Annotated in this window: 57 protein-coding genes (2 of these 57 cut by a window edge); 31 read left to right on the forward strand and 26 right to left on the reverse strand. The window is 64.0% G+C overall.

The genetic code is table 11. From position 1 onward, the window contains the following. Positions 1–223, reverse strand: partial view of a TetR/AcrR family transcriptional regulator gene (locus tag ACV1FX_RS20170; RefSeq protein WP_473119303.1) — the 5' end (the start) only. 410 nt of this gene lie to the left of the window's left edge; only the first 223 of its 633 coding nucleotides appear in the window; the start codon lies at positions 221–223; its stop codon lies beyond the left edge, outside the window. A 189-nt stretch (positions 224–412) separates the two neighbouring features. Further along, on the reverse strand, positions 413–784 hold the full coding sequence (locus ACV1FX_RS20175; RefSeq protein ID WP_473119304.1) for a tRNA-binding protein: 372 nt from the start codon (positions 782–784) through the stop codon (positions 413–415). A gap of 103 nt (positions 785–887) precedes the next feature. On the opposite strand from ACV1FX_RS20175, the gene ACV1FX_RS20180 reads away from it, so the two are divergent. Continuing rightward, entirely contained in the window at positions 888–1,247 is a 360-nt protein-coding gene (locus tag ACV1FX_RS20180; RefSeq protein WP_473119305.1) for an ArsC family reductase, read from the forward strand. Here ACV1FX_RS20180 and ACV1FX_RS20185 read toward each other — a convergent pair. Next, positions 1,244–1,381, reverse strand: a complete 138-nt coding sequence (locus ACV1FX_RS20185) for a hypothetical protein (RefSeq protein ID WP_473119306.1) — start codon at positions 1,379–1,381, stop codon at positions 1,244–1,246. The genes ACV1FX_RS20180 and ACV1FX_RS20185 overlap by 4 nt on opposite strands. Positions 1,382–1,729: 348 nt before the next feature. Here ACV1FX_RS20185 and ACV1FX_RS20190 point away from each other — a divergent pair, with 348 nt between their 5' ends. The 14 genes from ACV1FX_RS20190 (at position 1,730) to der (ending at position 15,915) form a co-directional block, all read left to right on the forward strand. Next, positions 1,730–2,485 carry an ABC transporter ATP-binding protein gene (locus ACV1FX_RS20190; protein WP_008551999.1) on the forward strand — a complete coding sequence of 252 codons (756 nt, stop codon included), beginning with the start codon at positions 1,730–1,732 and terminating at the stop codon, positions 2,483–2,485. Then, complete coding sequence (locus tag ACV1FX_RS20195; protein ID WP_473119307.1) at positions 2,478–3,227, forward strand: ABC transporter ATP-binding protein; 750 nt, start codon at positions 2,478–2,480, stop codon at positions 3,225–3,227. Before ACV1FX_RS20190 ends, ACV1FX_RS20195 begins: the two co-directional genes overlap by 8 nt. 36 nt (positions 3,228–3,263) lie before the next feature. Beyond that, positions 3,264–4,487 carry an ABC transporter substrate-binding protein gene (locus tag ACV1FX_RS20200; RefSeq protein ID WP_473119308.1) on the forward strand — a complete coding sequence of 408 codons (1,224 nt, stop codon included), beginning with the start codon at positions 3,264–3,266 and terminating at the stop codon, positions 4,485–4,487. A 73-nt stretch (positions 4,488–4,560) separates the two neighbouring features. Next, complete coding sequence (locus tag ACV1FX_RS20205) at positions 4,561–5,430, forward strand: branched-chain amino acid ABC transporter permease (RefSeq protein WP_473119309.1); 870 nt, start codon at positions 4,561–4,563, stop codon at positions 5,428–5,430. 1 nt (position 5,431) lies between these two features. Continuing rightward, positions 5,432–6,400 (forward strand): branched-chain amino acid ABC transporter permease, encoded by a 969-nt coding sequence (locus ACV1FX_RS20210; protein WP_473119310.1) that lies wholly within the window; start codon positions 5,432–5,434, stop codon positions 6,398–6,400. A gap of 155 nt (positions 6,401–6,555) precedes the next feature. After that, positions 6,556–7,200, forward strand: coding sequence for a DUF47 domain-containing protein (locus ACV1FX_RS20215; RefSeq protein ID WP_473119311.1), 645 nt, complete (start codon positions 6,556–6,558; stop codon positions 7,198–7,200). 100 nt (positions 7,201–7,300) lie between these two features. Continuing rightward, entirely contained in the window at positions 7,301–8,305 is a 1,005-nt protein-coding gene (locus tag ACV1FX_RS20220) for an anion permease (protein WP_473119312.1), read from the forward strand. Positions 8,306–8,405: 100 nt separating this feature from the next. Further along, on the forward strand, positions 8,406–10,025 hold the full coding sequence (locus ACV1FX_RS20225; protein WP_473119313.1) for a peptide chain release factor 3: 1,620 nt from the start codon (positions 8,406–8,408) through the stop codon (positions 10,023–10,025). A gap of 120 nt (positions 10,026–10,145) precedes the next feature. Next, positions 10,146–10,718: a hypothetical protein gene (locus tag ACV1FX_RS20230; protein WP_473119314.1), complete on the forward strand. Its 573-nt coding sequence runs from the start codon at positions 10,146–10,148 to the stop codon at positions 10,716–10,718. A gap of 76 nt (positions 10,719–10,794) precedes the next feature. Then, positions 10,795–11,379 (forward strand): NnrU family protein, encoded by a 585-nt coding sequence (locus ACV1FX_RS20235; RefSeq protein WP_473119315.1) that lies wholly within the window; start codon positions 10,795–10,797, stop codon positions 11,377–11,379. A gap of 78 nt (positions 11,380–11,457) precedes the next feature. Continuing rightward, the gene (locus tag ACV1FX_RS20240) at positions 11,458–13,053 is read left to right on the forward strand and encodes a class I adenylate-forming enzyme family protein (RefSeq protein WP_473119316.1); all 1,596 of its coding nucleotides are present in this window, start codon (positions 11,458–11,460) and stop codon (positions 13,051–13,053) included. A gap of 169 nt (positions 13,054–13,222) precedes the next feature. Continuing rightward, complete coding sequence (locus tag ACV1FX_RS20245; protein ID WP_473119317.1) at positions 13,223–13,876, forward strand: tetratricopeptide repeat protein; 654 nt, start codon at positions 13,223–13,225, stop codon at positions 13,874–13,876. 42 nt (positions 13,877–13,918) lie between these two features. Continuing rightward, on the forward strand, positions 13,919–14,482 hold the full coding sequence (locus ACV1FX_RS20250; RefSeq protein ID WP_473119318.1) for a hypothetical protein: 564 nt from the start codon (positions 13,919–13,921) through the stop codon (positions 14,480–14,482). Between the two features lie 50 nt (positions 14,483–14,532). Further along, positions 14,533–15,915: a ribosome biogenesis GTPase Der gene (gene der, locus ACV1FX_RS20255; protein WP_473119319.1), complete on the forward strand. Its 1,383-nt coding sequence runs from the start codon at positions 14,533–14,535 to the stop codon at positions 15,913–15,915. A gap of 146 nt (positions 15,916–16,061) precedes the next feature. Here der and ACV1FX_RS20260 read toward each other — a convergent pair whose 3' ends face one another. The 6 genes from ACV1FX_RS20260 to ACV1FX_RS20285 form a co-directional block, all read right to left on the reverse strand. Beyond that, a complete protein-coding gene (locus ACV1FX_RS20260) occupies positions 16,062–17,288 on the reverse strand; it encodes an ABC transporter substrate-binding protein (RefSeq protein WP_473119320.1) in 1,227 nt (408 codons plus the stop codon). A gap of 224 nt (positions 17,289–17,512) precedes the next feature. After that, positions 17,513–18,253: an SDR family NAD(P)-dependent oxidoreductase gene (locus ACV1FX_RS20265; protein WP_473119321.1), complete on the reverse strand. Its 741-nt coding sequence runs from the start codon at positions 18,251–18,253 to the stop codon at positions 17,513–17,515. Positions 18,254–18,397: 144 nt separating this feature from the next. Next, the gene (gene purF / locus ACV1FX_RS20270) at positions 18,398–19,909 is read right to left on the reverse strand and encodes an amidophosphoribosyltransferase (RefSeq protein ID WP_473119415.1); all 1,512 of its coding nucleotides are present in this window, start codon (positions 19,907–19,909) and stop codon (positions 18,398–18,400) included. A 31-nt stretch (positions 19,910–19,940) separates the two neighbouring features. Further along, on the reverse strand, positions 19,941–20,570 hold the full coding sequence (locus ACV1FX_RS20275) for a CvpA family protein (protein ID WP_473119322.1): 630 nt from the start codon (positions 20,568–20,570) through the stop codon (positions 19,941–19,943). A gap of 167 nt (positions 20,571–20,737) precedes the next feature. Further along, positions 20,738–22,183, reverse strand: a complete 1,446-nt coding sequence (gene radA / locus ACV1FX_RS20280; RefSeq protein ID WP_473119323.1) for a DNA repair protein RadA — start codon at positions 22,181–22,183, stop codon at positions 20,738–20,740. A 19-nt stretch (positions 22,184–22,202) separates the two neighbouring features. Continuing rightward, the gene (locus tag ACV1FX_RS20285) at positions 22,203–22,931 is read right to left on the reverse strand and encodes a sulfite exporter TauE/SafE family protein (protein WP_473119324.1); all 729 of its coding nucleotides are present in this window, start codon (positions 22,929–22,931) and stop codon (positions 22,203–22,205) included. 483 nt (positions 22,932–23,414) lie between these two features. Between ACV1FX_RS20285 and ACV1FX_RS20290 the strand changes: the two genes are divergently transcribed. Further along, positions 23,415–23,783: a GFA family protein gene (locus ACV1FX_RS20290; protein WP_473119325.1), complete on the forward strand. Its 369-nt coding sequence runs from the start codon at positions 23,415–23,417 to the stop codon at positions 23,781–23,783. A 156-nt stretch (positions 23,784–23,939) separates the two neighbouring features. Here the strand turns inward: ACV1FX_RS20290 and ACV1FX_RS20295 are convergent, their stop codons facing one another. Further along, entirely contained in the window at positions 23,940–25,010 is a 1,071-nt protein-coding gene (locus ACV1FX_RS20295) for a hypothetical protein (RefSeq protein WP_473119326.1), read from the reverse strand. A gap of 361 nt (positions 25,011–25,371) precedes the next feature. After that, positions 25,372–26,142 (reverse strand): exodeoxyribonuclease III, encoded by a 771-nt coding sequence (locus ACV1FX_RS20300; protein ID WP_473119416.1) that lies wholly within the window; start codon positions 26,140–26,142, stop codon positions 25,372–25,374. Positions 26,143–26,182: 40 nt separating this feature from the next. On the opposite strand from ACV1FX_RS20300, the gene ACV1FX_RS20305 reads away from it, so the two are divergent. Further along, a complete protein-coding gene (locus ACV1FX_RS20305) occupies positions 26,183–26,401 on the forward strand; it encodes a cysteine rich repeat-containing protein (protein WP_473119327.1) in 219 nt (72 codons plus the stop codon). A gap of 62 nt (positions 26,402–26,463) precedes the next feature. Here ACV1FX_RS20305 and alr read toward each other — a convergent pair whose 3' ends face one another. After that, a complete protein-coding gene (gene alr / locus ACV1FX_RS20310) occupies positions 26,464–27,741 on the reverse strand; it encodes an alanine racemase (protein ID WP_473119417.1) in 1,278 nt (425 codons plus the stop codon). A gap of 46 nt (positions 27,742–27,787) precedes the next feature. Then, positions 27,788–29,299, reverse strand: a complete 1,512-nt coding sequence (locus ACV1FX_RS20315; RefSeq protein ID WP_473119328.1) for a replicative DNA helicase — start codon at positions 29,297–29,299, stop codon at positions 27,788–27,790. Positions 29,300–29,848: 549 nt separating this feature from the next. Between ACV1FX_RS20315 and ACV1FX_RS20320 the strand changes: the two genes are divergently transcribed. Then, complete coding sequence (locus tag ACV1FX_RS20320; protein WP_473119329.1) at positions 29,849–30,040, forward strand: transcriptional regulator; 192 nt, start codon at positions 29,849–29,851, stop codon at positions 30,038–30,040. Positions 30,041–30,062: 22 nt separating this feature from the next. Here the strand turns inward: ACV1FX_RS20320 and ACV1FX_RS20325 are convergent, their stop codons facing one another. Continuing rightward, positions 30,063–31,313, reverse strand: a complete 1,251-nt coding sequence (locus tag ACV1FX_RS20325) for a class I SAM-dependent methyltransferase (RefSeq protein WP_473119330.1) — start codon at positions 31,311–31,313, stop codon at positions 30,063–30,065. A gap of 285 nt (positions 31,314–31,598) precedes the next feature. Here ACV1FX_RS20325 and ACV1FX_RS20330 point away from each other — a divergent pair, with 285 nt between their 5' ends. Beyond that, complete coding sequence (locus ACV1FX_RS20330) at positions 31,599–32,627, forward strand: hypothetical protein (protein ID WP_473119331.1); 1,029 nt, start codon at positions 31,599–31,601, stop codon at positions 32,625–32,627. Positions 32,628–32,737: 110 nt separating this feature from the next. On the opposite strand, the gene rplI is transcribed toward ACV1FX_RS20330, so the two are convergent. The 4 genes from rplI to rpsF all read right to left on the reverse strand — a co-directional run bounded on the left by rplI (position 32,738) and on the right by rpsF (position 35,201). Beyond that, positions 32,738–33,340, reverse strand: coding sequence for a 50S ribosomal protein L9 (gene rplI, locus ACV1FX_RS20335; protein WP_473119332.1), 603 nt, complete (start codon positions 33,338–33,340; stop codon positions 32,738–32,740). A 45-nt stretch (positions 33,341–33,385) separates the two neighbouring features. Next, entirely contained in the window at positions 33,386–34,360 is a 975-nt protein-coding gene (locus ACV1FX_RS20340; RefSeq protein ID WP_473119333.1) for a DUF2232 domain-containing protein, read from the reverse strand. A 128-nt stretch (positions 34,361–34,488) separates the two neighbouring features. Then, on the reverse strand, positions 34,489–34,728 hold the full coding sequence (rpsR, locus tag ACV1FX_RS20345; RefSeq protein ID WP_007592020.1) for a 30S ribosomal protein S18: 240 nt from the start codon (positions 34,726–34,728) through the stop codon (positions 34,489–34,491). Between the two features lie 5 nt (positions 34,729–34,733). Further along, entirely contained in the window at positions 34,734–35,201 is a 468-nt protein-coding gene (gene rpsF / locus ACV1FX_RS20350; RefSeq protein WP_449378574.1) for a 30S ribosomal protein S6, read from the reverse strand. A 499-nt stretch (positions 35,202–35,700) separates the two neighbouring features. Between rpsF and ACV1FX_RS20355 the strand changes: the two genes are divergently transcribed. Together ACV1FX_RS20355 and ACV1FX_RS20360 are read left to right on the forward strand one after the other, a co-directional pair. After that, positions 35,701–36,405, forward strand: coding sequence for a TetR/AcrR family transcriptional regulator C-terminal domain-containing protein (locus ACV1FX_RS20355; RefSeq protein ID WP_473119334.1), 705 nt, complete (start codon positions 35,701–35,703; stop codon positions 36,403–36,405). 3 nt (positions 36,406–36,408) lie between these two features. Then, positions 36,409–37,434 (forward strand): fatty acid desaturase family protein, encoded by a 1,026-nt coding sequence (locus tag ACV1FX_RS20360; protein ID WP_473119335.1) that lies wholly within the window; start codon positions 36,409–36,411, stop codon positions 37,432–37,434. Positions 37,435–37,557: 123 nt separating this feature from the next. On the opposite strand, the gene ACV1FX_RS20365 is transcribed toward ACV1FX_RS20360, so the two are convergent. Then, positions 37,558–38,808, reverse strand: coding sequence for a diguanylate cyclase domain-containing protein (locus tag ACV1FX_RS20365; RefSeq protein ID WP_473119336.1), 1,251 nt, complete (start codon positions 38,806–38,808; stop codon positions 37,558–37,560). Between the two features lie 352 nt (positions 38,809–39,160). Here ACV1FX_RS20365 and fabD point away from each other — a divergent pair, with 352 nt between their 5' ends. The 7 genes from fabD to gmk all read left to right on the forward strand — a co-directional run bounded on the left by fabD (position 39,161) and on the right by gmk (position 45,859). After that, on the forward strand, positions 39,161–40,120 hold the full coding sequence (fabD, locus tag ACV1FX_RS20370; protein ID WP_473119337.1) for an ACP S-malonyltransferase: 960 nt from the start codon (positions 39,161–39,163) through the stop codon (positions 40,118–40,120). Positions 40,121–40,130: 10 nt separating this feature from the next. Continuing rightward, positions 40,131–40,868 carry a 3-oxoacyl-[acyl-carrier-protein] reductase gene (gene fabG, locus ACV1FX_RS20375; protein ID WP_473119338.1) on the forward strand — a complete coding sequence of 246 codons (738 nt, stop codon included), beginning with the start codon at positions 40,131–40,133 and terminating at the stop codon, positions 40,866–40,868. 310 nt (positions 40,869–41,178) lie between these two features. Beyond that, a complete protein-coding gene (locus ACV1FX_RS20380) occupies positions 41,179–41,418 on the forward strand; it encodes an acyl carrier protein (RefSeq protein WP_027522576.1) in 240 nt (79 codons plus the stop codon). Positions 41,419–41,523: 105 nt separating this feature from the next. Then, a complete protein-coding gene (gene fabF, locus ACV1FX_RS20385) occupies positions 41,524–42,789 on the forward strand; it encodes a beta-ketoacyl-ACP synthase II (RefSeq protein WP_473119339.1) in 1,266 nt (421 codons plus the stop codon). A gap of 124 nt (positions 42,790–42,913) precedes the next feature. Beyond that, a complete protein-coding gene (mltG, locus tag ACV1FX_RS20390; protein ID WP_473119340.1) occupies positions 42,914–44,194 on the forward strand; it encodes an endolytic transglycosylase MltG in 1,281 nt (426 codons plus the stop codon). A 114-nt stretch (positions 44,195–44,308) separates the two neighbouring features. After that, positions 44,309–45,196 (forward strand): YicC/YloC family endoribonuclease, encoded by an 888-nt coding sequence (locus ACV1FX_RS20395; protein WP_473119341.1) that lies wholly within the window; start codon positions 44,309–44,311, stop codon positions 45,194–45,196. 3 nt (positions 45,197–45,199) lie between these two features. Then, a complete protein-coding gene (gmk, locus tag ACV1FX_RS20400) occupies positions 45,200–45,859 on the forward strand; it encodes a guanylate kinase (RefSeq protein WP_473119342.1) in 660 nt (219 codons plus the stop codon). On the opposite strand, the gene ACV1FX_RS20405 is transcribed toward gmk, so the two are convergent. Next, positions 45,792–47,090 carry a hypothetical protein gene (locus tag ACV1FX_RS20405; protein ID WP_473119343.1) on the reverse strand — a complete coding sequence of 433 codons (1,299 nt, stop codon included), beginning with the start codon at positions 47,088–47,090 and terminating at the stop codon, positions 45,792–45,794. The genes gmk and ACV1FX_RS20405 overlap by 68 nt on opposite strands. 374 nt (positions 47,091–47,464) lie before the next feature. Here ACV1FX_RS20405 and ACV1FX_RS20410 point away from each other — a divergent pair, with 374 nt between their 5' ends. Together ACV1FX_RS20410 and ACV1FX_RS20415 are read left to right on the forward strand one after the other, a co-directional pair. After that, positions 47,465–47,965, forward strand: coding sequence for a helix-turn-helix domain-containing protein (locus ACV1FX_RS20410; RefSeq protein ID WP_473119344.1), 501 nt, complete (start codon positions 47,465–47,467; stop codon positions 47,963–47,965). 158 nt (positions 47,966–48,123) lie between these two features. Next, a complete protein-coding gene (locus ACV1FX_RS20415) occupies positions 48,124–49,371 on the forward strand; it encodes a sensor histidine kinase (protein ID WP_473119345.1) in 1,248 nt (415 codons plus the stop codon). 15 nt (positions 49,372–49,386) lie between these two features. Here the strand turns inward: ACV1FX_RS20415 and ACV1FX_RS20420 are convergent, their stop codons facing one another. Continuing rightward, on the reverse strand, positions 49,387–50,292 hold the full coding sequence (locus ACV1FX_RS20420; RefSeq protein WP_473119346.1) for a transglutaminase family protein: 906 nt from the start codon (positions 50,290–50,292) through the stop codon (positions 49,387–49,389). 151 nt (positions 50,293–50,443) lie between these two features. Between ACV1FX_RS20420 and ACV1FX_RS20425 the strand changes: the two genes are divergently transcribed. After that, positions 50,444–50,707 (forward strand): GlsB/YeaQ/YmgE family stress response membrane protein, encoded by a 264-nt coding sequence (locus tag ACV1FX_RS20425; protein ID WP_473119347.1) that lies wholly within the window; start codon positions 50,444–50,446, stop codon positions 50,705–50,707. 36 nt (positions 50,708–50,743) lie between these two features. On the opposite strand, the gene ACV1FX_RS20430 is transcribed toward ACV1FX_RS20425, so the two are convergent. The 5 genes in view from ACV1FX_RS20430 to ACV1FX_RS20450 are tightly spaced (at most 56 nt apart) and all read right to left on the reverse strand, a layout consistent with a single transcriptional unit that may run on beyond the window. Further along, positions 50,744–51,802: an alcohol dehydrogenase gene (locus tag ACV1FX_RS20430; protein ID WP_473119348.1), complete on the reverse strand. Its 1,059-nt coding sequence runs from the start codon at positions 51,800–51,802 to the stop codon at positions 50,744–50,746. 28 nt (positions 51,803–51,830) lie between these two features. Beyond that, the gene (gene rsmA, locus ACV1FX_RS20435; protein WP_473119349.1) at positions 51,831–52,685 is read right to left on the reverse strand and encodes a 16S rRNA (adenine(1518)-N(6)/adenine(1519)-N(6))-dimethyltransferase RsmA; all 855 of its coding nucleotides are present in this window, start codon (positions 52,683–52,685) and stop codon (positions 51,831–51,833) included. Beyond that, on the reverse strand, positions 52,682–53,683 hold the full coding sequence (gene pdxA, locus ACV1FX_RS20440) for a 4-hydroxythreonine-4-phosphate dehydrogenase PdxA (RefSeq protein ID WP_473119350.1): 1,002 nt from the start codon (positions 53,681–53,683) through the stop codon (positions 52,682–52,684). The genes rsmA and pdxA overlap by 4 nt, the downstream gene beginning before the upstream one ends. Next, positions 53,683–54,630, reverse strand: a complete 948-nt coding sequence (locus tag ACV1FX_RS20445; protein WP_473119351.1) for a SurA N-terminal domain-containing protein — start codon at positions 54,628–54,630, stop codon at positions 53,683–53,685. The genes pdxA and ACV1FX_RS20445 overlap by 1 nt, the downstream gene beginning before the upstream one ends. A 56-nt stretch (positions 54,631–54,686) precedes the next feature. Beyond that, positions 54,687–55,695: the 3' portion of an LPS-assembly protein LptD gene (locus ACV1FX_RS20450; RefSeq protein WP_473119352.1), read on the reverse strand. The gene runs 1,478 nt beyond the window's last position; 1,009 of the gene's 2,487 nt are visible here — the last part of the coding sequence; the start codon falls outside the window, past its right edge; it ends in the stop codon at positions 54,687–54,689.

Consider the following 55,695-nt stretch of genomic DNA (forward strand, 5'->3'; position numbering starts at 1 on the left):
AGTTGATCACGGCCTCGCGGCGATGCCGGTCGTCGGCCAGCGCTTCGATGAGATCGTCCTTGCTCTGGAAGTAGAGATAGACCGCGCCGTGACTCAGCCCGGACCGTTTCACGATGTCGGCCATGCCGGTCTGGTGGAAGCCGTTTTCGGAGAAGCAGGTGAGGGCCGCCTCGAGAATCTGCTGGCGCCGGCTTTCACGCTGTCTCTCGCTGATCTTCGGCATAGCGGCTTGCTCACAGAATAACTGACGAGCTGATCGTTTGAGTTGGAAGTCCTCTTTAATTCGATCTCATCTCAGCGTAATAAAAAACGATCAGTCAGTCATTTTTAACGCGAGCAAACGGCGACGTCAAGTGATCGGGGGGGCGTCGTCTCGCATCGGAAGACGATGTTGGCTGATGGATTGAGGTGGCTAGAACAGCCGGCCGCCGTTCGGCACGGGCTTGCCCGGCTGCATCAGCACGACTTTGCCTTCAGCGTCGGGGAAGCCGAGCGTCAAGACCTCGGAAACAACCGGCCCGATCTGGCGCGGAGGAAAATTGACGACGGCTGCAACCTGCTGTCCCACCAGCGTTTCGAGCGGATGATTTTCGGTGATTTGTGCCGAGCTCTTGCGGACGCCGATCACCGGGCCGAAGTCTATCCACAATCGCCAGGCCGGCTTGCGCGCTTCGGGGAACGGTTTTGCGTCGATGATGGTGCCGACGCGGATGTCGACCTTCAGAAACGTGTCGAAGTCGATGGTCGGCGCCGCGGCGGCGGCGGAATCGTGATTGACGTGCATGGTGAAATCCGTGTGGCGAACTTGGCTGCCGAATATTGTGGGGTGCGCCGTAGTTTCGTACAACGCCAATCATCGTCACGCGACCCATGCATGAGGAGCAGCCTTGCCCACCACCATTTATGGCATCAAGAACTGCGACACCATGAAGAAGGCGCGCGCCTGGCTGGATTCCAACGGCGTGTCCTATGATTTCCACGACTACAAGGCCGTAGGCGTCGAGAAAGAGAAGCTCAAGGCGTGGACCGACAAGGTCGGCTGGGAGACGCTTCTCAACCGTGCCGGCACAACGTTCAAGAAGTTGCCCGAGAGCGACAAGGAAGGCCTCAACGAGAAGAAGGCCCTCGCGTTGATGCTGGCGCAACCCTCGATGATCAAGCGGCCGGTGCTCGAGACGGCCGGCAAGCTCCTTGTCGGGTTCAAGCCGGATGTCTATGCCAAGGAAGTCGGTTCCAGGAAGCGCTAAAAGGCGAGCAAAGGTGCGCGTAGCTTCGAGCCCGGCATCGCGTCACTTCCGCGCATCAGTTTCTTGATCTCGAAGCTGCCGTCGTCGCTGATCGTCTCCACGGATGCGATGATGCGGGTGATCTCGAAGTCCAAACGATAGTCCCGCGAATGCAAACACGCGGATGATCCAGCGCGCGGTAAGGTTTTCCATGCAGGGCTGACCGAGTCTGCGAAAGACCGTTAACGACGGCTTGATGACGGATGTCTTGCGCGCAAGATCGTCGGCGGGTGCGACATCGATGCTTCGACTAAGGGAGCATCTATTCCGTAGTCGACGGCTCCGCCTGCTCAGCTTTCCGCCTTGCCTAACCCCCGTCACCTCCGGCATATTCCGCGGCCGGAGGCGGCGTTCCGGAAAGGACTCCAAGACTTCCGGAAAGCCGATTGCAACAAGCAAAGCCACGCGCGGCCTGCGCGTCGCGCGGGCAGGGGGAAATTTGTTTGGCCGATGAGTTCATTCTTGAAACGGAAGGGCTGACCAAGGAGTTCGCGGGATTTTTCGCCGTCCGCGACGTCGCCCTCAAGGTCCGCCGTGGGAGCATTCACGCGTTGATCGGTCCGAACGGGGCCGGGAAGACCACGTGCTTCAATCTCCTGACCAAGTTCCTCAAACCGTCTGCCGGAAAAATCCTCTACAAGGGTCAGGATATCACCGCGATGGCGCCGGCCGACGTCGCGCGCATGGGATTGGTGCGCTCGTTCCAGATCTCGGCGGTGTTTCCGCATCTCACAGCGCTGGAAAACGTTCGTGTTGCCCTTCAGCGCCAGCACGGCAGCTCGTTCGATTTCTGGCGCTCCAAATCCGTGCTCAACCGCTTCAACGATCGGGCGCGCGAGCTGTTGAACGATGTCGGCCTCAGCGAGTTTGCCAATACGCCCGCGGTCGAGATGCCCTACGGGCGTAAGCGCGCGCTCGAGATCGCAACCACGCTCGCGCTCGACCCCGAGATGATGCTGCTGGACGAGCCGATGGCCGGTATGGGCCACGAGGACATCGACAAGATCGCGGCGCTGATCAAGCGCATCTCCGCGAAATATACCATCCTGATGGTCGAGCATAATTTGAGCGTCGTGGCCAATCTGTCCGACATCATTACCGTGCTGACGCGTGGGCAGGTGCTTGCGCAAGGCCACTATAGCGAGCTCACCAAGGACGAGCGCGTCAAGGAAGCCTATCTGGGAGCCGGTCATGCCTGACACAGCGATCGCCGAGGCACCGGCAAGGGCTGCGACGAGCGGTGGTAACATCCTCCAGGTGCGCAACCTGGAGGCTTGGTACGGCGAGTCTCACATCCTTCACGGGATCAATTTCGACGTGAACGCTGGTGAGGTCGTCACGCTGCTCGGGCGCAACGGCGCCGGCAAGACGACCACGCTGAAGTCGATCATGGGCATCATCGGCAAGCGCGCCGGCTCGATTCGTTTCAACAGCCAGGAGATCATCCGCGCGACGTCCGACAGGATTGCTCGGATGGGCATTGCCTTCTGCCCCGAGGAGCGCGGCATCTTCGCAAGCCTGGACGTGCGCGAGAACCTCTTGCTGCCGCCGATCGTGCGGGCAGGGGGGCTATCGCTCGACCAGATATTCGAGCTGTTTCCGAACCTGAAGGAACGTCTCAACAGCCAGGGAACAAAGCTCTCCGGCGGCGAGCAGCAGATGCTGGCCATCGCGCGCATCCTGCGCACCGGCGCGAGCTTCCTGATGCTGGACGAGCCGACGGAGGGTCTGGCGCCGGTCATCATCCAGCAGATCGGCCACACCATCGCGCGGCTGAAGAAAGAGGGTTTTACCATTCTCCTGGTCGAGCAGAACTTCCGCTTCGCCTCGACCGTCGCCGACCGCTATTATGTCGTAGAGCACGGCAAGATCATTGACGGATTTTCCAATGCGGAGCTTGCCGCCAATATGGACAAGCTCCACGCCTACCTCGGCGTCTAGAACCGCCAACGAGAAACTTCAAAAAGGGAAAGTTGCATGAAAACCACGTCGATAGCGTCATTTCTGCTCGGCACCGCGTTGTCGCTCACCGCGGTGGGCGCGGCTTGTGCGCAGGACAAGACCGTCAAGATCGGTGCGCTGTCCGATCAGTCCGGTCTCTACGCCGATCTCGGTGGCCCTGGCTCGACGCTTGCGGCGCAGATGGCGGTCGAAGACTCAGGCCTCGTAGCCAAGGGTTGGAAGATCGACATCATCTCCGGCGATCATCAGAACAAGCCCGACATCGGCACCGCGATCGCGCGGCAATGGTTCGACGTCGACAAGGTCGACGTCATCGTCGACGTGCCGAATTCCGGCGTCGCGCTTGCCGTCAACAACGTGATCAAGGAGAAGAACGGCGTCTACATCAATTCGGGCGCCGCGACCTCCGATCTCACCAACGCGCAGTGCTCGCCCAACACCGTGCACTGGACCTACGACACCTACATGCTCGCCCACACCACGGGCCAGGCGTTGGTGAAGGCCGGTGGCGACACCTGGTTCTTCCTGACCGCCGACTACGCCTTCGGCGCGGCGCTCGAGCGCGACACCACGGCGGTGGTGCTGGCCAATGGCGGCAAGGTCGTCGGCGGCGTCAAGCATCCGCTCAACACGCCGGACTTCTCCTCCTTCCTGCTCCAGGCGCAATCGTCCAAGGCCAAGGTCATCGGCCTTGCCAATGCCGGCGGCGACACCACCAACACGATCAAGCAGGCGGCCGAGTTCGGCATCACCAAGGGCGGCCAGAAGCTCGCCGCGCTTCTTCTGTTTCTCACCGACGTCAAGGCGATCGGCCTCGAGACCGCGCAGGGCCTCAACTTCACCGAGACCTTCTACTGGGACATGAACGACCAGACCCGCGCCTTCTCGAAGCGCTTCGCGGCGAAGATGAAGAACGGCGCACCGCCGACCATGGTGCAGGCCGGCGTCTATTCGGGCCTGCGTCATTACTTCAAGGCGCTGGAAGCGCTCGGCGGCAATCCGCATGACGGCGTCAAGGTTGTCGACAAGATGAAGTCGATGCCGACCGAGGATGATCTGTTCGGCAAGGGCGAGATCCAGCCGAACGGCCGCACCATCCACGACGCCTATCTGTTCGAGGTGAAGAAGCCTTCCGAATCCAAGGCACCCTGGGACTTCTACAAGCTCGTCGGTACGGTGCCGGGCGATCAGGCCTTCACCCCGCTGTCCGAAAGCAAGTGCGCGCTGTTGAAGAAGTAAGAAGCAATAGCGGTTCGCCGGCCAATGCCGGCGAACCACAAGAGGAACGCTGAAGGGACCGGGTGCGGGATCGATGCAGGCTCTCTATGCACAGCTACTGGTGGGACTGATCAACGGCTCGTTCTACGCGCTGCTCAGTCTTGGGCTTGCCGTGATCTTCGGCATGCTGAACATCATCAATTTCGCCCATGGCGCGCTTTACATGATGGGCGCGTTCGTCGCGTATTTCCTGCTGAACAACGACTACCTCAGTATCGGCTACTGGCCGGCATTGATTATCGCGCCGATCGTGGTCGGGATCTTCGGCATGATCCTGGAGCGGACCATGCTGCAATGGCTGACCGGGCTCGATCATCTCTATGGCCTGCTGTTGACGTTCGGTCTGGCCCTGATCATCCAGGGCGTGTTCCAGAATTATTTCGGCTCGTCGGGCCTGCCCTATGCCATTCCCGATCAGCTCAAGGGCGGCATGAATCTCGGCTTCATGTTCCTGCCGGTGTACCGGGGCTGGGTGGTCGTCTTCTCGCTGGTGGTGTGCCTTGCGACCTGGTTCCTGATCGAGAAGACCCGGCTCGGCGCCTATTTGCGCGCCGCGACCGAAAACCCGACGCTGGTACGCGCCTTCGGCATCAACGTGCCGCGCATGATCACGCTGACCTACGGTCTTGGCGTCGGCCTTGCCGCGCTCGCCGGCGTGCTCTCTGCGCCGATCAACCAGGTGCGGCCGCTGATGGGCGCCGACCTCATCATCGTGGTGTTCGCGGTGGTGGTGATCGGCGGCATGGGATCGATCATGGGCTCGATCATCACCGGCTTCGCGCTCGGGGTGATCGAAGGTCTGACCAAGTATTTTTACCCCGAGGCCTCCAACACCGTCGTGTTCGTGCTGATGGTGCTGGTGCTGCTCGTGAAGCCGACGGGACTGACGGGAAGGGCGGCCTGATATGACAGCCTTGACTGACGACACCCTGCCGGTGACCGCACGCGCGATGCGTGACGAGATGATCGTGTTCGTGTTCATGGCGCTGGCGCTGGCCGCCGTGCCGTTCACCGGCATCTATCCTTTCTTCGTGATGCAGGCGCTGTGCTTCGCGCTGCTCGCCTGCGCCTTCAACCTGCTGATCGGCTATGGCGGTCTGTTGTCGTTCGGCCACGCGATGTTCCTCGGCACCGCCGGCTATTGCAGCGCGCATGCGCTGAAGGTGTGGGCGCTGCCGCCGGAACTCGGTATTCTCGCCGGCGTCGCAGCGGCCTTCGTGCTCTCGATCGTGACCGGCTACATCTCGATCCGCCGCCAGGGCATCTACTTCTCGATGATCACGCTGGCGCTCTCCCAGCTCCTCTATTTCATTTACCTGCAGGCGCCATTCACGCATGGCGAAGACGGCATTCAGGGCATTCCGCAGGGCCATCTGTTCGGGATCTTCGATCTCTCCAAGCCGACGGTGCTGTACTACGTGGTGCTGGTCGGTTTCCTCGCCGGCTTCCTGCTGATCTACCGCATCATCAACTCGCCATTCGGCGAGGTCTTGAAGTCGATCCGCGAGAACGAGCAGCGCGCGATCTCGCTGGGCTACCGCACCGATCAGTACAAGCTGCTGGCCTTCATCCTCTCGGGCACGCTGGCGGGCTTTGCGGGCTCGCTGAAGGTGTTCGTGGCGCAGAACGCCTCGCTGACGGACGTGCACTGGTCGATGTCCGGTGAGGTCGTGCTGATGACGCTGGTCGGCGGTCTCGGTACCATTTTCGGACCCGTGGTGGGCGCCTTCGTGATCATCGCCATGCAGCAGTACCTGGCGAGCTATGGTCAGTGGGTGACGGTGATTCAGGGCGCAATCTTCGTGATCTGCGTGCTCACCTTCCGCCGCGGCATGGTCGGAGAAATCGCGCATTACTTCCGGAGATCTCTGTAAGTCTTTGATACAAAGATTGTTTCTCCGGCTTTTGAAAGTGGTGGATGAACTGCTTCGGGCGGCGTGACGTGGCACGCGCGCGGCCCGAAAATGGTCTATGACAGTTGGGTGACAGTCCCTCCGACCGGCCCAATCTCAACCCGGCAGTTATTCCCATGATGCGTTGGTTTCGCGCTTTCCTCCCCAAGGAGGAACGGTTCTTCGATCTGTTCGACCGCCATGCCCAGACCGTGATCCAGGGTTCGATCGCGCTCCAGGGCATGCTGAACGGCGGCGAGGAGACGCCGGTCTATTGCCAGCGCGTCAACCAGTTCGAGAACGATGCCGACAACATCACGCGTGAGGTGCTGACCGCGGTGCGCCGCACCTTCATCACGCCGTTCGACCGCGGCGACATCAAGAACCTGATCACCTCGATGGACGATGCCATCGACCAGATGCAGCAGACCGCCAAGGCGGTGATGCTGTTCGAGGTCCGCGCCTTCGAGCCGCCGATGCGCGAGATCGGAGGGCTTCTGATCGAATGCGCCAATTTGGTCGGCCGCGCCCTGCCGCTGCTTCAGGAGATCGGCAAGAACGTCGCCATGCTGACCGCGATCACGGAAGAGCTGACCAAGCTGGAAGGGCGGGTCGACGATCTCCATGACATCGGGCTCAAGGAACTGTTCCTGAAGCACCGTGACGGCAACGCGATGGATTTCATCGTGGGCGTCGAGATCTACGACCATCTCGAGAAAGTGGCAGACCGTTTCGACGACGTCGCCAACGAGATCAACAGCATCGTCATCGAGCAGGTCTAGCGCATGATCCGGAGAAGTGTGCTGCGGTTTTCGCCCGCGACAAACGCGGCACGCGTTTGCGCGGGGATCATGCGCAAACTTTAGAGCAGGGGCTGCTGCCGTGGATGCCGTGTTGGGTCTTCCCGTCCTGGTCGGATTGATCGCGGTCGCGCTGCTGTTCGACTTCCTGAACGGCCTGCACGACGCCGCCAATTCGATCGCCACCATCGTCTCGACCCGCGTGCTGCGGCCGCAATTCGCGGTGTTCTGGGCCGCGTTCTTCAATTTCGTCGCCTTCCTGGTGTTCGGCCTGCACGTCGCCCAGACCATCGGCACGGGGATCATCGATCCCTCGATCGTCGATGCCCAGGTGATCTTCGCGGCTCTTGTCGGCGCGATCGTCTGGAACATCGTCACGTGGGCGCTCGGCATTCCGTCGTCGTCGTCGCACGCGCTGATCGGCGGCCTCGTCGGTGGCGGCATGGCCAAGGCCGGGATTTCGGCCGCGGTCTGGAGCGGGCTGACGAAGACCGTGCTCGCGATCGTGCTCTCGCCGCTGGTCGGCTTCCTGCTCGCGATGATGCTGGTTGCGATCGTCTCCTGGGCCTCGGTGCGCTCGACGCCGTTTGCCGTCGACCGCGCCTTCCGCATCCTGCAATTCGCCTCCGCCTCGCTTTATTCCCTCGGCCATGGCGGCAACGATGCGCAGAAGACGATGGGCATCATCGCCGTCCTGCTCTTTTCGCAGGGCCAACTGGGCGGGGAATTTTACGTACCGTTCTGGGTGGTGTTGTCCTGCCAGGCGGCGATGGCGATGGGCACCCTGATGGGCGGCTGGCGGATCGTGCGCACCATGGGCCTGCGCATCACCAAGCTGACGCCGATGCAGGGTTTCTGTGCCGAAACCGGCGGTGCCGCAACCCTGTTCATGGCGACCTTCCTCGGCGTTCCCGTCTCGACCACCCACACCATCACCGGCGCGATCGTCGGTGTCGGCGCCGCCCGCCGCGTTTCGGCGGTGCGCTGGAACGTGGCGAGCTCGATCGTCTACGCCTGGGTGATCACGATACCGGCGTCCGCGATCGTCGCGGGACTCTCCTGGTGGGCGGTGCAGCTTTTGCGCTGATCCGGGGTCCTCACGGGTAGAGCTTCGGCGCCGGAATCCCCATATCGGAGGCGTCATTGGCCCTTGATATCACCGGTTTTCCCTGCCAAACGCTCCCGCCATGTCCGACACGACCCTTGCAACCGAATCGCCGGCCCGTTCCCCGCTTGCCGCTGAAGTGGCGCGGCGACGGACCTTTGCGATCATCTCCCATCCGGACGCCGGCAAGACCACGCTGACCGAAAAGCTCCTGCTGTTTGGCGGCGCCATCAACCTTGCCGGCCAGGTCAAGGCCAAGGGCGAGCGGCGCAACACGCGCTCGGACTGGATGAAGATCGAGCGCGAGCGCGGCATTTCCGTCGTCACCTCGGTCATGACCTTCGAGTTCGAGGGCTTGGTATTCAACCTCCTGGATACGCCCGGCCACGAGGACTTTTCGGAAGACACCTATCGCACGCTGACGGCGGTCGACTCCGCCGTGATGGTGATCGACGCCGCGAAAGGCATCGAAGCGCGCACGCGAAAGCTGTTCGAGGTCTGTCGCCTCCGCGACATCCCGATCATTACCTTCATCAACAAGATGGACCGCGAGAGCCGCGACGTTTTCGAGCTCCTGGACGAGATCGAGAAGACACTCGCGCTCGACACGACGCCGATGACCTGGCCGGTCGGTCGCGGCCGCGACTTCCTCGGTACCTATGACGTCGTCAATGGCGGCGTGCGTCTGCTCGAAGGCGGCGGAGCCAAGACCGGCGCCGCCCAGCAGATCGAGATCGCGGAACTGGCCAAGCTCAACGCCAATCTCGATGTCGCCGCGGTGAAGGACGAGCTTGAGCTCGTCACCGAGGCTTCCAAGCCGTTCGAGCTCGGGGCATTCCGCGAGGGCCATCTGACGCCGGTCTATTTCGGCAGCGCGCTGCGCAATTTCGGCGTCGGCGACCTCCTGGAAGGCCTCGGCAAGTTTGCGCCCGAGCCGCGCGCGCAGGAGAGCGACCAGCGCAAGGTCGAAGCAACCGATCCGCGCATGAGCGCGTTCGTGTTCAAGATCCAGGCGAACATGGATCCAAACCATCGCGACCGCATCGCCTTCGCACGGCTGTGCTCGGGCAAGCTCAGCCGGGGCATGAAGGCCAAGCTCGTGCGCACCGGCAAGAGCATGCCGCTGTCGAGCCCGCAATTCTTCTTTGCGCAGGACCGCTCGGTCGCCGACGAAGCCTTCGCCGGCGACGTCGTCGGCATTCCCAATCACGGCACCTTGCGCATCGGCGACACGCTGACGGAAGGCGAGGATTTCACCTTCGTCGGCGTGCCGAGTTTTGCGCCGGAAATCGTCCGCCGCGTGCGGCTAACAGACGCCATGAAGGCAAAGAAGCTGAAGGAAGCGCTTCAGCAGATGTCGGAAGAGGGCGTGGTTCAGGTGTTCCGTCCGCGCGACGGCGCGCCGGCGCTCGTCGGCGTCGTTGGCGCGCTGCAGCTCGACGTGCTGAAGGCGCGGCTCGAGGCGGAATATTCGTTGCCGGTGGAGTTCGAGGTGAGCGAATTCCAGCTTGCGCGTTGGGTCTCCTCGGACGACCGCAAGAAGCTCGACACCTTCATCGCCGCGAACACCTCCAGCATCGCCGACGATGTCGACGGCGATCCCGTGTACCTGGCCCGGAACGAGTTCTATCTCGGCTATACCCGGGAACGCGCCGAGGGTATCGAATTCGCCAACGTCAAGGACGTCAAGAAGAAGGGGTAGGGCACAGCCCACTCTTCGTTGTCATACCCGAACTGAACGCGCGCATGTGAACGCCGGTGGGCTTGACGCGTCGACGGCCGGTGCCACGTTTCAAGTACGAGGCATTGCGGTCTGGCGGTCATGTGGCGCTGCATCCTTATTCTGCTCCTGGTGACGGCAACATCGGTCTCTGCCGACGCACGGTACCGGCATTTCCATTCGATTCCGTACTTCTATGAGCCCTTTTCCTACGAGCCTTGCGGCGGACCATTTCAGGGGCCCTGCATCACCGAGATACCCTTTCCGTTCGGCGAGACGCTCCAGGTCACCGTCGAGACTGTTCCATCGCAAGCCGACAATGCGAAGTACCAGAAGCCGGATCATGACCTCGACACGATCAGCGACCTGATGGCCCAGTTGCGCTCGTGCTGGTCGCCTCCCTCAGCCGATAGCGCGCGGGAGGGCATGCAGATGTCGGTGCGTTTCAGCCTCAACAGGTCGGGCAGCCTGATCGGCCCGCCGCGCCTGACCTTTGCAACGGCGGGCGCGTCGGCAGACACGCGAACCACGTACCTCGATGCCATCAACGCGTCGCTGAACGCCTGCCTGCCGCTGAAGCTCACTGACGGTTTTGCCGGGGCGCTGGCCGGGCGGCCGATCGCGATCCGATACGTCGACAATCGCGACCTGAAGAAGCCCGGAGCGCAGCAGTGATCCGCGAATGACGCATTGCGGGCGGCGGGCTTGAAGTGATACCCGATAGCGGGGCGCCAATGATGGGGAGGACGTCATGGGTCTATTGGTGATGATCCTGGGGCTGGCTCTGTTTTTCGCGGCCCACATATTTACGACCAAGCGTGAGGCGCGCGCGCAGGCGATCGCGCGGCTGGGCGAGGGTACCTACAAGATCCTCTATGCTCTGGTCTCGCTGGCCGGCCTTGCACTGATCGTGTGGGGCTTTTCCCAATATCGGGCGACCGGCTGGATCGACGTCTGGTACCCGCCGAAGGCGATGAAGCACATCACTGTCGCGCTGATGCTGCCGGCCGTGATCCTGGTTGCGGCATCCTACATCCGCGGACGAATCTATGCGACGCTGAAGCATCCGATGCTCGCCGGCATCAAGCTTTGGGCGGCGGCGCATCTCTTGGCCAACGGCGATCTCGGCTCCATCATCCTGTTCGGCTCGTTCCTGGGTTGGGCAGTGTATGACCGGATCTCGCTGAAGCATCGCAAGGATGCCGGCGGTCCCCCAATTCCGGTCGGCGGCGTCACCAACGATCTCATCGCCATGGCGGTAGGTATCGTCGCCTATCTGGCGCTCGCCTTCGCGTTCCATCCTGTCGTGATTGGCGTTCCCGTGATTGGAGCTTGAGGTTAGCCGATCAGCGCAAGACGAGACCGGCTGTCCGTGCAGGGAAGGTGAAGAGAACAACAAGCCGGGAGAAACCAGATGGAGTGGTCGCAATCTGAGCTTCCCCCGATGCGGCTCGAGGCGCGCTTCGGAGATCGCGTGGTGAGCGCATTTTGCGAGCGGCCGGCAAGCGTTTGGGCGATGATCGCGGACGCAGCCGACCGCAATCCCGACGGTGAGGCGCTGATTTGCGGCAACGCCAGACTGACCTGGCGGCAGACCGTCGATCAGTCCGCACGTATAGCTGTCGGACTTCGCAGGCTGGGCCTGCAGCGTGGCGACCGCATCGCGCTCCTGCTTGGCAACCGCATCGAATTTCCGTTGATGCTGTTTGCCGCGGCGCATGAGGGCCTTGTCACCGTTCTGCTGAGCACGCGACAGCAGAAACCTGAGATCGCCTATGTATTAGCCGACTGCGGCGCCAAGGTCCTGATCCACGAGGCGGCGCTTGCCGATCGTCTCCCGGAGCCGCGCGACGTCCCCGATGTCGCGCATCGTATCGCGGTCGACGATGACGTGGGTTTATCGCGCTTGTCAGAGTTTGGCGATCACGCGCCTGCGGATGCGCCGGCGGATGTCGGCGAAGAGGACATTGCGATGATCCTCTACACGTCCGGCACCACCGGCAAGCCGAAGGGCGCGATGCTGGCCCACTGCAACATCATCCATTCCTCGATGGTCTTCGTGTCCTGCTTGAAGCTCAGCCCAGCCGATCGTTCGATCGCTGCGGTGCCGCTCGGCCACGTTACCGGCATCGTTGCCAATATCACGACGATGGTCCGCTGCGCCGGCACGCTGATCATCATGCCGGAATTCAAGACGGCCGACTATCTCAAGCTCGCCGCGCGCGAGCGCGTGACCTACACGGTGATGGTGCCGGCAATGTACAATCTCTGTCTGCTGCAGCCGGACTTCGACAGCTACGATCTCTCGAGCTGGCGCATCGGCGGCTTTGGCGGCGCGCCGATGCCGATCGCGACCATCGAGAAGCTGAACGCAAAAATTCCCGGCCTGAAGCTGATGAATTGCTACGGGGCGACGGAGACCACATCGCCGTCGACGATCATGCCGGGCGAGCTCACCGCACGTCACATCGACAGCGTCGGCTTGCCCTGTCCGGGTGCGCGGATCGTCGCAGTTGACACAGAGGGACACGAACTGCCGCGTGGCGAGATCGGCGAACTCTGGATTGGAAGCGCGTCCGTGATCAAGGGCTACTGGAGCAATCCGAAGGCGACGGCCGAGAGCTTTACCGGCGGCTTCTGGCACTCCGGCGATCTCGGATCGGTCGATCCCGACGGATTCGTCCGCGTCTTCGACCGCCAGAAGGACATGATCAACCGCGGCGGCCTCAAGATCTATTCCGCCGAGGTTGAATCCGTGCTGGCCGGACATCCGTCCGTGGTCGAGAGCGCGATCATCGCAAAGCCGTGCCCGGTGCTCGGCGAGCGCGTCCATGCCGTGGTCGTCACGCGTGAGGCGGTTGCAGGAGAGGCGCTGCGCGCCTGGTGCGCCGAGCGGCTGTCCGACTACAAGGTGCCGGAGACGATTGTCCTCACAGCCGAGCCGCTGCCGCGCAACGCAAATGGCAAGGTGCTCAAGCGGCAGTTGCGGGAGATACTGGCCGGATATTGACCCCCGCCGGAACCCGGTAGGGGCCGAGGCGGAGGGTTAACGCCTTGATCCGGCTCGCTTTGCCTTGCCACCGCCATATCGATAGCGTATCGCAGCCGCCACGCGGGGACGGGATTCCTGACGCGAACGCTACGGCGCGCGCTCCCGGCCGGGCATGGGATTAGCATAAGTGTCTGAATTATTTGACGAAGTCGACGAGGAAGTACGTCGCGAACAGCTCAAGAAGCTGTGGGACAAGTATTCGATCTACTTCATCGCCCTGATGGTGCTGGTTGTGGCCGCAGTCGGCGGCTGGCGCGGTTACCAGTACCTGGAGGCCAAGAAGGCCGCCGAGGCCGGTGCCGCCTTCGAGAAGGCCGTGGAGCTATCCGACCAGAACAAGCATGCCGAGGCCGAGGCGGCTTTCACTGAGCTCGCGGCCAGGGCACCTCGGGGCTACCGTACGCTGGCGCGCCTGCGCGCCGCGGCTGAGGCCGCCGCGCGCGACCCCAAGGCCGCCGTGAAGATGTATGACGATATCGCGGCCGACAGCAGCGCTGGCTCCGAGCAGCAGGCGCTCGCAAAGCTCCGTGCCGCAGGACTTCTGATCGACACGGCTCCCTACGCCGACATCCAGCAGCGGCTGGAGGCATCCGCCGCGGCCGGCTCGACCTTCCGCCATAGCGCACGTGAAATGCTGGCCCTGTCGGCCTGGCGCAATGGCGACGCGGCCACCGCACGCAAATGGCTGGATGCGATTGCCGAGGATGGCGAAACCCCGCAGGGCCTGCGCTCGCGCGCCGAGGCCCTGCAGGCTCTGCTGCCGCCGGTCGCCAAGAGCTGACGGCCCAAGAATAGTTGCGAGAATAGTTGGACGAGACCTGAGATGCGCCGTACGCAACGTTTGATCGCAGCTGCTGTTCTGATCGCCTTCTCAGGCCTGCTTGGCGGCTGCTCGAGCGGCGGGTTCGATCCGAGCGACCTCATGGACTGGCTCGACACCAAGAAGAAGCTGCCGGGCGATCGCAAGCCGGTCTTCCCTGAGGGCGTGCCGGGCCTGGAGCAGGGCGTGCCGAGGGATCTCTACAAGGGCGCGCAGCAGCCACAGGACCAGCAGAATGCGGACGTTGCGGCTGCTGCCGCAGCACCGCCGCCCGAGCCGCCGAAATCTGCCAAGGCCGCGAAGTCGAAGAAGACCCGGCATCCGGCGGCAACCGCTGCTGCGCCGGCCGAGGCGCCGGCTGGCGAAGTCGATGGCGAGGCCCAGCCCGAAGCGGCGCCACCCCCCGCGGCACCGCCGCCGAAGCAGAAGATCGTCCGCAAGCGCACCACCGCGCCGCCGCCGGACCAGGATCAGACCACCCAACCCGCGCAATCGACGCAGAGCACGCAGCAGCAGTCGCAGGGAGCTTTCCCGGCGCCGATGCCGAGCGGCAGTTTCACGCGCTGACATTTTTCACTGCATTGACAGGCGCCGCCCCGGCAGCGCACGAATGACCAATGTCCTTTACGATCGCCATCATCGGCCGACCCAATGTCGGAAAATCGACGCTGTTCAACCGCCTAGTGGGACAGAAGCTCGCGCTCGTCGATGACCTGCCCGGGGTGACCCGTGACCGCCGCGAGGGCGATGCCAAGCTCGGCGATCTCGCATTCACGATCATCGACACGGCCGGTCTCGACGAAGGTGCCAAGGGCTCGCTGACCGCGCGGATGCAGGAGCAGACCGAGGCCGCGATCGCGCAGGCCGACGCACTGTTCTTCGTCATCGATGCGCGCGTCGGCCTCACGCCGACCGATCGCGCCTTTGCCGATTTCGCTCGCCGCGCCAACAAGCCGGTCCTGCTGGTTGCCAACAAGAGCGAGGGCAAGCACGGCGATGCCGGTGCGATGGAAGCCTTTGCGCTGGGGCTCGGTGACCCCATCCAGATTTCCGCCGAGCACGGCGAGGGCATGGGCGAGCTCTACGATGCCCTGAGCAGGGTGATGCCGGAGCCGCCTGACGAGGATGAGGTCGAGGACGAGGAGGAGCTGTCCGAGGAGGAGGCCGCCAGGCGTCCGATCCGGGTTGCGATCGTCGGCCGCCCCAACGCCGGCAAGTCGACGCTGATCAACCATCTGCTCGGCGAGGAGCGCCTCTTGACCAGCCCGGAGGCAGGCACAACGCGCGACTCCATCGCGGTCGAGATCAGCTGGAAGGGGCGCGATTTCCGGGTGTTCGATACCGCGGGCCTGCGCCGCCGCTCGCGCATCGAGGAGAAGCTGGAGAAGCTCTCGGTTGCCGATGCCTTGCGTGCCGTGCGCTTTGCCGAGGTCGTGGTGCTGATGATGGACGCGCAGCACCGCTTCGAGGAGCAGGATCTGCGCATCGCCGACCTGATCGAGCGCGAGGGCCGCGCCGTCGTGCTGGCGGTCAACAAATGGGACCTGATGGAGAGCAGGGGCGGCGGTGCTATCTCCAACCTGCGCCGCGATGCCGATCACTGGTTGCCGCAGGTCAAGGGCGTGCCGATCGTCGCCGTCTCCGGCCTGATGGGGGAAGGTATCGACCGCCTGATGCAGGCGATCCAGGACGCCTATGCGGTCTGGAACAGGCGCGTGCCGACCTCGGCGCTGAACCGCTGGTTCGAGCAGGCGATCCAGGCCAATCCGCCGCCGGCGGTTTCGGGGCGCAGGCTGAAGCTCAACTACATCACCCAGACCAAGGCGCGTCCGCCGAGCTTCGTGCTGTTCTGCTCGCGCGCCGACGCCGTGCCTCAGGCCTATTTGCGCTACCTCACCAACTCCATGCGCGACGCCTTCGAGCTGCCGGGCACGCCGGTCCGGATCACGTTACGCGAAAAGGCCAACCCGTTTGCGCACAAGCGCAAGCGGCCGTCGTGAGTGGCGAGGCGAGTTAGGCAATAGATTCGAGGCGATAGCTTCGCAGGGTGGGCAAAGGCGCTCTTGCGCCGTGCCCACCATCTATCCGCGATCGCAAGAGAAGTGGTGGGCACACGCTACGCTTTGCCCACCCTGCAGCAGCTCAATTACTTCTTCACCAGCGGACACTCGCTCGCTTCGAGCGGCTTGGCGGCGTCTTCCGGTGCGATGGTGGCGATCAGCTTGTAGTAGTCCCAAGGGCCTTTCGACTCTTCCGGCTTCTTCACTTCGAACAGATACGCCGGAATGAGGCGGCGGCCGTCGGCACGCAGCGGGCCCTTGCCGAACAGCGGATCGTCGGTCGGCAGCTCCTTCATCTTGGCGACGACCTTTGCGCCGTCATGCGGATTGCCGCCGAGCGCTTCAAGTGCCTTCAGATAGTGAAGAACGGCCGCATAGTTGCCGGCCACCGTCATCGAGGGCATCGCGTTCTTGGGCGAGACCTTCTGGAAACGCTTCGACCATTCACGGGTTTTGTCGTTAAGGTCCCAATAGAAGGACTCGGTGAAGGTGAGGCCCTGCGCCGTCTTCAGGCCGAGCGAATGCACGTCGGTGATGAAGAGCAAGAGCGCCGCGAGTTTCTGGCCGCCTTGCACGATGCCGAACTCGGCGGCCTGCTTGATCGAATTGGTGGTATCGCCGCCGGCATTGGCAAGGCCGACAACCTTCGCCTTGGACGACTGCGCCTGGAGCAGGAAGGATGAGAAATCCGCCGTGTTCAGCGGATGCTTGACGCCGCCGAGCACCTTGCCGCCATTGGCGGTGACGACCGCGCTGGTGTCGCGCTCGAGGGCGTGGCCGAAGGCGTAGTCGGCGGTCAGGAAGAACCAGGTATCGCCGCCCGCTTTCGTCAGCGCCTTGCCGGTGCCGTTGGCGAGCATGTAGGTGTCATAGGTGTATGAGATGGTATTGGCGTTACACGCCTTGCCGGTCAGGTCGGCTGTGGCGGCGCCCGAATTCAGCAGGACCGAGTTCTTCTCCTTGACCACGTTGCTCACCGCGAGCGCGACGCCGGAGTTGGGAGTGTCGGCGATGACGTCGACCTTGTCGGCATCGATCCATTGCCGCGCGATGTTGACGCCGATATCAGGCTTGTTCTGGTGATCACCACTCACGACCTCGATCTTCCAGCCCTTGGCGGGCAGGCCGGAATCCTCGACCGCCATCTTGATCGCCGCCACTGAGTTTGGACCGCCGATGTCGGCATAGAGGCTCGACATGTCGTTCAACACGCCGATCTTCACGTTCTTGTCTTGGGCGGAAGCTGAGGTGGCGAAGCCGAGGCCGGCACAGGTCAACAGCGCGGCATAGCGCCACGCGCGCATATTTTTCATTGTATTCCCTCCAATTGTTATGCCGGGACAAGCCCTCTTGATCGGGGCTTTTGACCTGCGGCGCGATCGGGTCACGACCTTGGATTCCCGATAGCCTGTCCTGATGCTTGCGGCAATGCGCTAAACGTAGCGGTCGGGCCGATCGGTTAACCCGGTCGCCCCGCCGCTGACTTAAATTTCATCAATCCGTCTTGCCACTGCCGCGCGAGGCGATGCGGCGGGCGTCAGGCCGGCGGCCGGAAGCTCATCAGCGTGCGCGTCTTGTAGTCGTAGAATTTGCCGGTTTCCGCCCAGTCTGGCGCGCACATCGGCACGATGAACTCGGCGGCCTGCTCGGGCGCGTCGAGCGTCGAGGGATCCTCGCCCGGCATCAGGGTGGCGCGCATGCGGGTGCGGATCGGACCCGGGTTGAACAGGTTGACGCGCAGCTTCGTGCTCGCGGTCTCCTGCGCCCAGGCGCGCGCCAGCGTTTCCAGCGCGGCCTTGGAGGCGGCGTAGGGGCCGACATAGGCGGTCGCCTTGTTGGCTGCGCCCGAAGTGATGAACACCGCGCGGCCGGCGTCGGATTGTTTCAGCAGCGGCTCCATGCAGCGGATGAGCTGGAAGTTTGCCGAGACGTTGATCGCCATCACGTCGGTGAAGGTCTTCAGCTCGATATGGCCGAGCGGCGAGGAGGGGCCGAGCACGCCGGCGTTGCCGACGAGAATGTCGAGCTTGCCGTGGCGCTCATGGAGCGCAGCGCCGAGCCGCGCGATACCGTCGAAATCGGTAAGGTTGAGCGGCACCAGCGTGGCGCTGCCGCCAGCTTTCCGGATCTCGTCGTCGAGCTCTTCCAGCCCGCCCTGCGTGCGCGCGACCGCGACGATGTGCGCGCCGGCTTTCGCCAGCGCGATTGCGGTGGCGTAGCCGATGCCCCGCGAGGCGCCGGTGACGAGAGCGATGCGGTTGGCGAGGGGTTTTGTCATCTAAACAGTTTTATCCAGCGTCGTCCTGGCGAAAGCCAGGACCCATACGCCGTGACGGCCATGGCTTGGGAAGACGGTTGTAGCACCTTCTTCGAACCACATGGGCCTGTGGTAATGGGTCCTGGCTTTCGCCGGGACGACGACTCAGCTCGCCTCCGCCAGCAGCGACAACTGCCGCGGCTGCGCCTCGGTCTGGGTCTGATCGGTGAGATGCGTCGGATAGGCGCCGGTAAAGCAGTGGTCCGAAAACTTCGGATTGGCCGGGTCCCGGCCGGGCTCGCCCATCGCACGGTACATGCCGTCGATCGACAGGAAGGCGAGCGAGTCCGCGCCGATGATCTCGCGCATTTCTTCGAGCGAGTGCGTTGCGGCGAGCAGGCCGCCGCGATCGGGCAGGTCGATGCCGTAGTAGTCGGGATAGAGGATCGGCGGCGAGGCGAGACGGAAGTGCACTTCCGTCGCGCCTGCATCGCGCATCATTCGTACGATCTTCTTCGAGGTGGTGCCGCGCACCAGGGAGTCGTCGATCAGGATGATGCGCTTGCCTTCGATCGCGGCGCGGTTCGCCGAGTGCTTCATGCGCACGCCGGATTCGCGGATCGCCTGCGTCGGCTGGATGAAGGTACGGCCGACATAGTGGTTGCGGATGATGCCGAGCTCGAAGGGCACGCCGGAGAACTGGCTGTAACCGACCGCGGCGGGTACGCCGGAATCCGGCACCGGCACCACAACGTCGACCGGCACGTGGCTCTCGCGCGCGAGCTGCGCGCCGAAGGCCTTGCGAACCTCGTAGACCGAGCGGCCGTGGACGATGGAATCCGGACGGGAGAAATAGATGTATTCGAAGATGCAGGGCCGCGGGGCCATCGGCGGGAACGGCTTGTGGATGTCCTCGCCGTTCTCGTCGAACACGATGACTTCGCCCGGCTCGATGTCGCGGATGAAGCGCGCGCCGATGATGTCGAGCGCGCAGGTCTCCGAGGTCAGGATCGGGCAGCCGTCGAGCTCACCGAGCACCAGCGGACGGATGCCGCGCGGATCGCGCGCGCCGACCAGCTTTTTGTTGGTGAGCGAGACCAGCGCGTAGGCGCCCTCGATCTCGCGCAAGGCGTCGATGTAGCGCTCGATGAAGCGGCTGCGCCTGGAGCGCGCGACCAGATGCAGGATCACCTCGGTGTCGTTAGTCGACTGCATCATCGCGCCGTTCTTCACGAGCTCGCGGCGCAGCGTCAGGCCGTTGGTGAGGTTGCCGTTGTGGGCGACTGCAAGGCCGCCGGCATTGAGCTCGGCGAACAGCGGCTGCACGTTGCGCAGGATGTTGGCGCCAGTGGTGGAATAGCGGACATGGCCGACGGCCATGTTGCCGGGCAGGCGGTCGATCACCTCGCGGCGGGAGAAGGTGTCGCCGACGAGCCCGAGGCGGCGTTCCAAGTGAAAGCGGCTGCCGTCATAGGAGACGATGCCGGCGGATTCCTGGCCGCGGTGCTGAAGGGCGTGAAGGCCGAGCGCCGTGATGGCGGCGGCCTCGGGGTGGCCGTAGATGCCGAACACGCCGCATTCCTCGCGTAGCGTGTCCCCCTCGAGATCGTCCTGAAGCTCAAGCCCGGCCGGGGGTAGGTCGAGATCAAGCTGGGCGTTCCAGTCGGGTTTTTGCATCTCGTCCATCGCGCCTCTCTTCGGGCTCAATTCAACGCGCCGCGGGTTTCTCGATCAGCTTTTTAAGGCTGTCACGAGCCGGTTTACTGTAGCCGTCGCCGCCGCCCGCAGGCTGCTGCTCGGTATCAGCTTGATCATCATCTGGTTTGTTTTTCTTGAATCTCTTCAAGATGGTGTTCTCGGGGTCGTCCGGCAAGAGCGACATCAGCCAATCCCCGGTTCCCTGCAGCACCACCCGGGACTTCGCCCCCGTCACCCAGTCCGGGCGCTGCTTGTCCGGGACCAGCCAGGTGAAGAACAGGAAGGCGACCACGACGATCAGGAGGCCGCGGGCGAGGCCAAACAGGAAGCCCAGGGTGCGGTCCAGGGCGCCGATCCGCGAATCCAGGATCATGTCGGAGATCCGGACCGTGATCACGGAGACCACGATCAGCGTACCCACGAACACGCCGGCCACGACCACGACGCTGGCGACCGTATCGTTGTTGAAATAGGTCTTTGCGGTCGGTAGCAGCTTCGAGAACGAATAAAGCGTCACGATCGCCGCCGCACCCCAGGCCGCGATCGACAGGATTTCGCGCATGAAGCCGCGGACCATGGCAAGCAGGCCCGAGATCAGCATCACACCGAGCAGGATCAGATCGAGGAGTGTAATCGGCATCGGCTGCTCTGGTCCGCTCGTACTCTCAAAGATGCTCAGCGAATCGGTGTTTTGGCCGTCGCCCCAAGTGAGGGGCAGACGGTGTTCCCGGCAAGTCTGGAACCACGCAATCCCGTGTTGCTTTGTGACGGCTGTATAGCGGCGGGGCCGGGGATCGTCACCTCCACCTAGCCTTCTCCACGGCGGAATCTGGCGGGTGTGGCATTTTTCTCGGGCTGGGTTGTGGATTCGCCCCGGCGGGAGCCGCGGGCGGCGATCTCGGCGACCAGCGTGGTCAGGCTGTTCACGGCGTTGAGCGACAGCCCGGCGTCGCCGCCGGCCTCGCCACGGGCCGATTCGGGCAGCACGGCGCGGCTGAAGCCGAGCTTTGCGGCCTCCTTGAGCCGCGCGGGGGTCTGGGCCACGGGCCGCACCACGCCGGAGAGCGAAATCTCGCCGAAATAGACGGCGTCGGTCGGTAACTGCGCGTTAACCAGGGAGGAAACCAGCGCCGCAGCGGCAGCGAGGTCGGCCGCCGGCTCGTGAATACGCAGGCCGCCCGCGACGTTCAGATAGACGTCGTGGCCGGACAGCTTGACCCCGCAATGGGCCTCCAGCACCGCCAGCACCATCGAGAGCCGGCTTGGGTCCCAGCCGACCACGGCGCGGCGCGGGGTGCCGAGCGAGGTCGGCGCCACCAGGGCCTGCAGTTCGACCAGCACGGGGCGGGTGCCCTCGATGCCTGCGAACACGGCGGTGCCCGGCGTGCCGAGGTCGCGCTCCGACAGGAACAGTTCCGACGGGTTGGTGACCTCGCGCAGGCCGAGGCCCGTCATCTCGAAGACGCCGATCTCGTCGGTGGGGCCGAAGCGGTTCTTCACGGCGCGTAAGATGCGGAATTGCTGAGAGCCTTCACCCTCGAAGGACAGCACGGCGTCGACCATGTGCTCGACCACACGGGGGCCGGCGATCTGGCCGTCCTTGGTGACGTGGCCAACCAGGATGATGGCGGCTCCCGTCTTCTTGGCGAAGCGGATCAGGGCCTGCGCCGAGGCGCGGACCTGCGTCACGGTGCCGGGCGCCGACTCGACGGTGTCGGTCCACATGGTCTGGATCGAGTCGATCACGATCAGGCGGGGGACGGAGCCTTCCGACAGCGTCGAGATGATGTCCTCGACCGACGTCTCCGCGGCGAGCTGCACCGGCGCGTCCGACAACCCCAGCCGCTCGGCGCGCAGGCGCACCTGCGCGATCGCCTCTTCGCCGGAGATGTAGACGATGCGATGGCCGGCGCGGGCCAGCAGGCTGGTGGCCTGAGTCAGCAGCGTCGACTTGCCGATGCCGGGATCGCCGCCGACCAGCAGCACCGAGCCACGCACGAAGCCGCCGCCGGTAACGCGGTCGAGCTCGGTCATCCCCGACGACAGGCGGGGGGCGTCGGGGCTTTTTCCCGCCAGGCTCTCCAGCGCGAAGGTGCGGCCCTTGCGCTTGGAGCGGATCGACACCGGGACGTTGCCGGTCGCGTCCTCCTCGGCCAGCGTGTTCCACTCGCCGCAGGCCTCGCACTTGCCCTGCCAGCGATTATAGGCCGCGCCGCAGTTCTGGCAGACGAAGGAGAGCGTGGATTTGGCCATGGGGACTGGTGAATCGGTGTCAGGGGGATTGGGTGGCGTTCCATAGCATGGAGAGCCCCGCTGCGACCATGATGGCATCCATCACCAGGCGGAACACGTCCGGCTTCATGTGGAGCACGAAGCGCTTGGCGATGAAGGCGCCGGACATCAGCGAGGAGCCGGCGATCAAGCCCTTGATTGCGACATCGCCGGTCAGCGCGCCGAAGCGTTCGAAGGTCACGGATTTCGAAAGATAGAGGCCGAGCGAGGAGGCGGCCTCGGTCGCAAGGAAGGCGCCCTTGGTCAGGCCGTAGAACAGGAACAGCGGCACGCTGAGCGGGCCGGTCGAGACCACGATGCCGGTGAGATAACCGATGATCGCGCCGCCGATCGCGAGGTGCCAGAGGTTCGCTTTCAAATTATGCCGCGCTAGCCAGTGCCGAGCCGGCACCATCGCGATGAGGAAGATGCCGATCGCAAGATCAACGGCGTGCGAGGGCAACGCCAGCAGCGTCCGCGCGCCGAGCGCCGCGGCAGGGATGCCGGTGACGGAATAGGCTGCGCACGCCTTCCAGTCGACCTCGCGCCACCAGGCGAGGATCCGCGACAGGTTCGCCATCACTGCGGCCACCGCCATGATCGGCACCGCTTCCTTCGGCCCGTATTCATAGACCAGCACCGGCATCAGCATGATCGACGACCCTGTGCCGACGATGCCGGAAATGGTGCCGGCGATCAGGCCGACGATGAGGACGAAAAGGAAAGCCAAGGACGAAGACTCCGGGAATCGGGGGGAGTGTAGTCAATTCTTGTCGCCGATCGGACCAGTTCGCTTGCGCGACAACAAAATCCGGAAAACAACTCCATGCGAAGTAGCCGGGGGCGGCTTTGCGGGCGAATGCGGGCTTGCTGCGCTCGCAATCACGCTGTGAGTTCCGTCATCCTGAGGTGCTCGCGAAGCGAGCCTCGAAGGATGAACGGCCGGGATGGAGCCGGGCCGTCGTCCTTCGAGGGCCGCTATCGCGGCCACCTCAGGATGACGGTGATCGATTGGTTCGCGTGGCATCGGGACGGCGCCGTAGCGCCTCCGTGGACTATCCAGGCGAACGCCGGCCTGATCCTTAGAATTTTGGCGAACACCAAGCGGCTGTCCGCAAATTAGCTGCCGCGCCGCAACACATGCTGACAGCATGTTGGCAGCAGGACCGGGCTACGACCATCTCCTGACAAATTTCGAGAGACGGAGCGGGCCATGTCGGTCGAGGGAAGCTGTCATTGCGGCGAGACGGTGTTCGAGGTCACGGAGCCGCCGGCCAGCGTGACGCGCTGCACTTGCTCGCTCTGCGCCAAGCGCGGGGCGCTATGGGCCTATTACAAGCCTGCCCAGTTCCGCTTGCTCTCTCCGCAGGAGAACGTCGCGACCTACCAATGGGGCAGCCGCACCGTCAAACATCACTACTGCGCGAGCTGCGGTTGCGGCACCTATTCGGAGTCGCCGGACTGGTCGACCGGCAAACCCGATTTCGACAATCCCAAGGTCGGCATCAACGCGCGCCTGTTCGACGATTTCGATCTCGATGCTGTGCCGGTGAACGTGATCGACGGGAAGAATTTGTGGTGAGGGTGCGCATACTTACCAGCATGGACGCGAGATGTCCGCTTTCGAGTATTGAGCATGCATGCCCGAAGCTCTGGGGGAATGTCGCCGTTTGACCCTTTGCGGACTTATCGAAATCGAAAAGCACTTAAAAGTCTGAGACGGGCACCGCTGGGTGAACTACGGAAGTCTGCTTGTCGCCGTAAAGGGATTGAACCCTCGTTCTGCAAGGGCGGCCCACGAAGCTGCACCAAGATGTGGCAATCGAAAATAGAGTCGTGGCTTGGCCGGATCGGTATCCAGCATGAACCCAGTCGGTAGCCCTCGGACACTTGCGGCATAGAACCCGCCATCCGGCGACCTCTGGGATTCGATTACAGCGATCAACGATTTTGCCTTCTCGCCCCTGCCGAGTAACTCCAGCAAGAGAGCCATTTGGCCCGTCCCTTCGGTCCACACTCCGTCTCGGTCTTCACCGTAAGAAAAGCCCCCGTCGACACCCATTCGCTGTTCGGCGGTAGTAATTGCCGATGCAAATTTCTTGGCCGCTCCGGGGAGCGCCGTTAAGGGCCAAACCTGAGCATCGAGGGCCAAAATCGGATTGCGCGTGACGCCGTCTTCAGCGGTCCCTGCGGCGAAACAGGCGCATGCCGGATCCCACATCGTATTTACGAAGTGCTCAGCAGCCGTTGCCTTATCACGCCAGCGCGAATCGCCTGTACGGATCGCAAGAAGGCCAAACGCGGCGGCGAGATCAGTATTATGTTCAGTCGATTTCCATGTCCGTACGTCGGGCGTCGGTTCATGCCCAAACGTACCGCCCGTGAAACCGCCAGTGCCGCGCGCGTCGGCCCATTGCGCGACCCAGGCGCCAATTCGTGTCGCACCGTCTCGGAACCGAGAGCCGGTGTTCACATCGTCAATCGACAGCAAAGCCAACATGGCCCATGCCATGTTTCCATTATCGCTACCCACCTGGTATCGATCTTCTAACCATTTGTTCTGGGCATTGTCCCACCACCCCGGGAGTTTGACGGGGCTATTCGCCACCACACCCGCGGCGTAAGCGTTCCGGAGTCGTCCATCGTGCCAAGTGCGGTCGTTGTCAATCGCCCAGAGAATCGCCGCCCCAATCCGATATGCTTTGTCTCGTTCACCGCAACCGACCAATGCGATGGCGGCCAGCGCATCGTCATAAAGGTAGGCGGCGCCATGGAGAGGCCCCGCTTCGACGGTCGGATAGCTGGGCAAGAACAACGGCCCTGGCGGTGCCTTATCGATTAGATCAGCGAGATAACCGCACGCTGACACATTTGGTGTCGCTGAAGCCGGTAGTGGAGCGGCAACCATAGCGATTGCGAAAGTCGCGACGATCCAAGTGTGACGGAAGAGCCCGCGATAACGGTAGAAACAATAAGCAATTGGTTCCGGTAGCATTTCGCTGCCTCTCGCGTCTTCTTCAACCAGAATAGACTTTGGGAAGAGACCAGGTCAGGATCGAATACAAAATCGTGCCGTCATGTTCAATGGCAGCTGCTGGCGCATGGCGAAATCATCGAAGCTACTGCCGAATTGCTGCATCAACGTCGTCAACAGACTTGAGAGCGCGCGCCTAATTCAGCACCACCCACGCCGGTGCGTGATCGCTGGCGCCGTCTTCGCCGCGGACCCGCTTGTCGACGCCAGCCTTCGCCAGCTGCGGCACGAGGGCAGGGCTGAGCAAAAGATGATCAAGCCTTAAGCCCGCATCGCGCGGCCAGCGGTTACGCTTGTAGTCCCAGAACGTGTAGACGCGCTTCTCGGGATGCAACTCGCGGATCGCATCGCACCAGCCTTGCGCGACGAGTGAGGCGAATGCGGCGCGGCTCTTGGGCTGGACCAGGGCGTCCTTGTCCCACGATCTTGTCGGATAGATGTCGATCTCCGTCGGCGCGACGTTGTAGTCGCCGGCGAGCACGACCGGCAGGTCCTGTTTCAGGAAGGTCTTCGCGTGGCGCTTCAGGCGGGCGAACCAGTCGAGCTTGTAGTCGAATTTCGGTCCGGGCTGCGGGTTGCCGTTCGGCAGATAGATGCTGGCGACGATGATGCCGCGCACGGCCGCCTCGATGTAGCGCGCCTCGGTGTCGTCAGGGGCGCCCGGCAAGCGGTCGCGGGTCAGCACCGGCTCGGCATTGCGCGCGAGAATGGCGACGCCGTTCCAGGTCTTTTGTCCGCGCCAGACCGCGCCGTAGCCGGCCTTTGCGATCGCAGCGGCCGGAAATTCGCCATCAGTGGCCTTCAGTTCTTGGAGGGCGACGACATCGGGATTCGCCGCGCGCAGCCAGTGCAACAGGTTAGGCAGGCGACGGTTGATGTTGTTGATGTTGAATGTCGCAATCTTCATGTAGAGCTGATGGCTCCTCACGCCTCAATCCGGAGAGACAATGTCCAAGTTGAGATTCACCGCTATCGCCTTCGCCCTCATGCTCTCCGGGCCCGCGCTGGCACAATCGTCCGATCCGCGCGGCGCGTGCAAGGCTGATTATGACAAATTCTGCGCCGGCATCGCGCCGGGCAACGGCATCGTCGCGTGCCTCAATGGCAAGCGCGACCAGCTCAGCGCCTCCTGCAAGAAAGCGCTCGACAGCCGAAAAAAGAAGTAAGCGCCCCCACTACGCCGCGAAGAGCGGCGCACTGCGCTGCGTCCGGGGCACGACAGTGTTGACTAAGTCGGCAGCGGCGGCGGGGCTGCCGGTTGCTCTGTCGGCGGCGGGGACGGGGGCTGCTCGGCTGCCTGGGCGAGCTCTGGCTTGGCCGGCGGCTCTACCACATTGCCGCCCTTGTAGACCCGGGCATAACGGTGGCCGAGGCTCGTCAGCACCTCATATCCGATGGTGCCGAAATGATGCGCGAGTTCGTCGACGGTGATGCCTTCGCCGAGCAGCGTCACCATGTGGCCGCGTCGCACCGTGTTCGGCGGCAGATCGGTGATGTCGATCGCGATCAGATCCATGGAGACGCGGCCCGCGACCGGACAGCGTTTGCCGGCGACGATCACCTCGGCGCCGCGGGTGCCGTCATTGGAGCTGGCAGCGCGGAAATAGCCGTCGGCATAGCCGACCGCGATGATCGCGAGCTTCGTGGGGCGCCGCGCGCTCCACGTGCCGCCATAGCCGACCGTCTCGCCGCGCTCGATGGTGCGGATCTGCACGATGCGGGCCTTGAGATCGACCACCGGCTGCATCGGATTGTCGGCCTCCGGCGTCGGGTTGACGCCGTAGAGCGCCGCGCCCGGCCGCACCAGGTCGAACTGGAAGGGAGCGCCCAGGAAGATGCCGGACGAATTGGCAAGCGCGGCTGGCACGCCCGCGAATTCGCTCGCGATGCTGCGGAAAGCTGCGAGCTGCTTGGCGTTGACCGGGCTGTTGAGCTGTTCGGCGGAGACCAGATGGCTCATCACCAGCGTGATCCCGTGATCGCCGGCATTGATACGTGGGATGATGGCCTGCGCCTCCTGGAGCGTCAGCCCGAGCCGGTTCATGCCGGTGTCGATGTGGATGGCCACGCCCCCGGTCCAGCCCGTGCGGCGGCAGAACACGTCCCATTCGGCGAGCTCGTTGAGATCGCCGATCACCGGCCGGCAGTCGATCTTGGCGTAATGCTCGCCGGTGTTCTGGAAATAGCCGCCGAGCACATAGATCGTCGCGGTCGGTACTGCCGCGCGAGCGATGCGCGCTTCCTCGATCGTCGCGACGAAAAAGGTCTTGCAGCCCGCTCTGTGCAGCGCGCGCGCCACCGGCTCGGTGCCGCAGCCATAGGCGTCGGCCTTGATCACGGCAGCGCATTCGGCCGGCACGGCGGTCTTCTCGAGCTTGCGCCAGTTCGCGACGATCGCGTCGAGGTCGACAGTGAGCACGCCGCCGAAAGCAGCGAGCGCGGCAGCCTGATTGCCCTCTACCGAGAGAAGGCCGGATTGCGGGATCATGTTCATGTCGGACGCCAGTGTCATGGCGCCGTTTTACGCAAGAGGCTGGTTTGGTTCAAGGAACTCAGTAGTCGTTGTTGCTGCGCGCCGGCAGCTGACTGTCAGGGGCGAGGTCGCCGAACCGCGTGACCGAGGCCTCGAACGCCAGGTCGACGGTGCCTGTCGGGCCGTGGCGCTGCTTGCCGATGATGACTTCGGCCTTTCCGTGCGCAAGACTCATGTCAAGCTGCCACTTCTCGTGTTCAGGCGTGCCCGGGCGCGGCTCCTTCATGGCGAGGTAATATTCCTCGCGATACACGAACAGCACGACGTCGGCGTCCTGCTCGATCGAACCGGATTCACGCAGGTCAGAGAGCTGCGGCCGTTTGTCGTCGCGCGATTCCACCTGACGCGAGAGCTGCGACAGCGCGATCACGGGGACGTTGAGCTCCTTGGCCAGCGCCTTCAGGCTGGTCGTGATCTCCGTGATTTCCTGCACGCGGCTGTCGCTGGCGCGTTTGCCCGAGCCCGACAGCAGCTGGATGTAGTCGATCACGAGGAGATCGAGGCCCTTTTGGCGCTTCAGCCGGCGCGCGCGCGCCATGAGCTGCGCGATCGACAGGCCGCCGGTTGCGTCGACATAGAACGGCAACGACTGCAGCTCGATCGAGACCTCCCGGATCTTGTCGAAATCGGCTTCCGAGATCCCGCCGCGGCGGATGTGGGAGGAGGGAACGCCGGTGCGCTCGGCCACGATACGCGTGGCGAGCTGGTCGGCCGACATTTCGCAGGAGAAGAAGCCGATTACGCCGCCATTGGCGGCCTTCGTCGTGCCGTCGGCCTGGAGTTCCGGAACGTAGGCTCGTGCGACATTGTAGGCGATGTTGGTCGCCAGCGACGTCTTGCCCATGCCCGGGCGTCCGGCCACGATGATGAGATCGGAGTGCTGGAGGCCGCCCATCTTGGTGTCGAGGTCGCGCATGCCCGTGGAAATGCCGGATAGCTTTCCGTCGCGCTGGAACGCCTTTGCCGCGAGATCGACCGCAACCGCCAACGCCTGCGAGAACTTCTGGAAGCCGCCGTCATAGCGGCCGGACTCGGCGAGTTCATACAGGCGCCGCTCGGCATCCTCGATCTGCGCCCGCGGCGCAAAGTCGACCGGCGCGTCATAGGCGACATTGACCATGTCTTCGCCGATGCCGATCAAGTCGCGGCGTAGCGCGAGATCGTAGATGGTGCGGCCATAATCCTGGGCGTTGATGATGGTGGTCGCTTCCGCCGCAAGGCGCGCCAGATATTGGCCGATGGTCATGCCGCCGACGTCGGTATCGGCAGGCAGGAAGGTCTTGAGCGTCACCGGGGTCGCGATCTTGCCCATCCGGATCAGGCTGCCGGCGGTCTCGAAGATGGTCTGGTGCAGCGGCTCGAAGAAGTGCTTCGGCTCGAGGAAGTCGGAGACGCGGTAGAAGGCGTCGTTATTGACCAAAATGGCGCCCAGAAGGCTCTGTTCTGCCTCGATATTGTGCGGCGCGCTCCGATAAGCGGGGGTTCCCGGCTCAGGCGCGAGTTTGAGGATATTCGAATCGGTCAGGGCCATGGTCGGACGTGCTTAGCAACTTTTCCGGCGGAATGCGGGCGGCGATAAAGCGCCGACGGCACGCAAAGCGGAAGCGAAAGCTGGTCGCTATCAACTGGTCTTTAAAATGGTGGATGATTAGCAGCCGCAGCATGGGCGATGCTTGACTGATGTTTTGCGGAATTGCCCCTCGGCGCCTTGATCTTGCTCACGCCGGGCCACGGAAAAAAGCCGATGATGTGAACCTTATTTCCCGGCGCGCAGACCTATTTTGCAGGCGCGCATCAAGCGGCGCGGTGGCCGGCCGACTGCTCAGACGATCAGGAGGTAGACCAGCGCAACAAGGGCGGCGGCAACGCCGGTGGCGATCAAGGCATAGTCGGTGCGGAGATCGTCCTGCACGTCGAAGGAGGTTTGGATCTTCTTGCTCATGGGTGAGGGTCTAGGACAATTCCGACCACCGCTTTGTGAAGCAGATCACAGAACCCCGGATTCTTTCGGGTGACAGTGGGAACAGGCTGGCGGGAAGCGAATTGAACCCGTCGGTGGCCGTCAGAAGACGAGGCGACAATGCGGCAGGAGCTGCAGACTTGGCAGCAGACATGGAAGAGCGAGGCGGGCAGCCGGATTTGGCTGGCCGCGCTGATCGCCGCCATGGAGGATGCCTCTCTCCCGGAACCTGAACGGCCCAAACTGTCGACCGAAACGCTGGCGCAGTTCCGTGCGCAGCTCGCGCTGCCAGCCTCACGCCTGCGCCACTAGTTTCTCTCGTTATTCACCCTCGTTATTCACCGGCCAGCTTCAGCCTCGGCTTGCTCCCGCTTTCCAGGCCGCGTAGCCGTGCCTCCTCATGGGCGATATAGTCGCGAGTGACGGGCACCGCGCCCTGGCGTCTGGTGAGCTGGATCTGGAAGTTCATCATGGCCTGCTTGCGGAAGGTCATCTCGCAGGCGGCCAGATAAAATTCCCACATCAACGCAAAGCGCTCGTCATAGAGTTGCACCGCTTCCTCGCGCCGCGCCATGAAGCGCTCGCGCCAGGCCTTCAGCGTCTCGGCATAGTGCAGGCGGAGGATCTCGATGTCGCAGACGAGCAGCCCTGCGCGCTCGATTGCGGGCAGGACCTCGGACAGCGCCGGAATATAGCCGCCGGGGAAGATGTATTTGGCGATCCAGGGATTGGTGGCGTCCGGCCCCTGCGAACGGCCGATCGAATGCAGCAGCATGATGCCGTCCTCGGCGAGGAGCTCGGCGCAGCGCTGGAAATAGGTGTCGTAGAACTTGACGCCGACATGCTCGAACATGCCGACCGAGACGATACGGTCGAACGGACCGTCGATGTCGCGATAGTCCTGGAGCAGGAACCGGGCCGACCGGGTCAGGCTCTTTTCGGCCGCGCGGGCGTTCGCAACCTGCAACTGCTCGGTCGAGAGCGTGATGCCGGTGACGTCGGCGCCTGCGATCTCGGCGAGATAGAGGCCGAGGCCGCCCCAGCCGGAGCCGATATCGAGCACGCGCTGACCGCGTTTGACGATGAGCTTCGCCGCGACGTGCCGCTTCTTGGCGAGCTGGGCGTCGTCGAGCGAAGTGTCCGGCGTCTCGAAATAGGCGCAGCTATATTGCTTGTCGGCGTCGAGGAAGAGCGAATAGAGCCGACCGTCCAGATCGTAGTGATGGGCGACGTTGGTCTTCGCGCGGGCACGCAGGTTGAACTGCTTCAAATGCCGCGTCAGGTAGCGCAAGTGCCATTGGGGCTTGGCCCACTGCGGCAATATATCGGGTTGATCCAGCAGGATCGCCAGGGCATCAGCGATCGTGCCTTGCTCGACGACGAATTCGCTCTCCATGTAGGCCTCGCCGAGCCCGAGTTCGGGGTTGAGCAGGATCTTGCGCTCCGCCTCGGTCGTCACGAAGCGGACCGCCACGTGCTGACCGGCGCCGTCGCCGCATGTGAATTTTGCACCGCTTGCGGTCGTGACCGTCATCGATCCGCGACGGATGAACTGCGTCAGGAAGCTGCGCAACAAACGGTCCATAGAACACCCCGTCGAGCGAACCCGAAAAGATGCGACTAGCCCCCGCCTTCACACCGACGCATCGGAACCGCGTTGGTTCCTATGCATCTGCATGGTATCTAATCAGCTTGTTCCGGACTGCTATTGCGTTGTGTTCAAAGCCGATATTCGCAAAACGCGCGATCACATCCTTGCGTCATGAGCGCGCTTCCAATTGCAGCTCAATCGGCTAAAAGGTGACCCGCTGCCGGTACCGCCTGACGCGCGGGCTGGCTTTCTTGTTTTATTTTCGATGGAGATGACGGGATGTCGAGCCGAGCGCTCAGCCTCGCGACGGTGTTGCTTCTGATCGGCCTTGGCGCCCCAGAGGCTGCGTTTGCGCAGGCGACGAACCTCGAGGCCGGCAAGAGCCCATCGCAGATCTTCGCTCAGACCTGCAATGCCTGCCACAAGTCGCCGCGAGGGCTGCTCAAGTCAGTGCCGCCGGGCTCGCTGCCGGGCTTCTTGCGCCAGCACTACACGACAAGCTCAGACATGGCGGGCGTGCTCTCCTCCTATCTCGTCTCCAACGGTGCGGCCGACACGCGCTACCAGGCCAAGGACGGCAAGAAGGACGGCGCCAAGGAAAAAGACAAAGAGGCCAACTCCAGCGCCACGCAACAGCCCGAGCATCCCAGCCGACGCCAGCACCAGGACGCTGCGAAGCCGGAGGGCGAGGGCGCTCCTGCATCCGAGGCCGGACGCGCCGGTTCGAAGCGGATGGCTCGGCCGAGCGAAGAGGGTGCGAGGGAAAGCGGCAAGCCCGATGGCCAGGCGACCAATGAGCGCGGCCCCGAGGGCCGCAAGTCCAAGCAGCGCATGAGCAAGCGCGGCAAGCCCGAGCCGGAGGAAGCTCCGAAGGCTGACACGCCCAAGGGTGAGACGCCTAAGGGTGAGACACCCAAGGAGATGCCTGCCGCAGCCGAGCCGCCGGCCGAGGACAAGAAGAGCGAACCCAAAAACGATACGAAGCAGGATACGAAGAACGACAGTGCCAAGGTCGATACCGAAGCCAAGCCTGACGCCGCGAAGGACAAGCCGGCGGAGAAGCCGGCCGATAAGCCCGAGAGCGCCAAGGTCGAGCCTTCGACCAGCCAGACCCCCGCGCTGCGGCCCGATCCGGCGCCTCAGGTGACGCCGGCCCCGCCGGCTGCTGCAAAGCCGGCCGAAGCTGCGCCCGAGCAGAAGCCGGCCGACACCGCGGCGAAGCCCGCCGATACCTCTTCAAACGGTGGCGGCTCTGCGCCGACCCCGGCCGAGCCGTCCGGCGCGCCGGTCCCGCCGCTCTCCCGCTAAAGAAGAGCTTCATTTCAAAACGAACAGCCCGGCCGCACAGGCGGCCGGGCTTCGATCTGTCGTCATTATTCCGAGGGCGCTTTTCAGGCGCCCCGGAATAACGATGTCCGTTACTGCTCGGTCGCTTCCGTCGGGGCCGGCGCGACGTCGTCGTGCTGGGCTTCCGGATCGAAGAACTCGCCAGCGGCGGCGATCGCCTCGGCGGCAGCATCCCGGTCCTCGTTGCGGGTCGAGATGTCCTCGCCACGGTTGATGCGCTCGGCCTCTTCCTGGCTGCGCGCAACCGTCACGGTGACCTCGACCTCGACCTCCGGGTGAACGGCGATCTTGATCGTGTGCTTGCCGATGGTCTTGATCGGCGCGTCGAGTTGCACCTGCGGGCGGGCGAGCGAGATGCCGTCGGCCTCGAAGGCAAGGACGATGTCGCGCACCGTGACCGAGCCGAACAGCTGGCCGGCTTCGGAGGCCTGACGGATCACGGTGATGTTCTTGCCCTCGATCTTCTCGGCGACCGTGGACGCCTCGGCCTTGGACGCGAGGTTGCGTGCCTCGAGCTCGGCCTTCATGCCGTCATACTTGGAACGGTTGTCGGCGGTGGCGCGCAGCGCCTTGCCGCGCTTGAGCAGGAAATTACGGGCATAGCCGTCGCGAACCTTCACGACTTCGCCCATCTGGCCGAGCTTGGCCACGCGTTCCAGCAAAATGACTTCCATAATCGTTCTCCTTTTGAAGTGCTGTGAGTTGGGATCTGGTTGGACTTAAGGGGTTGGCAGTGGCGGCGGCCGGTTGCGCAGGAAGCGCTCGCGGAAACCGAAGACGGCATCGGCAAGCCCGAGCGCGATCATTGCGATCACGGGCCATCCGAGCACGACGACGACGGCGTAGGTCGAGCCGAGCCAGAACGCGCGGCTTTTCAGCGCGAGCGTCAGCGTATGCAGCACGGCGAATCCGGTCACCGCATAGGCCATCATCAGCGCCGCGGTGATGATCTGCGCGGCGATCGCGATCAGTCCGCCGGCGAAGCAGAAGGCGATCGCGATGCACAGCACAGCGAGCGTCATCGACGGCAGCTCGGCGGTCATCAGTGCGGGCCAGGGACGGCGCAGCCGTCCCGACGTCGCCGTCACCTTGGCCGAGAGCCAGAGGTTGAGAGTGAGCGTCATCATCGAAACGATGGCGGCAACGGCCGGTGCGATGGTCGCCAGTGCATCGATGAACTGGTCGGCATCGCCGGAGACTTGCGGATCGGCTGAGCGGAGGATGCGCATCAAGCCACGGCGCAGCGAGCTCGTGATGCCCTCGGCATCGCTGCCGAGCGTAAGCAGCGCCGCGATCGTGATCAGCGCGGCGAAGCCCGCGATCCAGAGCAGGATTCGTCCGACCGGATACCATTCGATCTCGGGTTCGGCCGGCGGCTCTGCGCCCGCGGTGATCACGGCAGGAGTCGTATGGCGGCCGAGCAGCACGAGATGGCCGAGCCACCAGGCCGGCAGCGCGACCGTGACGGCGAAGGCGAGGCAGTAGGGCAGGCCGAAAATGGCGCCGAGGCCGATCGCGGCGGCAATGCCGCCAAGGCTCGCATAAACAGGTCCCCAGCCAATCGCGGCGACCATCAGCGGCAGCGGCGAGAGGTAGAACAGGACGAGCGAGATCAGTGCGCCCGAGACGATCGAGGCGAACATCAGGGCCGACGCAGCGCCGGCGATCAAGGCAATGAGTACAAGTGCCATCATCAGCTGTCCCGCTCCCTTCGAGCGGTTAGAGGCGTGTCGCCCCAACCATCGGCAACCGGACGACCCGGAAGCCTTATGAGTTTGAACAATGCGACCGGCGGCCCTGGGACCGCCGGTCGAAACGTCGTTTAGCGGATCACGTAGGGCAAGAGGCCGAGGAACCGCGCGCGCTTGATGGCGCGGGCGAGCTCACGCTGCTTCTTGGCGGAGACGGCCGTGATGCGGCTCGGCACGATCTTGCCGCGCTCGGAGACGTAACGCATCAGCAGCTTGGAATCCTTGTAGTCGATCTTCGGCGCGTTGGCCCCCGTGAACGGGCAGCTCTTGCGGCGACGAAAAAACGGACGGCGTGCACCAGCTTCAGCCATTGTTCTTACTCCCCATCCGTCGTTTCAGCTTCGTCGCGCGGACGGCGCGGGCCGCGGTCACCGCGGAAGCCGCCTTCACGATCGCCACGGAAGCCGCCTTCGCGCTCGCCGCGGAATCCACCGCCGCGGTCATCGCGCTCGCGATCGCGGTCGGCCTTGCGCATCATCGCGGACGGGCCTTCTTCCAGCTCCTCGACGCGAACGCTGAGATAGCGGATCACGTCTTCGCTGATGCGCTCCTGGCGCTCGATCTCGGCGATCGCCGCGGAGGGCGCGTCGATGTTGAGCAGCACGAAGTGCGCCTTGCGATTCTTGTTCATGCGGTAGGTGAGGGAGCGCACGCCCCAATTCTCGGTCTTGGTGACCTTGCCGCCGAGACCTTCGACGATGCCGGTCATCTGGGTCGTCAGCTCTTCAACCTGCTGCGGGCTCGCGTCTTGACGCGCGAGAAAAACATGCTCGTAAAGAGGCATGGAAGTCCTTTCCTCATGTTGGCGCATCGCCCGGCGTCAAGCCCTTAAGAGACCTTCGGAAAGGACTCTGGGATTAAGCTCAGAAGGCGGAAACACGGGACGACGGGCCGACTGGCCCTGCCACATCAAAATCAACAAGTGAATTTGCTGAGACCGTCCGTTCAGCTCCCGGCCGGGGTCTGCGGATGGCGCGCTTTATACGGATTTTGGCCGTGTTGGCAAGGTTCGGCGGGCAGGTTTTGCGGCCCTCCTGCAAAATCGACTACCCTGGGCGGGTTCCGACGCCGGAACACCGCAGTCATACGGAATCCACTGAATTTGCTGAAAGTTCTAGTCTGTTAGCTGCCGGGGCTGAATTTCATCCCGAAACCATTTGTACCGGCAAGGGGCCGCTCAGGAGCGGCCCCTTTCGATTCCGGAGCTATTCAACAAGCGACGCGTCCTGTTCGTCTTGATTTATTTGTTTGTATAGCATACAAATAAATCGCGGGAGGAGCCGATGGCCAAGTCTGTCAAAGGTCCGGTGGAAGCGCCTCGGGGCGATCCGAAGCACGCAGCCCGGGCCACCCGTTCGGCGGGGCGCAAGATGCGCTCGCTGCTCCTCGATGCGGCCAGTCCTTTGTTTAGGGAGCAGGGGCTTTCCGGCACCTCGATCTCCGACATAGCGACTGCCGCGAACGCCTTCCCGAGCCAGATCACCTATTACTTCCGCACCAAGGAGGCGCTGTTCGTCGAATGCGCCTGCCGCGATCTCCTGTATCTGGCGCGCGCCACCGAACAGGCCGCATTGAAGGCGCACACGCCACAGACTTACACCCATGCGCTCGCGCAGACGGTCACGGCGACCGATTCGGTGGCCTTCTTCGCCGAAGCGCTGACGTTGACGCGGCGGCGACAGGATCTCGCGCCGCTGGTCGAGCGCACCATCGAGCGCCTGCACACCGAGGGCGCGCGTGCCTATGCCGCCCAGGTCGAGCGCCATGGCTGGCGGACCTTGCGCGCGCCCGACGAGAGTTCGCGCAGGTTCTGGGCGGTGGCGATTGGCGTCATCGTGGAAGGCTACGCGATGGGCCGCTCGCCGGATGGGCTGTGCGCAGAGATGCTGCGCGTGCTCGGCGAGCAAGCGAAACCGGCAGGCGATGCGGCGCGCCTGCATCTCGTCGGGAAGCGCGGCGCATCGACACCATCGGATGGGGAGAGCTAGGCCATGACCGCGCTTCGCATGCGTGCCCGCGATTTCCTGACCGAGGACCAGCTCGTCGACGTGCGCGAGCGCGTCACCTGGAAGGGCGCAGCGCTGATCGCGCACGCCTGGGCGCTGATCGCGGCTGCGATCGCACTGGTGGCATGGTGGCCCAATCCGCTGACCTACATTCTCGCGGTCGGGATCATCGGCTCGCGCCAGCTCGGCCTGGCGATCCTCATGCATGACGGCGCGCATGGCTGCCTGTCGCCGAATGAAAAGACCAATCTGACGCTCAGCCAATGGTTCTGTGCCTATCCGATCTTCGCGGAGACGCGCAGCTATCGCCGCTATCATTTGCAGCACCACGCGCGTACCCAGCGGGAGGACGATCCCGATCTCGTGCTGTCAGCGCCATTCCCGATCACCAGGCTCAGCTACCGCCGCAAGTTCTTCCGCGATCTCACCGGACAGACCGGCTACCAGCAGCGCAAGGCGCAACTGCTCAACGCGCTCGGCCCGAAGGATTGGCCGTGGTCGCAGCGCGCCGCGCATTTCTGGGAGAAGCTTGGGCCGCAATGCGTCGCGAATGCGCTTCTGTTTGTAGTGCTCGCGGCCGCCGGCGTGTGGTGGGCCTATCCGCTGCTATGGCTGGTGCCGCTTTTGACCTGGCAGATGGTCATTACCCGCATCCGCAACATCGCCGAGCACGCCGTCGTGCCCGACAGCAGCGATCCCCTGCGCAACACCCGCACCACGCACGCCAATTTTCTCGAGCGCCTGTTCATCGCGCCGTACTACGTGAATTATCACCTTGAGCATCACCTATTGTTCTATGTGCCCTGCTACAATTTGCCCAAGGTCCATCGGCTGCTGAGCGAGAGCCGGCACGCCGGGCGCATGGAAGTGCAGCCGAACTATCTTGCCGTGCTGCGGCTCGCGACGGCCAGGCCAAACCGCGACGATCGTCCAGGGCAATTGGTCAGCAGTGTCCGCCGCGCGCAGGCGGGTGCCGAAGTCGGCGCGGATCAGAAGGCCGGCGGGTTCTAAAGCAAGATCCGGAAAAGTGTGAAGCGGTTTTCCCTCGCGACAAACGCGGACGCGTTTGCGCGGAGATCATGCGCACACAACGAGCTAAAGCGCGATGACGATTCATCCTAGTCTCATCGCGCTTTAGTCGGCCAGCGCCAGGCTTTGCACCGCGGGGACGAGCGGCACCTCTTCGGTGACGTCCTCGACGCCGGAGGCGTGAATCACGAAACCGCCCTTGCCGCGGCGCTTGGCCTCGTACATCGCACGGTCGGCCGCGCTCAGCAATTCGTCCGCGGTCACGCCGTCGCGCGGCGCGGATGCGAGGCCGATGCTGGCTCCGACACGCGCAGTGGGCGCAAACTCGAACGGCTCGGCGACCCGCGCAATGATCCGGCGCGCAATGTCCGCGGCCTCGATGTCGGTGATGTCCGGCAACAGGATCACGAATTCGTCGCCGCCCACGCGGCACACGACATCAGCCTCGCGCACGCTGACACGCAAACGGTCCGCGATTGCGACGAGGACGGCGTCGCCGGCCGCATGTCCGAGCCGGTCATTGACGCCCTTGAAATTATCGAGATCGACGCAAAACACCGTGAGCTTCGCGGCAGATGGCGAGGCGGCCTCAGGCCATGGAGCGTCGAGCAGCTCCGTAAACAGCTTCCGGTTCAGGGCGCGATTGGGAAGACCGGTGAGTAGGTCGTGGTGCGCCATCTGGCGATTGTTGCGCTCGGAGCGATGCAGGTTGAGCAGGATTTTGTGGTTTTCAAGCAGCAGGAAAATCATCCCCGCGGTATAGACCGGGGTTTGCAGGCCGACGATGAACAGGAAGGGAATCGGCGACAGCATCGTCGCCACCGCAAACGGCAGCGTCAGGATGCAGATCATGAGAATTCCATAACGGGGCGTTCCGGCGTTGCGAGAGGCAATTCCACCGGTCAGGTTGGCGAGGCCTACGCCCGAACTCAAGACCAGCGGCAATTGCCCCGACGCGACGCATTGATAGCAGCCCGCCGAAATCAGGATCACGGATAGCAGGCCGATCCAGACCGGCGTGCCGCTCGCGGCCCCGGGCCCGTCGGCCTTTGCCCGCGCGAAGGCTTTCATCATCAGGTAGATGCGGGTGCTGCCCAGGACCAGTTCTCCCAGCACCCAGGCATAGGCCCATGCGGCGCCGGTCAAGGCAGCGGCGAGCGATGCGATCAGCAGGGATGCGAGCACCGCCACGAGAAGCGTTTTCGTCTTGTTCGTCCTTTGCTGAAGAAACGCGTTCCGGATGTCGTCGGGCTGCGAAGTTGGGCCGACAAGCAACCAGTCGACGAAGCCGTGCCACCACAGCCGCGGTTGTGTGGCGGCGCTGGACGCTGTCGGGGGTGAAGCTACGGATGTCATGGCCGGCAATCTCGTCAGCCGGTACTTAAGGCGGCTTAAAGCGCACCAACGAGTTCCAGACAGCGTAAACTTTTACCTGCGAGGGGCTGCACCGTCCCTCAGAAGGCATCAGCGGCCGATGGACCATACGGGCGACCCCGGAAAGGCTTTGAGGCAGACCTGCATCTGGGGGCCGGCTGGCGAGGGCGTAATCCGTCAGTGATCCCCAGTCCTGGACGCGCTCGTGGCTTGACATTCCGGCCTCTGTCAGTGTCTACGGCCCTCCTTTGGAGCATGATCGGGAACCTCGGCCCGCGCCCGGCGTAGAATGGCGGCCCGATCCTCATGAGGCTCAGCAAGCCAGGGAGCGCCGATGACGGCAGCATTCACATTTCCGGGGCAGGGGTCCCAGGCGGTCGGCATGGGCAAGGCCCTCGCTGAGGCCTTTCCTGCCGCCCGCGCCGTGTTCGACGAGGTCGATGCTGCGCTTGGGGAAAAGCTCACGGCGACCATCTGGGACGGCCCGGCCGAGACCCTCCAACTCACCGAAAACGCCCAGCCGGCGCTGATGGCTGTGTCGCTCGCGACCTTGCGCGTGCTTGAGGCCGAGGCCGGTTTTTCCGTGGGGCGGGATGCGGCCTTCGTCGCCGGTCACTCGCTCGGCGAATATTCGGCGCTGGCGGCGGCGGGGAGCCTGACGATTTCGGATACCGCGCGGCTGCTGCGCACCCGCGGTCTCGCCATGCAAAAGGCTGTCCCGGTCGGCGCCGGCGCGATGGCCGCGCTGCTTGGCCTCGACTACGAGGCGGCCATGGAGGTTGCCGGTGAGGCGGCGCAGGGTCAGGTCTGTCAGGCCGCCAACGACAATGGCGGCGGTCAGGTCGTGGTCTCCGGCGACAAGGCCGCGGTCGATCGCGCGGTTGAGATCGCCAAGGGCAAGGGCGCCAAGCGCGCGATGTTGCTGCCGGTGTCCGCGCCGTTCCACTGTAAACTGATGCAGCCGGCCGCCGAGGCAATGGCCGAGGCGCTCTCCAAGGTCACGATCAAGGCGCCCGCGGCGCCCCTGGTCTCCAACGTGCTGGCAAGCGCCATCACCGATCCCGACGAGATTCGCCGCCGCCTGGTCGAGCAGGTCACGGGCACGGTGCGCTGGCGCGAGTCGGTCTCCTATATGGCTGGCCAGGGCGTCACGCGTTTCTTCGAGATCGGCGCGGGCAAGGTGCTGACGGGTCTCGTCAAGCGCATCGCCGACGGGGCCGTCGGTTTGGCCGTCGGCGGGCCGAACGATATTGCCGCGGCCAAAGACGCCTTGGCTGCCGCGAAGCAGGGTTGAGGAGCTATCGATGTTCGATCTGACTGGCAAAAAGGCGCTCGTCACCGGCGCAACCGGCGGCATCGGCGGCGCAATTGCGCTGGCGCTGCACGCGCAGGGCGCAACGGTTGCGATTTCGGGGACGCGGAAAGAGGTGCTGGACGAGCTCGCCGGCAAGCTCGGCGAGCGCGCGCACGTGCTGCCGTGCAATCTCTCCAAGGCCGACGAGGTCGAGGCGCTGGTGCCCGCTGCGGAAGCCGCGATGGGGCAGGTCGACATCCTCGTCGCCAACGCCGGCATCACGCGTGACAATCTCTTCGTGCAGCTCCGCGACGAGGACTGGGAGGAGGTCATCAACGTCAACCTGACCGCGACCTTCCGCCTCGCGCGCGCAGCGACCAAGCTGATGATGCGCAAGCGCTTCGGCCGCATCATCGCGATCACCTCGGTGGTCGGCGTCACCGGCAATCCGGGGCAGGGCAACTACACCGCGTCGAAAGCCGGCCTGATCGGCATGATCAAGACGCTCGGGGCCGAATACGCCAAGCGCGGCGTGACCGCGAACTGCATCGCGCCCGGATTCATCAAGACGCCGATGACGGATGCGCTCAACGACAAGCAGCGCGAGACGATTCTGACCAAGGTTCCGGCCGCCCGGCTGGGAACGCCGGAGGATATTGCTGCGGCTGCGGTCTATCTCAGCTCCAACGAAGCGGGCTATGTCACCGGCCAGACCATCCATATCAACGGCGGCATGGCCATGATCTGAACGTAATCCGGCCGGCCGAGGGCGGGGCGGACCGGATGCGGCAAACGGCCGTTTCCGAAGCGAATTGAGGCTTGTAGTCAAGGCAATTGAAGTATGATAACCGGACCTTCAACGGATGGGCAAAGAACGCCATTGCAGGTTTTTGAAACCCTGTATATTGGCGATGCTGAGCCTTGGCCGTCGTTCGCCGGGCCCTGCATCGGCTAGGATGGGGCCAAATCAAGTTCGTACGCAAAGGCAGTAAAACGACCACGACGGCTCGTATCGTCCCGGGGGGTCGGGTCTACAGGGAACAACACGAGGTTAAGCAATGAGTGACATTGGCGAACGGGTTAAGAAGATCGTGGTCGAACACCTTGGTGTTGAGCCCGAGAAGGTTATCGACAGCGCGAGCTTCATTGACGACCTCGGCGCCGACAGTCTGGACACCGTCGAGCTGGTGATGGCGTTCGAAGAAGAGTTCGGTTGCGAGATTCCGGACGACGCTGCGGAAACGATTCTCACCGTCGGCGACGCGACCAAGTTTCTCGAGAAGAACGCGAAGAGCTAAGGCTCCAAAATCCGCGGTCGAGTCACGAAACCGGACGGATCGTTCCAGCGGTCCACCGGTTTCTTATTATCGGCCGCGATTCCTTGAGAACCGGAGTTTTGGGATATGAGACGGGTTGTCGTCACGGGCCTCGGCATGGTGTCGCCACTCGGCTGCGGCGTCGAGCCGACATGGCAGCGTATCCTGAACGGCGAGAGCGGGGCGCGCAAGATCGAGACTTTCGACGTCTCCGATCTGCAGACCAAGATAGCCTGTGTCGTGCCACGCGGCGACGGTTCGAACGGCACTTTCGACGCCGACCAGTGGATGGAGCCGAAGGACCAGCGCAAGGTCGACGACTTCATCATCTTCGCCATGTCGGCGGCGACGCAGGCGCTCAACGATGCCGACTGGCATCCCGAGAGCGAAGAGGACAAGTGCGCAACCGGCACCCTGATCGGCTCCGGTATCGGCGGCCTCAATGGCATCGCTGAGACCGCGATCCTGCTGAAGGAGCGCGGGCCGCGCCGGGTCTCGCCGTTCTTCATTCCGGGCCGGCTGATCAACCTCACCTCCGGCTACGTCTCGATCGAGCATGGGCTGAAGGGGCCGAACCATTCCGTGGTCACGGCCTGTTCGACCGGTGCGCATGCGATCGGTGATGCCGCCCGTCTGATCGCGCTGGGCGATGCGGACGTGATGGTCGCCGGCGGCGCGGAATCGCCGATCAGCCGCATCGGCATCGCCGGCTTCAACGCAGCGCGCGCGCTGTCGACAGGATTCAATGAGACGCCCGAAAAGGCCTCGCGTCCCTATGACAAGGACCGCGACGGCTTCGTGATGGGCGAGGGCGCAGGCGTCGTGATCCTCGAAGAGCTCGAGCATGCGAAGCGCCGCGGCGCGAAGATCTATGCCGAGGTGATCGGCTACGGCCTGTCGGGCGATGCCTATCACATCACCTCGCCATCTCCGGATGGCGACGGCGGCTTCCGCAGCATGTCGGCCGCGTTGAAGCGCGCCGGGCTGACGCCGTCCGATCTCGACTACATCAATGCGCATGGCACCTCGACGCCGCTCGGCGACGAGATCGAACTCGGCGCGGTGGAGCGGCTGCTCGGTAACGCGGCGTCCAAGGTCGCGATGTCCTCGACCAAGTCCTCGACGGGGCATCTGCTCGGCGCAGCGGGTGCGATCGAGGCGATCTTCGCCATGCTCGCGATTCGCGATAACATCGCGCCGCCGACCATCAATCTGGAGCATCCGTCGGTCGACACTGCGATCGATCTCGTGCCGCAGTCGGCGAAGAAGCGCGAGATCAACGTGGCGTTGTCGAATTCTTTCGGTTTTGGCGGCACCAATGCATCGGTGATCGTCAGGCGCCTGGCTAATTAGCTTGGGTTTGAGACGAATTCACCGTTTTGCCTTATTCGGCGATAAGTCATAGTCGCGGGCGTGTGCTATTAGCCGGGCAGACGATTGTCAGGCTGCGTTTGAACCGGCAGGATTCAGGTTTTCGATGAGTGAAAGGCCGCCCATTTCGCCCCGAAGCCCGCGCGCTGCGCTGGAGCCTGAGCAGGTGCCGCCTCCGCCGAAGCGGTCGGACCGCGCGCGCAATCCCTTCGTGGTGATCGGCAACGCCATCATCACCATCCTGCTGATTGCGATGCTCGGCGCAGGCGCGGTCTATTATTACGGCCGGCAGGTGCTCGAGGCTGCGGGGCCGCTCCAGGAAGACAAGGTCGTCAACATCCCCGCGCGCGCGGGCAAGCGCGACATCGCCGACACCCTGAACAAGGAAGGCGTCACCGACGTCAATCCATGGGTCTTCATCGCCAGCGTGTTCGCATTGAAGGCGAGCTCTGACCTGAAGCCCGGTGAATATTCGTTCCAGAAGAACGCTTCGTTGCGCGACGTCATCGCCACCATCGTCGAAGGCAAGGTGGTGCAGCACGCCGTGACGATTCCCGAAGGCCTGACCTCCGAGCAGATCGTCGCGCGTCTGTCGGACAACGACATCTTCACCGGCAGCGTGCGCGAAGTGCCGCGTGAGGGCACGCTGCTGCCGGAGACTTACAAGTTCCCGCGCGGCACGACGCGCGAGCAGGTGGTCCAGCGCATGCAGCAGGCGCACAAGCGCGTGCTCGCGGAAATCTGGGAACGCCGCAGCCAGGACATTCCGATCAAGACGCCGGAGCAATTGGTGACGCTCGCCTCGATCGTGGAGAAGGAGACCGGCAAGCCCGACGAGCGCAGCCGTGTCGCCGCCGTGTTCGTCAATCGCCTGAAGCAGAAGATCAAGCTGCAGTCCGATCCGACCATCATCTACGGTCTCGTCGGCGGCAAGGGCACGCTCGGCCGCCCGATCAAGCGCAGCGAGATCACCCAGCCCTCGCCCTACAACACCTATGTGATCGACGGACTGCCGCCGGGGCCCATCTCCAATCCCGGCCGCGCCTCGCTGGAGGCCGCCGCCAATCCGGCCCGCACCCGCGACCTCTATTTCGTCGCAGACGGCACCGGCGGCCACGCCTTCACCGAAACCTACGACGCGCACCAGAAGAACGTCGCCAAGCTCAGGGCGATGGAGAAGCAGATCCAGAACGACACCGTCGAGCCGGCCGACGACGCTCAGGCACCGGCTGCCGCCGCGCCTGCCGGCGCCGACACGGCGCCGACCGCAACCACGCCGCCGCCCAAGCCGACCCAGCAGAAGAAGCCGCCCGCGACGCGCCCGGCCAATCCTGCACCCGCCCACCAGGGGGCGGTGCAACCGTCGCCGCAGGTTATCCAGCGCTAGGACCGCAACCCCGACCTGCGGTGGTTACGGATTCCCCTTTGCGACAAAATAGTCTTAAGATTCGCGTGCCTTGATGGCCTTTGCGAATCTCATCTGTCCGGAGAAGTTCACCCGATGGCGCTGTCATCCATGACCGGCTTTGCCCGAAGCCACGGCGCAAGCGGGCCGTATACGTTCGAATGGGAATTGAAGTCGGTCAACGCCAAGGGCTTTGACCTGCGCGTGCGCCTGCCGCAGGGCTTCGACGAGCTCGAGGCTCACGCCAAGAAGCGTGCTGGCGAGGTTTTGTCGCGCGGCACCGTCTACGCCAATCTCAACGTCAAGCGCACCGACGCCGCTGCGACCGTGCGGATCAACGAGGACGTGCTCTCGGCCGTGCTGAAGGCCGCTGCCCAGATCGCCGGCAAGGTCGACGCGGTGGCGCCGAGCATCGACGGTCTTCTGGCCATCAAGGGCGTCATCGAGGTCGCCGAGCCCGAAGGCAACGAGGAAGATGACAAGGCGGCGCGCGCCGCCGCGGCCGAAGCCTTCGACAAGGCACTCGGCGAACTCGTCGACATGCGCAAGCGCGAGGGCACCTCCCTTGGCCAGATCCTGACCCAGCGCGTGGACGAGATCGAAGCGCTGGCGAAGAAGGCGGAAGCCGCGCCAGGCCGCAAGCCCGAGGCGATCAAGGCAAGACTCGCCGAGCAGATCGCAACGCTGCTCGATACTTCCGATCGCTTTGACTCCGATCGCCTGATGCAGGAAGCGATCCTGATCGCAACCAGGGCCGACATCCGCGAGGAGCTCGACCGCATCGCCTCCCATGTCGCGCAGGCGCGCGAGTTGATCGGCAAGGGCGGCCCGATAGGGCGCAAGCTCGATTTCCTGGCGCAGGAGTTTCACCGCGAGGTCAACACCTGCTGCTCGAAGTCGAACGACATCGAGCTGACCAATACGGGGCTCGCCATGAAGAACGTGGTCGAGCAATTCCGCGAGCAGGTCCAGAATCTGGAGTGATCGATGACGACGACCGGTCACGGAACTGATGGTGTCGAGCGGCGCGGACTGATGTTTGTGCTGTCCTCACCCTCCGGCGCGGGCAAGACGACGCTGTCGCGCCTGTTGATCGAGCGGATGCCGGGGCTGAAGATGTCGGTCTCCGCGACGACGCGCGCGAAGCGGCCCGGCGAGGTCGACGGCCGCGACTACCTGTTCGTCGACAAGCCGCGCTTCGAGGCGATGGTGAAGGACGACGAGCTGCTGGAATGGGCGACCGTATTCGACAACCGCTACGGCACGCCGCGTGCCCCGGTCGAGGCGGCGCTGTCGGCAGGGCAGGACGTGCTGTTCGACATCGACTGGCAGGGCACGCAGCAATTGCGTGAGAAGGCGCGCGCCGACGTCGTCAGCGTCTTCATCCTGCCGCCGTCCGCCGGCGATCTCGAGAAGCGCCTGCATTCCCGCGCCCAGGATTCCGATGAGGTGATCCGCAAGCGGATGAGCCGCGCCAGCCACGAGATGAGCCACTGGGCCGAGTACGACTACATCGTCATCAACCATGACGTCGATGAGGCCTTCGCCGAGGTGCAGTCGATCCTGAAAGCCGAGCGCCTCAAGCGCGAGCGGCGGATTGGCCTCGTCGGTTTTGTGAGAAATCTGCAAAGCCAGCTTCAGGGCTAGAGGGCGCCAGCCGCGGGCCTTCCTTCGCCAGCCGTTCCAGGATCGCAGTGATCGCGTCGATGTCGACCGCTTCGGCGTCGCGGTTGTTGCTGTCATCCGCGGTCGCGAGATGTGGCTCGGCTGCTTCCGTGGCCGATGCGGCGTCCAGATCCTTGTGGTCTAGATCCTCGTGGTCGTGCTCGTGGTCCAAGTGCTCGTGATCCAAGTCGAAGCTCTCATGGTCCAGGTCTTCGGGCTGGCTCATTTCATCTTCGACGAGGCGGTGATTCACATGGGGCGTCACCGCGCCGTTGGCCTTGGCTGCCGTTGCCAATGCAGAACCGAAATCGACGGTGCGCGGTCGCTGGGCGCGCGGGGCGGCAGTTGCGGCCGCATCGATCCACGGCGCGCGGCTCTTTTCGTCCTGTGTGATCTCCCGATGGTCCCAGTTGACGCGCCGCCGCCCACCTTCACCCGGGACGCGCGCGCGCGAGCCGGCGAAGCGATAGATGACGCTGCCGGTGATGCCGGCGAGCGCCAGCGCGCCGCCGACGACGAGCAGCAGCATCTGGAGCGAGCCGGTCGGCTTTTCGGCCGGGGCATCGGCGGAGGCGAGCGTCATGGCGCCGGCGGAGGGCGAAGCCTGCGGTTTGGGCGTAGGCCGCGCATCGGCGAGTTCGGGCGCGGGCGCGGCTTGCGGGGCGGGAGAGGGCGAGACGTTCGGGTCGGGCCAGCGCGCATCGACGGTCGGTTGGCTTGCACCGGCGTCGGCCACCGTGACCGGACGCTGAAGCGCTGCGGGCGGAGTGCCAGGGACGGTTGGTGCGGGGATCGATCCGGTCGTGTCGGGCGCGGGGCTCTGTGTCGTGAGTTCGGCGTGCGCGTCCTGCACCGAGCGCAGCGCAGGTTTGTCCGCCTTCTGCACGGGTGACGTCGCCGGCGCGCCCTGCGTCGCCGGCGCGCCCTGCGTCGCCGCCGCGTCCTGCATCGCTGGTGTGCTTTGAGTCGCCGGAGCGGCCTGCTTCGCCTGCGCGCCTTGGGTTGACTGGGCGGTTTTCGCGCCTTCCTCGCGCAGATACCAGCACTGCCGCTTGGTGCCGCGTTCGACGCGGAAGTACCAATGCTGCCCCTCAGGCGCTGTGCGCTTCGGAGCGCGAAGACAATCGTCCGCGGCGTTCGACGAATTTTGGGTGGTATTCTGCGCGTCTGTTGCGGCCGGGGCGTTCGCCGCGTTTTGCGATTCCGCACTCAACGGTATCCCGGCGAGTACGCTCGCAAACAGAGCGGATATGAATTTCGCGGTTCGGTTGCCCATCCTGGTCTCCCGGCTACGCCTTACGCAACACGTCACTGTCCCCTTTCTCGTCAAAGAGTTGGGTGGCAATGAGCCGCAAATCCGGAGAGGATGAGGCTTAAATCGGGCCTGCGCTGCGTTCGTTCCGCCGCGAAAATGAACAATATCCCCGTCGGGACAATTGTTTGTTCTAGGTCCGCGTCGCCAAGGGCGTCCAGCCGACCGGTATCACGATCGCGAAGTTCGGGGTTCCCCGGCGCAAATATGCCTATCCGACTGTGTCGCGAAGGCGATAAACTCGGGTTGCGGGTGTCGTTTGATGGATCATGGCCATGGCCCTTTTCCAGGATCATTCCGACAAGAGCAGTTCAGCCGAAAAGTGGTCGGTTGCGGGCGAGGAGTTCGTCCTGCTCGACACCGTCCAGCCGCCGGCCCGCATCGCGATGGCGCGGGAGCGGATGCTGCTGAGCCGGCTCTATCTCGGCCTGATCCGTAGCCTCAACGACGATTACGGCGCCGACTTCGTCAGGCAGAACGATAGCGCCACCTTCCGCACGATCGGCATCTACCTGTTCCTGCGCACCGCGATGTGCTCGCCGGTGCGGGCGAGCATGGTTGCGGCCGCGCTGAAGCTGCCACGCGCAACCGTGCTGCGGCGTCTCGAGGAGATGATCAAGCAGGGTTACGTGGAGCGCATCGGCAACGCCTACCGTGTTACCGACAAGGTCAACATCCCCGATTTGCAGCAGCGCTTGCAGCAGCGGATCGACATGATCCTGGAGACGGCGCGCGAGCTGGCGAGGCTGACGGGCAGGGATGGGGCGGCACACTGACGCTGCTCGGCGGCAGTCCCATTTTCGCAGAAATTGCATGATATCGCCCGGATTTGCCGAAGCCGGCGATGCGTTGTCGTTCCGGCACCAGCACGGCGCGAAGAGCTTGCCCCAGAAGAGGATGCGACCCGAACAACGAAAACAATGTCGAGGCGGTCATGGTACAGGCGTCAAAATCTGCGCTCGCATCCGAGGTGCTGCTGTTTCCCGAGCAGCCCGCCCTGAAATCGATCTACGACACGGCACCGATTGGACTGGCCTGCCTCTCTCCTGATTGCCGCTATCTGCAAATCAACCAGCGCCTCACCGAGATCTGCGGCATCTCGGTGGAGAACCATCTCGGCCGCTTCGTGCGGGATTGCGTTCCTGCCTTGGCGGATTCCGTCGCAGAGATCGTCCGCTCGATCATGGAAACCGGAGAACCGGTTGTCGGTATCGAAGTTACGGGCCAGCGCGCCGATCAGGCCGAGGAGCGTTACTGGATGACGTATTGGCATCCGCTGCGCGCGCCGAGCGGAGAGATCATCGCCGTCAACGTCGCGGCCGAGGAAATCACCGAACGCAAGCGCGCCGAGGCGGAATTGCGCAAGACAAGGGACGCCGCCGAAACCGCGCTGCGTCATTTGCGGGAGACCCAGGAGACGCTGGTCGAGGCCGAGAAGCTGGCTGCACTCGGACGGATGGTTGCCGGCGTGGCGCATGAGATCAACGGCCCCGTGGGCAGCAGCCTGACGATCGCCTCGACGCTTCAGCACAAGTCGGAAGCTTTCGCCGTGGAGGTTGCGGGTGGCAAGGTGCGACGCTCGAGCCTCAACGAGTTCATCAACCTCGCCGGCGATGCGTCCGTGCAACTCATCGCCAACCTGTCGCGCGCGGCGGAGCGCATCCAGTCCTTCAAGCAGGTCGCGCTCGATCCGGGCCAGTCGATGCTGCGCCGCTTCGACGCTTCCGAGTTGTCGGAACAATTGCTCTCGCATCTCGATCGCGAATGCCATCGCCGCGGCATCGCGCTCGATCTCCGGCTCGCGCGAGGTCTCGAAATGGACAGCTATCCCGGTCCCTTCGGACAGGTGCTGACCCATCTGGTCATGAACGCCATGACCCATGCGTGGCCGGATGGGGGCGGAGGTCGGATCCGTGTCGATCTGAGATCTGCGGGTGACGATCATGTCGAGTTCGTCGTGTCCGACGACGGTTGCGGAATGCCGCCGGACGTCAAGCTCTCCGCTTTCGATCCGTTCTTCACCACGCGACGTCAGCACGGGGCGACGGGGCTCGGACTGCACGTCGTCCATGGCGTCGTCACCGAACGCCTTGGCGGCCGCATCAGGCTGGACAGCGAGCCGGGGGCAGGGACCTATGTGCGGCTGATGCTTCCGAGAAGCGCACCACGGTCCGACGACTGATCCGTTCGGACCCCGTCAGCCCTCGGACGGATCGCGGATCTCGCCGATCTTGTGGACGGCGACCCTGACCGACATGCCCTTGTAGTCTCCTGCATCCCCGAACCATGATCCCTCCAACGGAATGGCCTGGCCCGGATGCCGCGCGACCGCGACCGGAATGAGATCGAAGCCGGCATTGATCTGGTTGGTCGGGTCGTAATCCAGCCATCCGGCGCCTGGCAGAAATACCTGGACCCAGGCGTGCGTGGCGCCGGAGCCGGTCATGCCGACAGCGCCGCCATCGAGTGCCTGATCGTACAGATAGCCGCTCACGAAGCGCGAGGCGAGGCCGAGACGGCGCAGCACCTCGATCATCAACCAGGCATAGTCGCGGCAGGTCCCGGATTTGGTACGCAGGGTTTCGCCCGGCGACTGGGTGCCCTCGGTGTCCCGGGAACGGTAGTTGAAGCTTTCACGGAACGTGCGCAGGATCCGGCGCAGCACGTCGACCGTCTGGTCCTGGTCGCCGGCGACGAAGCTCTTGGTCCATGCCGCAAGGCTGCCGTCGGGGTCGTCGGCATGGGGGCGCAGGTAGCCGGCAAGATCGGTCCATTCGTCCGGCGAATATTGCACGGGAATCTCGTCCGCGCGCGAGGCCAGCGGAAACGACTCGATGCCCTTGATGCCGAAGAACACGCCGCGGACCTGGAAGGTGAACGTCAGCTCGCTGGCCGGCTCTGCGAACTCCATCACCGTAACGGTGTTGGAGCGTGAATCGGTAACCCAGTGGATCTTCGAGGTTGGATTGGTTTTAGCCGACCAGCCAAGCAGGCGGGCAGATGCACCGCGCCTCGGCAGGAACATCGCCCGATGCGTCCCGAACGTAACAGGCTTTGCATATTTGTAGGTGGTGGTGTGCGTGATCTCGCCCAGCATGGCCATGCCGACCTCCCTCGCGCGACCTGATGTCGGTCTTGTGCAGTCAGGGCCGCCCGAGAACGCCGGCCTATGTTGATCTATGTCAAGGGCGCTACCGGGTGATGTCTCCCAGGATGCCGCTTGCCGCGTGCCGGCTCATGACAGGAGCAGTGAGATGGGGATCCTCTGGACTATCATCATCGGCTTTATCGTCGGGGTGATTGCTAAATTCATCATGCCGGGCGGCAATGAGCCGAAGGGCTTCGTCCTCACCACGATCCTGGGAATCGTCGGCGCGTTCGTCGCGACCTTTCTGGGCCAGTCGGTGGGCTGGTACCGGGCCGGCGAATCCGCAGGCTTCATTGGCGCCATCGTCGGCGCGGTGATCCTGCTCTTCCTCTATGGCCTCTTCATGGGCCGCCAGGGACGAACGAGCTGAACGCGGCGCGGACGATGGTCGCGGGGCCGTCGCGGTTCAGTTCTTCAGCACGATACGGCCGACGACCTTGCCGGCGCGCAAGCTGTCGATCCATTTCTGGACGTCGGCCATCGGCTCTTCCTGCATCGGTGTCGGCTTGATCTTGCCGGCGCGCGCAAGCGTCATCAACTCGTGGGCCTCCGCAAGCGTGCCGACCATGAAGCCCTCGATCGTCATGCGCTTGTACACCCATTGCACCATCGGCAGCGTGAACTGGCCGCCCATCAGGCCCGACACCACGATCTTGCCGCCGCGCGCTGCGACCGCGACCGCAAACGCCATCGACTTCTCGTTGCCGGCGAAATCGACGACCTCGTCGAAGCCCCCGTCGGTCTCCTTCAGGATGCGCCTGATAACCTCGGGCTCGGCCGGATCGTAGGCGACCGCCGCGCCGTTCTTCAGCGCAGTTTCGCGCGCCGCCGGGCTGAGATCGGCCACCGCAATCGGCTGCTTGAACATGGCCTGCGCGAACGACAAGCCCATCATGCCGACGCCGCCGAGACCAATCAGCAGCAGATTGCGCTGGCGCGGACGGTCGACGAGGCGCTTGAGCGCGCCGTAGGCCGTGACGCCCGAGCACATCAATGTCGCAGCCTGGTTGACCGGCAGGGGATCGTAGTCGAGCAGGTATTTTGCATCGGGCACCAGCACGTGGCTGGCAAAGCCGCCGTCGATGGAGACGCCGAGAAAGCGCTGCTTGGCGCATAGATTTTCATCGCCATTGGCGCAGTCGCGGCACTGGCCGCAGCCGATCCACGGGAACACCGCCTTCATGGCGCCGATGAGGTCGGCCGGCACATCGCCGCCGACTTCCTCCACGACGCCGGCGATCTCGTGGCCGAGCGTGAATGGCAGCGTCATGCCGCGCGTGGTGTCGAGCTTCTTGCCGCCGCCAAGATCGGCATAGCCGTCCTGGATGTGCAGGTCGGAATGGCACAGGCCGCAGCGCTCGATGCGCACCAGCACTTCGCGTCCTTGCGGCCTGGGCGTGTCGATGATGGTCTCGCACAGCGGTGCATCGAACTTGACCAGGGACTGCCGACGCATCAATGCCATTTTCCTTCCTCCGAAATTTTTTTGTAGTTCAGGCTTGGCTTCGTATATCGGCCAATTCAGACGCCATGGCAACAAAGCCTGCCACCGGAATGGTCTCGGCGCGCCGTGTCGCATCGACGCCGGCGGCCGCGGCGAGGCGAGCCGGATCGGCCTGAAGCGATTTAAGGCTCTGGCGCAGCATCTTGCGGCGCTGGCCGAAGGCGGCGGCCGCGACCTGTTCAAGAAGGCGGCGGTCGCAGGGCAGAGGCGCCGCGCGCGGCACGAGGCGCACGACCGAGGAGGTGACCTTCGGCGGCGGCACGAAGGCGGAGGGCGAGATGTCGAACAGGATCTTGGTCTCGGCGCGCCAGTTGGCGAGCACGCCGAGCCGGCCATAGGCTTCCTCGTTCTCACGCGCCACGATGCGCTCGGCGACCTCGCGCTGGAACATCAGCACCATCATCCCGTACCAGGGCGGCCACGGCTCGCTGGTGAGCCAGCCGATGAGGAGCTGTGTCGCGATGTTGTAGGGCAGGTTGGCGACGATCTTTGCCTTGGCGCCGCCGAGCAGGGGCCTCGGATCGAAGGTCATCGCATCGCCATGCACGATCTCGAGCCGCCCCGGATAGCGTGCCGAAATATCATGCAAGGCGGGAATCGCGCGCTCGTCATGCTCGATCGCGATGACGCGCGCAGCACCGAGCGCGAGCAGCGCGCGCGTCAATCCGCCGGGGCCCGGACCGATCTCGATGATCGTCGAATTCTCGAGCGGCGCGGCGGCGCGCGCGATGCGTGCCGTCAGGTTGAGATCGAGGAGGAAGTTCTGGCCCAGCGACTTGCGGGCCGATAGCGAATGCTGGCGAATGACCTCGCGAAGCGGCGGAAGGTCGTCGATCGCGCTCATGCCGGTTGCGCGGCCATGCGGCTTGCGAGCTGCAGCGCTGCGATCAGGCTTGCGGGATTGGCCCTGCCGGTGCCTGCGATGTCGAACGCCGTGCCGTGGTCCGGCGATGTCCGGATGAAGGGCAGGCCGAGCGTGACGTTGACCGCGTCATCGAAGGCCAGCGTCTTGATCGGGATCAGCGCCTGGTCGTGATACATGCAGACCGCGCAGTCATAGGTCTTGCGCGCGGCGTCATGGAACATGGTGTCGGCGGGCAGGGGGCCTCGGGCTTCGATGCCGTCGTTGCGCAGGATCTTGATCGCCGGCGTGACGATGGTCTGCTCCTCGTGGCCGAGCGAGCCGTCCTCGCCCGCATGCGGGTTGAGACCGGAGATCGCGATGCGTGGCCGGTCGATGCCGAAACGGGATTTCAGCTCGGCTGCGACGATGCGCACCGTCGAGACGATCAGGTCGCGCGAGAGCTGCGCCAGCGCATCGCGCAGCGAAAGGTGAATGGTCACCGGCACCACCGCAAGTCGCGGCGACCATAGCATCATCACCGGCTGCGGCACGTGCCCGTCCTGTTCGGCGAGCTCGGCGAGAAATTCGGTGTGGCCGGGATGGCGGAAGCCCGCGCGGTAGAGCACGCTCTTGGCGATCGGGTTGGTGACGACGGCGCCGGCGCGGCCTTCGCGGACGTCGGCGACGGCCTGGCGGATCGAGGCGAGCGCTGCGGGCGCACTGCTCTCGTCGGGCCGACCCGGTTCGGCTGTTGCGATTTCTCCGGTCGCAACCACCGGAAGGGCGTCGGGGAAGGCGGCGATCGCTTCCTCGGCACGCACGCGCGCGATCTTGATATCGGCGCCGAGCGCCTTGGCGCGGCGCGCGATCAGCGCGTCATCGCCGAGCAAATAGAAGGCGGGCAGGTCGAGTTCGTTGCGGCGCAGCCAGGCCGCGACCGTGATGTCGGGGCCGATGCCGGCAGGCTCGCCCAGGGTCAGCGCGAGGGGCCTTGCCATCAACGATATTCGATCATCGCCGCTTTGCGGATTTCCGCCAGATACGACTTCGAGGTCTTCTCGTACTTCTCCTTGTACATCTTCTCGCGGATCTCGCGCCGCTTCGGCGTGTCGATCATGGTCGGATTGCGCGCGCACAGCACGACCATCTCGATGCCCTGCTTGGTGACCTCCGGCGGGGTGAGATGGCCGACCGGCGTGTCGTCGAGCACCTTGCGAAGCGCCTCGGGCAGATCAGCGGTGGTCTTGGTGACGCTGTCCCGGATCGCCGCATTGGGCGTCGAGCGGAACAGCGAATTGGCTTCATCGCAGCTCGTGATACGGCCCCGGTACAATTCGGCTTCCTTGTGCCGCGCCTCGGTCGCGGCCTGCGACGAGCCGCGGGGTACGATCAGGACGATCGGCTGCATCTTGTATTCGAATCCCTCGACCTGCAGCTTCTCGCCGTTCTGCGCCTGCACGGCGGCTGCGACATCGCGCTCGCCGACCTGAAGCCGTTCCTTGAAGCGGCCGCGAACGAGGCTGGTCCAGACCATTTCTGCGCGCATGCGGCTCTTCAACGTCTCCGGCCTCACGCCCTTGACCTCGAGGGATTTCGAGAGCTGGTCCGTCGATACCCGCATGTTCTGCGCCATGCCGGCGTAGGACTGGTCGATATCGGAGGCGGTAGGCTCGACGCCGTATTTCTTGCCCTCCTTGATCTTCACCTTCTCGTCGATCAACTCGTTGATGACCTCCTGCCGGCTCGGTGTCTTCTGGGTCGACAGCAGGTCGAGCTTGCTTCGCTGCTCGATGTCGAAATCGGTGATGGGCTCGCCATTGACCATGACGACGACGGTCTGCGCCTTCGACGGGGCTGCGCCGCCGATCAGGAGGAGGGCCGTGCCGAACGCGATGAGGAGAAGGCGATGGACTCGCAAAGAGGTCGTCATAAGAGGGGTCGTCATGGATGTCGTCGCTCGCATGCTTGCGATCAGAACAAGCCCCGCAAAGTCAAATCGGCCTACTGCATGCCGGCGGAGCTGCTGGTTCCCGAGGAGTTTGCCAGCGTTCGCAGGCCGATCTGGAACATGAACGCGTGGCTCAGAACAGGCGGGGTGCTGCCCGCCGAGTAGCTATAGGACGTTACATAGTTAGCCGCCAGCACGAAGCAATCGTCGACGTAGCCGGCGCCGACCACGTATTGATTGATCTTGTTGGCCTCGAGGTCCCAGCGCGCCGAGCCCTGGACCACCCAGTTGGCCGCGACCTTCACCGAGGCGGAGGTGAGGATGCCCTCGCGACGGGTCAGGTAGCCGAGCTCCGGCTGCGGCGCATAATTGCCGTAGATCATGCTGACCGACCAGCGGTCGAAATTGGCGCGGCCTTCAGCCTCGAAGCGCTGGACGTTCCAGGTCTGCTCGTCGAACCGGCCGCGGACGCTAAACGTGTAGGTCCGGTTCGGTGAATAGCCGACGCTCGCGACATAGTCGGATCGCGGCTTGTCGAGACCTGAATCGAGGCCAGTATTGGTGGTATCCTGCACGGCGAAGGAGTTCATGCCGAACAGCTGGTAGGACTGTCCGAACAGCACCTTGACGGCGCCGCCCTTGTCGAACTGGGTGGTTGCCTGGACGCCCACATTGGCGCGGCCGCCGCCCTCGACGCGGTCGTAGCCCGAGAACTTGTCGACGCTGAACAGATTGCTCGCGTCGAACACCATGCTCTGCGCGTCCTCGTTGGGAAGCTTGCCGGCATAGGTCTCGTTCGGCCGGATGATGACCTGTGCGATCGGCTCGATGACCGTCGAACCCCATGGCTGCACGTTGATGAAGGGATAGCGGTACTCGAGGCCGACCGTCGGCATCAAGCGAAACGCCTGGGTGTCGCCGACCGGCAGGTAGTTCGACACGCCCGGCTGGTTGGAGACCGAGGAGTTGATCGCATCCGCACGCAGGATGGCGAACGGGGTCCAGATTTCACCGAGGGGATCGGTGAAGGATTTCCGCCACTGCGCTTCAGCCGTCAGGCGC

The organism is Bradyrhizobium ingae (assembly GCF_055791185.1).

Bases quoted from the DNA above. Each gene is read 5' to 3' on its own strand.
- gmk (WP_473119342.1), top strand. From the start codon at position 45,200: ATGACGACGACCGGTCACGGAACTGATGGTGTCGAGCGGCGCGGACTG.
- ACV1FX_RS20235 (WP_473119315.1), top strand. From the start codon at position 10,795: ATGGGTCTATTGGTGATGATCCTGGGGCTGGCTCTGTTTTTCGCGGCC.
- ACV1FX_RS20320 (WP_473119329.1), top strand. From the start codon at position 29,849: ATGCGGCAGGAGCTGCAGACTTGGCAGCAGACATGGAAGAGCGAGGCG.
- ACV1FX_RS20200 (WP_473119308.1), top strand. From the start codon at position 3,264: ATGAAAACCACGTCGATAGCGTCATTTCTGCTCGGCACCGCGTTGTCG.
- ACV1FX_RS20230 (WP_473119314.1), top strand. From the start codon at position 10,146: ATGTGGCGCTGCATCCTTATTCTGCTCCTGGTGACGGCAACATCGGTC.
- fabD (WP_473119337.1), top strand. From the start codon at position 39,161: ATGACGGCAGCATTCACATTTCCGGGGCAGGGGTCCCAGGCGGTCGGC.
- ACV1FX_RS20430 (WP_473119348.1), bottom strand. From the start codon at position 51,802: ATGGCATTGATGCGTCGGCAGTCCCTGGTCAAGTTCGATGCACCGCTG.
- rpsR (WP_007592020.1), bottom strand. From the start codon at position 34,728: ATGGCTGAAGCTGGTGCACGCCGTCCGTTTTTTCGTCGCCGCAAGAGC.
- fabG (WP_473119338.1), top strand. From the start codon at position 40,131: ATGTTCGATCTGACTGGCAAAAAGGCGCTCGTCACCGGCGCAACCGGC.
- mltG (WP_473119340.1), top strand. From the start codon at position 42,914: ATGAGTGAAAGGCCGCCCATTTCGCCCCGAAGCCCGCGCGCTGCGCTG.
- ACV1FX_RS20275 (WP_473119322.1), bottom strand. From the start codon at position 20,570: ATGCCGATTACACTCCTCGATCTGATCCTGCTCGGTGTGATGCTGATC.
- ACV1FX_RS20315 (WP_473119328.1), bottom strand. From the start codon at position 29,299: ATGGCCCTGACCGATTCGAATATCCTCAAACTCGCGCCTGAGCCGGGA.
- ACV1FX_RS20395 (WP_473119341.1), top strand. From the start codon at position 44,309: ATGGCGCTGTCATCCATGACCGGCTTTGCCCGAAGCCACGGCGCAAGC.
- ACV1FX_RS20305 (WP_473119327.1), top strand. From the start codon at position 26,183: ATGTCCAAGTTGAGATTCACCGCTATCGCCTTCGCCCTCATGCTCTCC.
- ACV1FX_RS20195 (WP_473119307.1), top strand. From the start codon at position 2,478: ATGCCTGACACAGCGATCGCCGAGGCACCGGCAAGGGCTGCGACGAGC.
- ACV1FX_RS20360 (WP_473119335.1), top strand. From the start codon at position 36,409: ATGACCGCGCTTCGCATGCGTGCCCGCGATTTCCTGACCGAGGACCAG.
- ACV1FX_RS20420 (WP_473119346.1), bottom strand. From the start codon at position 50,292: ATGGCCATGCTGGGCGAGATCACGCACACCACCACCTACAAATATGCA.
- ACV1FX_RS20175 (WP_473119304.1), bottom strand. From the start codon at position 784: ATGCACGTCAATCACGATTCCGCCGCCGCCGCGGCGCCGACCATCGAC.
- ACV1FX_RS20330 (WP_473119331.1), top strand. From the start codon at position 31,599: ATGTCGAGCCGAGCGCTCAGCCTCGCGACGGTGTTGCTTCTGATCGGC.
- ACV1FX_RS20445 (WP_473119351.1), bottom strand. From the start codon at position 54,630: ATGACGACCCCTCTTATGACGACCTCTTTGCGAGTCCATCGCCTTCTC.
- ACV1FX_RS20260 (WP_473119320.1), bottom strand. From the start codon at position 17,288: ATGAAAAATATGCGCGCGTGGCGCTATGCCGCGCTGTTGACCTGTGCC.
- ACV1FX_RS20215 (WP_473119311.1), top strand. From the start codon at position 6,556: ATGATGCGTTGGTTTCGCGCTTTCCTCCCCAAGGAGGAACGGTTCTTC.
- purF (WP_473119415.1), bottom strand. From the start codon at position 19,909: ATGCAAAAACCCGACTGGAACGCCCAGCTTGATCTCGACCTACCCCCG.
- ACV1FX_RS20210 (WP_473119310.1), top strand. From the start codon at position 5,432: ATGACAGCCTTGACTGACGACACCCTGCCGGTGACCGCACGCGCGATG.
- ACV1FX_RS20250 (WP_473119318.1), top strand. From the start codon at position 13,919: ATGCGCCGTACGCAACGTTTGATCGCAGCTGCTGTTCTGATCGCCTTC.
- radA (WP_473119323.1), bottom strand. From the start codon at position 22,183: ATGGCCAAATCCACGCTCTCCTTCGTCTGCCAGAACTGCGGCGCGGCC.
- ACV1FX_RS20265 (WP_473119321.1), bottom strand. From the start codon at position 18,253: ATGACAAAACCCCTCGCCAACCGCATCGCTCTCGTCACCGGCGCCTCG.
- ACV1FX_RS20425 (WP_473119347.1), top strand. From the start codon at position 50,444: ATGGGGATCCTCTGGACTATCATCATCGGCTTTATCGTCGGGGTGATT.
- ACV1FX_RS20300 (WP_473119416.1), bottom strand. From the start codon at position 26,142: ATGAAGATTGCGACATTCAACATCAACAACATCAACCGTCGCCTGCCT.
- ACV1FX_RS20225 (WP_473119313.1), top strand. From the start codon at position 8,406: ATGTCCGACACGACCCTTGCAACCGAATCGCCGGCCCGTTCCCCGCTT.
- ACV1FX_RS20380 (WP_027522576.1), top strand. From the start codon at position 41,179: ATGAGTGACATTGGCGAACGGGTTAAGAAGATCGTGGTCGAACACCTT.
- pdxA (WP_473119350.1), bottom strand. From the start codon at position 53,683: ATGGCAAGGCCCCTCGCGCTGACCCTGGGCGAGCCTGCCGGCATCGGC.
- ACV1FX_RS20415 (WP_473119345.1), top strand. From the start codon at position 48,124: ATGGTACAGGCGTCAAAATCTGCGCTCGCATCCGAGGTGCTGCTGTTT.
- ACV1FX_RS20355 (WP_473119334.1), top strand. From the start codon at position 35,701: ATGGCCAAGTCTGTCAAAGGTCCGGTGGAAGCGCCTCGGGGCGATCCG.
- rsmA (WP_473119349.1), bottom strand. From the start codon at position 52,685: ATGAGCGCGATCGACGACCTTCCGCCGCTTCGCGAGGTCATTCGCCAG.
- ACV1FX_RS20410 (WP_473119344.1), top strand. From the start codon at position 47,465: ATGGCCCTTTTCCAGGATCATTCCGACAAGAGCAGTTCAGCCGAAAAG.
- ACV1FX_RS20205 (WP_473119309.1), top strand. From the start codon at position 4,561: ATGCAGGCTCTCTATGCACAGCTACTGGTGGGACTGATCAACGGCTCG.
- rpsF (WP_449378574.1), bottom strand. From the start codon at position 35,201: ATGCCTCTTTACGAGCATGTTTTTCTCGCGCGTCAAGACGCGAGCCCG.
- fabF (WP_473119339.1), top strand. From the start codon at position 41,524: ATGAGACGGGTTGTCGTCACGGGCCTCGGCATGGTGTCGCCACTCGGC.
- ACV1FX_RS20290 (WP_473119325.1), top strand. From the start codon at position 23,415: ATGTCGGTCGAGGGAAGCTGTCATTGCGGCGAGACGGTGTTCGAGGTC.
- ACV1FX_RS20365 (WP_473119336.1), bottom strand. From the start codon at position 38,808: ATGACATCCGTAGCTTCACCCCCGACAGCGTCCAGCGCCGCCACACAA.
- der (WP_473119319.1), top strand. From the start codon at position 14,533: ATGTCCTTTACGATCGCCATCATCGGCCGACCCAATGTCGGAAAATCG.
- rplI (WP_473119332.1), bottom strand. From the start codon at position 33,340: ATGGAAGTCATTTTGCTGGAACGCGTGGCCAAGCTCGGCCAGATGGGC.
- ACV1FX_RS20240 (WP_473119316.1), top strand. From the start codon at position 11,458: ATGGAGTGGTCGCAATCTGAGCTTCCCCCGATGCGGCTCGAGGCGCGC.
- ACV1FX_RS20340 (WP_473119333.1), bottom strand. From the start codon at position 34,360: ATGATGGCACTTGTACTCATTGCCTTGATCGCCGGCGCTGCGTCGGCC.
- ACV1FX_RS20325 (WP_473119330.1), bottom strand. From the start codon at position 31,313: ATGGACCGTTTGTTGCGCAGCTTCCTGACGCAGTTCATCCGTCGCGGA.